This is a genomic window from Rhizobium bangladeshense (genome assembly GCF_017357245.1).
Lineage (GTDB): Bacteria > Pseudomonadota > Alphaproteobacteria > Rhizobiales > Rhizobiaceae > Rhizobium > Rhizobium bangladeshense.
This window is the reverse complement of sequence record NZ_CP071612.1, coordinates 1,647,673-1,705,343: the sequence shown is the minus strand read 5'-3', so window position 1 is coordinate 1,705,343 and position 57,671 is coordinate 1,647,673. Positions and strand designations below refer to the sequence as shown.

Genomic DNA, 57,671 nt, shown 5'->3' with positions numbered 1-57,671 from the left:
ATTGTGACTGAGAAAACATACAACGAATTTTAGGGTAGAAGTGTTGACGGGATAGAGTCGCCGCAAAGGCTGCCAGCCAGATCTGGACCTGGCGCCACCTCGGCCATCGTCCGCCGTCTCATGCGCTTCAACCCGAGAACTGGATCCTGATTTTCCGGCTTCTGTCGGAACTTCATTGGTGGATCAGCCACCACGCTCTCAGGGAGCAAACTCATCGGACCCGAAACGGTCTTCGTATTGTCGATCACGCTTGGTTGTTGATGGTTTCGCAGCAGGTTTTATCTGAAGTGTACAGGCCCCGGACCGAAATGGTTCCGGCTGCGGTCTGGCTGCTGCTCTCCCCTTCGCATCAGGCGCGACTTTCATTATCCGGCGCGGCCACGGTGGACCGCATTCTTTCTGTTTCAACAGCAGTCGGGAATGCGCTCTCGCGGCCACGCCGAGGAGCACAGCTTACATGGCAGACAAAATGCTTATCGATGCGTCTCACGAGGAAGAGACGCGCGTCGTTGTCGTTCGCGGGAACCGCATAGAAGAATTTGACTTCGAGTCGCAGCACAAGAAGCAGATCCGCGGCAATATCTATCTCGCAAAGGTAACGAGGGTCGAGCCCTCGCTGCAGGCCGCCTTCGTCGATTACGGCGGCAACCGGCACGGCTTCCTGGCCTTCGCCGAAATTCACCCCGACTATTACCAGATACCGCTCGCCGATCGTCAGGCCCTGCTTCGGGCCGAAGCCGAGGAGCATCGCCGCGACGAAGACGTCGAACACGTCGAAACCGCGCCGGTCGTCGATCTTTCGACCCAGGACCAGCCGGATGTCGGTATCGTTCCGGCAGAGGCTGGCGAAGCGGCCGACGTCACCGAAGAGGCTGTCGCAGCAGAGGCCGCGGCATCGCCGGAGACCGTCGAGGAAGCGCCGGCCAAGAAGGCAAGGCCGCGCCGCAGCCGCAAGAAGACGGCAGAAGCGACTGTCGAGACGACTGCGACCGAGGATGCCGTTCCCACGGACGTCGAAGCCGAAGGCGCTGCGAATATTGACAACGAGGATGACAGCCCCGCCGGCGGCGCGATGGCCGCCATGGTGGAAACCGACTCGATCTCCGAGGATGTCGATGCCAGCAAGCGTCACCGCGACGACGACGATGACGATGACGACCACGGCGAAGAGGAAGTCATCGAATCCGTCGGCGCCGAAGACGCGATGGAAGAAGTGCCGGACCGCGTCCAGCGCAAGCCCCGCAAGCAGTACCGCATCCAGGAAGTGATCAAGCGCCGGCAGATCCTGCTGGTGCAGGTTGCCAAGGAAGAGCGCGGCAACAAGGGCGCGGCGCTGACCACCTATCTCTCGCTCGCCGGCCGCTATTCGGTTCTGATGCCGAACACGGCTCGCGGCGGCGGCATTTCCCGCAAGATCACCAACCCGCAGGACCGCAAGCGGCTGAAGGAAATCGCCCGCATGCTGGAAGTTCCGCAGGGCATGGGCGTGATCCTGCGTACCGCCGGCGCCAACCGCACCAAGGTCGAGGTCAAGCGCGATTTCGAATATCTCATGCGCCTGTGGGAGAACGTGCGCACGCTGACGCTGGCGTCTACCGCTCCCTGCCTCGTCTATGAGGAAGGCTCGCTGATCAAGCGATCGATCCGCGACCTCTACAACAAGGACATCGGCGAGATCATCGTTGCCGGCGAAGAAGGCTATCGTGAAGCGAAAGACTTCATGAAAATGCTGATGCCGAGCCACGCCAAGGTGGTGCAGCCCTATCGTGACATCCACCCGATCTTCTCTCGCTCCGGCATTGAGGCCCAGCTCGACCGCATGCTGCAGCCGCAGGTGACGCTGCGTTCCGGCGGCTACCTGATCATGAACCAGACGGAAGCACTGGTCTCGATTGACGTCAATTCCGGCCGCTCGACACGCGAACACTCGATTGAGGACACCGCGCTGCAGACGAACCTCGAAGCTGCGGAAGAAATCGCCCGCCAGCTTCGCCTGCGCGACCTCGCCGGCCTGATCGTCATCGACTTCATCGACATGGAAGAAAAGCGCAACAATCGCGCCGTCGAGAAGAAGCTGAAGGAATGCCTGAAGAACGACCGCGCCCGCATTCAGGTCGGCCGCATTTCGCATTTCGGCCTGCTCGAAATGTCGCGCCAGCGGATCCGCGCTTCCGTTCTCGAATCGACCACCCAGGTCTGCTCGCATTGCGGCGGCACCGGCCATGTCCGTTCTCAGTCCTCCGTCGCCCTGCATGTGCTGCGCGGCATCGAGGAATATCTGCTGAAGAATACGACGCACAACATCACCGTGCGCACCACGCCCGACATCGCGCTCTACCTGCTCAACCATAAGCGCCAGACGATCGTCGATTACGAAGCCCGCTTCGGTGTAGCGATCATCATCGACGCAGACGGCTCGGTCGGTGCGCAGCATTTCGCAATTGACCGCGGCGAAGCCGTAGAAAATCCGGTCAAGATCGAAAGCCTCTTCAACTTCGCAGCCATTCCGGAGGATGACGACGACGATATCGTCATCGAGGCGGATGAGGATGAAGACGAGGAGCTCGAAGAAAAGGCCGCTGCGGCCGAGCGCCCCGCCACGGCGCGTTCGGAAAGCGAAGGCGAAGGCAACCGCAAGCGCAAGCGTCGCAGGCGCCGTCGCGGCCGCAACGGCACTGCCGAGCAGCCGGCATCGGCGGCAGGAGAAGCTGGCGACGAGGAAGAGGACGGCGAGGACGAAGGCAGTGAGGGCGATGAAACCGCCGCTGCTGCGCCCGAGGCCCGCGCCGAAAATGAGGAATCACAGCGCCGCAAGCGCCGTCGTCGCGGCAAGCGCGGCGGTCGCCGCAATCGCGAGGACGGCTCCGAACTGACGGCCGGTGAAGCCGGCGAAGATAACGGCAGCGACGAAGACGAAGGCGCTTCCGATGACAACGCTCCCGGTGAAGCCGAAATTGTCGAGGCGGTTGCCGAACAGGCCAGCGAGAGCCAGGCCGTAACGGCCGCTGTCGAAGGCGCTGCCGTCGTCACGGAGGAGGTGAAACCCGCCCGTGGCCGCGGCCGCCGTAAAGCCGCCGCATCGCCGGTCGAAGAACCGGTAGCAGAGGCAGCGCCCGCCGTCGAAGCCGAGCCGGAGGTGGTCGAAGCCTCCGCCGATCTCGGAGCACCTGCCCAGGAAGAAGCAAAGCCGGTTCGGGCCAATCGCGAATCCAACATCTCCTCGTCCGAGCCAACGGTGAAATCCACCCGCAGCGAAAATGGCGAAAGTGACGAAGGCAAGCCAAAGAAAGCCGGCTGGTGGCAGCGCCGTGGCTTCTTTTGAACGCTGATTTTCGGACGTAAATAATGAGATCCGGCTGCGGCGACGCGGCCGGTTTTTTTGTTTGCGGTGGTCGCATCGCTGGGTGTGGGACCCGCGAAGCCGATGTGTATCTCCAAGAACTTATACACATGCAGCAAAGATGCGGACGAATGCAGAGATGGCTGATGCCATGCCCGGCGCAGCAACGACCGCCACGGGATTAGCCACTAACATTTAGATTCGAACAGGCGAGCCGGGCAACGAGCGTCGCTCTTACTTGCGATCAGGCCGCCGGCGGGTAGAGCAGATCGACGATGTAGCTGGCGTCGAAGCGGGAGTCGAGCATGCCGTAGGTGGAGCGCCAGCCGCCGGCAAGACGCGTCTCGATGAAAGCATCGGCAATGCGCCCTGCCCCGAGCCGGTAGAGTTCGGCGGCGCCGGCGGCAAGGGCTAACTGCTCGACGAGCAGGCGTGCCGCGCCTTCGTCCTGTTCGCAGAGAGCAATGGCAGCGCGCAACACGTCGATCGTCTTCTTGCCGGCGGGGCCGAGATCGCGCGCCAGACCCGAGAAAACCGTCTCGAATAGATCCTTGCCGCGGTTGAGCACACGCAACACATCGAGCGCCATGACATTGCCGGAGCCTTCCCAGATGGCATTGACGGGAGCCTCGCGGTAATGACGGGCGATTGGACGCTCTTCGATGTAGCCGTTGCCGCCGATGCATTCCATCGCCTCGTAGATCAGCGCGGGCGCGATCTTGCAGCACCAGTATTTGGCGACCGGCGTCATGACGCGGGCATAGGCCGCTTCCTCGGCATTGCCGCGCGCCTTGTCGAAGGCGTCGGCAAGGCGGAAGGACAGCGCGGTGGCGGCAGCGACATCGAGCGCCATGTCGGCGAGCACGCGCGTCATGATCGGCTGGTTAACGAGCATCTTGCCAAAGACGCTGCGGCCGCGGGTGTGATGGACGGCCTCGGCAAGCGAGGCGCGCATAATGCCAGAGGAGGCAAGGGCGCAGTCGAGCCGCGTCAGCGTCACCATGTCGAGAATGGTGCGGATGCCGGCATCCGGGCCGCCGAGCAGGAAACCGAACGTGTCTGAGAATTCCACCTCGGAAGAGGCGTTGGAGCGATTGCCGACCTTGTCCTTCAGCCGCTGGAATTGCAGTCCGTTGGCGGAACCGTCCTCCAGAAGGCGCGGCACGAGGAAGCAGCCCATGCCCTCCTTCGTCTGCGCCAGCATGATGAAAGCATCGCTCATCGGCGCGGACATGAACCATTTGTGACCTGAGAGCCGGTAGATGCCTTCGCTGACCTTTTCGGCAGCCGTTCGGTTGGCCCGGACATCCGTGCCGCCCTGCTTTTCCGTCATGCCCATGCCGATGGTAACGGCAGACTTTTGCATGGCGGGCCGGTTCGACGAATCATATTTGCGCGACAGGATCTTCGGCGCCCAGTCCTTCTGCACCGCGGGCGAAGCCGACAACGCGGCAACCGAAGCGCTCGTCATTGTCAGCGGGCAGAGGTGACCGGATTCCAGCTGTGCCGTCAGGTAGAAACGCGCGGCGCGTACCTTGTGGGCCTCATCCTTGGCTTCGGTATCGGCCTGCGGGTCCCAGACCGAGGAATGCAGGCCGACCGACATGGAGCGGCGCATCAGCGCGTGCCAGGCCGGATGGAATTCCACCACGTCGAGGCGCTCGCCACGCGGGCCGTGGGTGCGCAGTTGCGGCGTGCCCTGGTTTGCCATGCGCGCCAGCTCCTGCGCCTCCGGCAAGGTGACGTAGCGGCCCATATTTTCCAGGTCTTCGCGGATGCCGCGCGGCAGGGCCGCCGTCAGATCGACGATCAGGGGATCGGACCGATAGGCGTTGATGCCGGACCACAGGCTCGGCTGGTTGAGTTCTGCGAGTTTGTCGTCAGTCCGGTTGGCGGAGGTCATTGTTCGCTTCTATTGCAAGAACCCGGCAAGGGAAACCGGAAGTTATGATTCGCTCCCATCTGCTCTATCGGAATTCGGACGAAAATGCATGGGACATAAGCCTTTGCCCACAGCGCGTGCTTGCCCCGGCGGGCGGCACTCATTATAGACCCGCAAGAGACAGCAAGAGGCAGGGTCATGGTCTTTTTCCCCCACCGCCACCTCATCGGCATCAAGGGCCTCACCGAGCAGGATATCACCTATCTTCTCGACAGGGCCGACGAAGCCGTCAAAATCAGCCGCCAGAGAGAAAAGAAGACGTCGACCCTGCGCGGGCTGACGCAGATCAATCTCTTCTTCGAGGCATCGACCCGCACGCAGGCCTCGTTCGAGCTCGCCGGCAAGCGGCTCGGCGCCGACGTCATGAACATGTCGGTCGGCAATTCCTCGGTGAAGAAAGGCGAAACGCTGATCGATACGGCGATGACGCTGAATGCGATGCGCCCGGACGTGCTGGTGATCCGCCATTCAAGCGCCGGCGCGGCCGCCTTGCTCGCGCAGAAGGTCTCCTGCTCGGTCGTCAATGCCGGTGACGGCCAGCACGAACACCCGACCCAGGCGCTGCTCGACGCGCTGACGATCCGCCGCGCCAAGGGCAAGCTCTCGCGCATCATCGTGGCGATCTGCGGCGACGTGCTGCACTCGCGCGTGGCGCGCTCCAATATCCTGCTGCTGAATGCCATGGGCGCGCGCGTGCGCGTCGTTGCGCCCGCCACCCTCCTGCCCGCCGGCATCGCCGACATGGGCGTCGAGGTTTTCCATTCGATGAAGGAAGGGCTGAAGGACGCCGACGTCGTGATGATGCTGCGGCTGCAGCGCGAGCGCATGTCCGGCGCCTTCGTGCCGTCGGTGCGCGAATATTATCACTTCTACGGACTCGACGCCGAAACGCTGAAGGCCGCCAAGGATGATGCGCTGGTAATGCATCCCGGACCAATGAACCGGGGCGTCGAGATCGCCTCCGAAGTGGCCGACGGTCCGCAGAGCGTGATCGCCGAACAGGTGGAAATGGGGGTTGCAGTACGCATGGCTGTCATGGAGACGCTGCTCGTCTCGCAGAACCAAGGCCCCCGAACCGACGGAATGATGGCATGAGCAATCCGATCGTCCTCAAGAATGTCCGCATCGTCGATCCCTCGCGCAATCTCGACGAGATCGGAACGATCATTGCTAAAAATGGCGTGATCCTTGCAGCCGGCAGAGAGGCGCAGAACCAGGGCGCGCCGGAAGGCGCTGCCGTGCGCGACTGCACCGGCCTGGTGGCGACCCCCGGCCTCGTCGATGCGCGCGTCCATATTGGCGAGCCCGGCGGCGAGCATCGCGAGACGATCGCCTCGGCGAGCCGGGCGGCGGCAGCCGGCGGCGTCACCTCGATCATCATGATGCCGGACACAGATCCCGTCATCGACGACATCGCGCTCGTCGAATTCGTCAAGAAGACGGCGCGGGATACCGCCGCCGTCAACGTTTATCCGGCAGCCGCCCTCACCAAGGGTCTTGCCGGCGAGGAGATGACGGAGATCGGCCTCTTGATGCAGGCGGGTGCGGTCGCCTTCACCGATGCCCATTCCAGCGTCCACAACACACAGGTGCTGCGCCGGATCATGACCTATGCGCGCGAATTTGGCGCCGTCATCTCCTGCGAGACGCGAGACAAATATCTCGGTGCAAACGGTGTCATGCATGAGGGGCTTTTCGCCAGCTGGCTCGGGCTCTCCGGCATTCCACGGGAAGCCGAACTCATTCCGCTCGAACGCGACCTCAGGGTGGCAGAGCTGACGCGAGGACGTTATCACGCCGCCATGATCTCAGTGCCGGAATCGGTCGAGGCCATCGAACGCGCCCGCAGGCGCGGCGCCCAGGTGACCTCGGGCATCTCGATCAACAATCTGGCGCTCAACGAGAACGACATCGGCGAATACCGCACTTTCTTCAAGCTCTATCCGCCGTTGCGCCCGGAAGACGACCGGGTTGCCATGGCCGAAGCGCTTGCACGCGGCGCGATCGATATCATCGTCTCCTCTCATGATCCGCAGGACGTCGACACGAAGCGCCTGCCGTTCGGCGAGGCGGCCGACGGCGCGGTCGGATTGGAAACGATGCTGGCGGCGGCCCTCAGACTTCACCATGGCGGCCATGTCAGCCTGATGCGCCTGATCGACGCCATGTCCACCCGCCCGGCACAAATTTTCGGCCTTGATGCCGGCACGCTGAAGCCGGGTGCTGCGGCCGATATCACACTGATCGATCTCGATGAGCCTTGGCTTGTCGCCAAAGACATGCTTCTCTCCCGGTCGAAGAACACGCCGTTCGAGGATGCGCGCTTCAGCGGGCGAGCGGTTGCGACCTATGTCTCGGGAAAGCTTGTCCACGCAGTTTAGAATCGACATCATCGCCATTCATCCCAGAGGGGGAAAAGGCTGGACTTGGGGATAGCCACGGAGGGCTGAGGGGCACATGTTATCCAATCTCATGTCATGGCAGATCACGCTGCCGATCGCACTTGCGGCCGCCGTCATCGGCTATCTCTTCGGCTCGATTCCTTTCGGCCTGATTCTCACGCGCGCCGCCGGCCTCGGTGATGTGCGCAGCATCGGCTCCGGCAATATCGGCGCGACCAATGTGCTCAGAACCGGAAACCGGAAGCTCGCCGCCGCGACGCTGCTGCTCGATGCTCTGAAGGCATCGGCGGCCGCCTTGGTTGTCGGCTATTTCCTCGGTGACGAGGCCGCGATCATCGCCGGCTTCTTTGCCTTCATAGGCCACCTCTTTCCCGTCTGGATCGGATTCAAGGGCGGCAAGGGCGTGGCCACCTATATCGGCACACTTCTCGGCGTCGCGCCAATCATGGTGGTGCTCTTCGCCGCCGTCTGGCTGGCGGTCGCCGTCACTACCCGCTATTCCTCGCTGTCGGCGCTCGTCGCCATGCTCGTCATTCCGGTTGCCCTGCTGATACTGGGCAATGAAAAGGTGGCGGCAGTGATGGCGATCATGACGCTCATCTCCTACTGGAAACACAGGGCAAATATTTCGCGCCTGATGGGGGGAACGGAAAGCAAGATCGGGGCGAAGGGATAATGGATGCGCCGAGCGCGGGATCGAAAGGCACAGTGCTGAGCGAAAGGCAGAGGATTGCCTGGCTGCGCCTGATCCGTTCCGACAATGTCGGCCCTGCGACCTTTCGCGATCTCATCAATCATTTCGGTTCGGCCGAGGCGGCACTTGCGGCGCTGCCAGAGCTTTCAGCGCGCGGCGGCGCGACGCGGGCCATCCGGGTTGCCAGTGAAGCCGAGGCGCACCGGGAACTGGAGGCGGCGCATCGTTTCGGCGCCCGCTTCGTCGGCATCGGCGAGCCGGACTACCCGCAGGCGCTGAAACAGATCGACGGCGCGCCGCCGCTTCTTGCCGTCAAGGGCGCGCTTGCTGCCGCCAAACGACCGGCCGTTGGCATCGTCGGTTCCCGCAACGCCTCGGCCGCAGGCGCCAAATTCGCAGCGATGGTGGCGCGCGACTGCGGCCGGGCAGGTTACACGGTCGTCTCCGGCCTGGCGCGTGGCATCGACACGGCAGCGCACCGGGCAAGCCTCGGCACGGGCACGATCGCGGCCCTTGCCGGCGGTCTTGACAAGCCCTATCCGCCGGAAAATCTCGGCCTCATCGAAGAGATAACAGGCGGCAACGGCCTGGCGGTGAGCGAAATGCCCTTCGGCTGGGAGCCCCGCGCCCGCGATTTCCCGCGCCGGAACCGGCTGATCGCTGGCATCGCGCTCGGCGTGGTGATCATCGAAGCAGCGATGCGCTCGGGCTCGCTGATCACGGCCCGCCTTGCCGGCGAGTTCGGCCGCCTGGTGTTTGCCGTGCCCGGCTCGCCGCTCGATCCGCGCTGTCATGGCACAAACGGTCTGCTCAAGGATGGCGCGTCGATCGTTACTGAGCCTGCCGATGTCATCGAAGCCCTGGCGCCGCTTGCGCAACTCGACCTCTTCCCTTTGTCGATGGCGGAGGAGCCGGCACGCGAGAGCAGGGCAATAACGATGCCGCCCGACGATTCAGACCGGATGCGCATCATCGACGCACTCGGGCCGACGCCTGTCGAGGTCGACGACGTCATTCGCCACACCGGCCTTTCGGCATCGGCGGTCTATCTCATCCTTCTGGAACTCGATATTTCGGGCAGGCTGCATCGGCATCAGGGCGGCCTCGTCTCGCTTTCCGATTGAAGCTCGCGCGATATGAGCGAGTGACCTTGCGTACTGCAGTAGCAGCGTGTCGAATCCGGTGTCTGCGCCACTTGAAATTGCATTCAGCACACAAACTCCCCTCGATTGCACCGTAGGCAAGAAGTAAAATTGTAGCAAACCCCTTGACCGCGGCGATTTCCCTGTCCATGTCGGAGGGCCAGTATCCAAGTTGCGCTGCGTGTTGCGCTGGCTCCCACGCCGGCGCGGAGTCTTTTTTAGAGAATCATCATGAATGTTGTAGTGGTGGAATCGCCTGCCAAGGCCAAGACGATCAACAAGTATCTGGGCTCGGGATACAAAGTGCTCGCCTCCTTCGGCCATGTGCGCGATCTGCCTGCCAAGGACGGCTCTGTTCTCCCCGATCAGGATTTCGAAATGCTCTGGGAGGTCGACGGCGCCTCGGCCAAGCGGATGAAGGACATCGCCGACGCGGTGAAGTCGTCCGACGGGCTATTTCTCGCGACCGACCCCGATCGCGAAGGCGAAGCGATTTCCTGGCACGTCCTCGACATGCTGAACAAGAAGCGCGTGCTGAACGGCAAGTCCGTCAAGCGCGTCGTCTTCAACGCGATCACTAAAAAAGCCGTGCTCGACGCGATGGCCGATCCTCGCGATATCGACGTGCCGCTGGTCGACGCCTATCTCGCACGCCGCGCACTCGACTATCTCGTCGGATTCAATCTTTCGCCCGTGCTGTGGCGCAAACTGCCGGGCGCGCGTTCGGCCGGTCGCGTCCAGTCGGTGGCGCTTCGCCTGGTCTGCGACCGCGAAACCGAGATCGAGCGTTTCATTTCGGAAGAGTACTGGAATATCTCGGCGCTGCTGAAGACGCCGCGCGGCGACGAATTCGAGGCAAGGCTGGTTTCGGCAAACGGCAAACGGCTGCAGCCGCGGGCGATAGGCAACGGCGAGGATGCAGGCCGCCTGAAGGCATTGCTCGAAGGCGCCAGCTATATCGTCGACACGGTCGAAGCAAAACCGGTCAAGCGCAACCCGGGCCCGCCGTTCACCACTTCGACGCTGCAGCAGGCGGCATCATCCAATCTCGGCTTCTCCGCTTCGCGCACGATGCAGATCGCTCAGAAGCTCTATGAAGGCGTCGATATTGGCGGCGAGACCGTCGGTCTCATCACCTATATGCGTACCGATGGCGTACAGATGGCGCCGGAGGCGATCGACGCGGCACGACGCGCAATCCTCGAACAGTTCGGCGAACGCTACCTGCCTGACAAGGCCCGCTTCTATTCCACCAAGGCGAAGAACGCCCAGGAGGCGCACGAGGCGATCCGCCCGACAGATTTCAACCGCTCGCCCGATCGTCTGCGCAAATTCCTCGACGCCGACCAGATCCGGCTCTACGACCTGATCTGGAAGCGCGGCATCGCCAGCCAGATGGCTTCGGCGGAAATCGAGCGTACGACGGCCGAAATCATCGCCGACAATAAGGGCGAGAAGGCAGGCCTGCGCGCCGTCGGTTCGGTCGTCCGCTTCGACGGCTTCATCGCCGCCTATACCGACCAGAAGGAGGACGGCGAGCAGAGCGACGATGCCGACGAGGATGGTCGCCTGCCGGAGATCAATGCGCGCGAGACGCTTGCCAAGCAGAAGATCAATTCGACCCAGCATTTCACCGAGCCGCCGCCGCGCTATTCGGAAGCGTCGCTGATCAAGAAAATGGAAGAGCTCGGCATCGGCCGCCCTTCCACCTATGCCGCGACGCTCGCGACGCTACGCGATCGTGAGTACGTGACGATCGACAAACGCAAGTTGATCCCGCAGGCCAAGGGCCGGCTGGTGACGGCTTTCCTCGAAAGCTTCTTCACCAAATATGTCGAATATGATTTCACCGCCGACCTCGAGGAAAAGCTCGACCGGATTTCCGCCGGGGAATTGAACTGGAAGCAGGTGCTGCGCGATTTCTGGAAGGATTTCTTCGCGCAGATCGAAGACACGAAGGAACTGCGCGTCACCAACGTGCTCGACTCGCTGAACGAGGCGCTGGCGCCTCTCGTCTTCCCGAAACGCGAGGATGGCGGTGACCCCAGGATCTGCCAGGTCTGCGGCACCGGCAATCTTTCGCTCAAGCTTGGCAGATACGGCGCCTTCGTCGGCTGTTCAAATTATCCCGAATGCAACTACACCCGCCAGCTCTCCTCCGAAAATGGTGGAGAAGCAGAGGGTGTCGCGCTCAACGAGCCGAAGAGCCTCGGCGCCGACCCCACGACCGGTGAGGAACTGACGCTCCGTTCCGGCCGCTTCGGTCCCTATATCCAGCGCGGTGACGGCAAGGAGGCCAAACGTGCCTCGTTGCCGAAGGGCTGGAAGCCTGAGGATATCGACTATGAGAAGGCGATGGCGCTGATCTCGCTGCCGCGCGATATCGGCAAACATCCCGAAACCGGCAAGATGATCTCGTCGGGCATCGGCCGCTACGGTCCGTTCCTTCTGCATGACGGTTCCTATGCCAATCTGGAATCCGTGGAGGACGTCTTCTCCGTCGGCCTCAACCGTGCCGTGACGCTGATCGCCGAAAAAGCCAACAAGGCGCCGGGCCGGGGCTCGCGCAGCACACCGGCGGCGCTGAAGACGCTCGGCGATCACCCCGATGGCGGTGCCATCACTGTTCGCGACGGCAAATACGGCCCCTATGTCAACTGGGGCAAGGTCAACGCAACGCTGCCGAAGGGCAAGGATCCGCAGGCAATCACCATCGAAGAGGCGCTTGCGCTGATCACCGAAAAAGCCGGCAAGGCCCCCGCAGGCAAGACGGCCAAGGCGAAAGCCAAGCCGAAAGCGGCGGCGGCCGAAGCCAAGGCAACCAAGACGGCCGCCAAGCCGAAAGCAACGAAGGCGAAGGCGCCCGCAAAATCGAAAAAGAGCTGACGTGAGCAGGACACCGCGCGACAGAACGAACCTATCGGGCAAGCGCCCGGGCAAGATCGGCCGCGACGGCAAGGATGCTTCCGCCGTCGACCCGCTCAACATCGTCCACGGAACGCTGCCCTCGCGCGAAGTGATCCTGCGTTTCATCGCCGAACATCCGCAGAAGGCTTCAAAGCGTGAACTTGCGAAGGCTTTCGGCCTGAAAGGCGACAGCCGCGTCGAACTCAAACATATGCTGCAGGAGCTCGAGCAGGAAGGCATGCTGCAAAAGAGCCGCAAGTCGCTTATTCGTCCCGGCGCCCTTCCCCCCGTCACCGTTCTCGACATCACGACGCGCGATAAGGACGGCGACTTGATTGGCCGGCCGGCGGAATGGCCGGAGGACCAGGGTGTGGCGCCTGCCGTCGCCATCCGCCAGCAATCGCCCGCAGGCCGCCAGGGCAAGGGCAAGGCGCCCGTCGCCGGCCTCGGCGACCGCATCCTGGCGAAGATCTTCCCGGCCGTTGATCGCGGCGGGCCGGCTTATACGGCCCGTATCATCAAGGTGATCGACAGGCGCCGCGGCGCCTTGATGGGCGTCTTCCGTAGTACGCCGGGCGGCGGCGGCCGGCTGCTGCCGATCGAACGGCGCGGCGAAGAGATGGTGATCGATCCCGACTATACCGGCGACGCCAAGGACGGCGACCTCGTCGAGATCGAAGTCGCGCGCCTCGGCCGCTTCGGCCTGCCGCGGGCCAAGGTTCTCTCTGTCGTCGGCTCCGTCGGCTCGGAAAAGGCGATCTCGATGATCGCGATCCATGCGCACGGCATCCCGCACGTCTTCCCGCCTGATGTCATTGCCGAGGCGGAAGCAGCAAAACCGGCGACCATGTCGCATCGCGAAGATTGGCGCGACGTGCCGCTGATCACCATCGATCCGGCCGACGCCAAGGACCATGATGACGCAGTTTACGCCGAGCTCGACCCCTCGCCCGATAATCCCGGCGGCGTCATCGTCACTGTGGCGATTGCCGACGTCTCCTGGTATGTCCGCCCCAATTCGCCACTCGACCGCGAGGCGCTGAAGCGCGGCAACTCCGTCTATTTCCCCGATCGCGTCGTGCCGATGCTGCCTGAGCGCATCTCCAATGATCTCTGCTCGCTGAAGGAAGGCGTCGACCGCCCGGCGCTCGCGGTGCGCATGAGCTTCTCGGGCGAAGGCCGCAAGATCGGCCATACATTTCATCGCATCATGATGAAGAGTGCCGCCAAGCTCTCCTATCAGCAGGCACAGGCGGCAATCGACGGAAGACCGGATGACAAGACCGGACCGATGCTCGAGCCGATCCTGAAACCGCTCTGGCACGCTTACGGGGTGATGAAGCGGGGACGCGACCGGCGCCAGCCGCTGGAACTCGACATGCCGGAGCGCAAGATCCTGCTGAAGCCCGACGGCACCGTTGATCGAGTTTTCGTGCCGCCGCGGCTCGATGCGCACAAGCTGATCGAAGAAATGATGATTCAGGCGAATGTCTGCGCCGCCGAAACGCTCGAGAAGAAGCGCCAGCCGCTGGTCTACCGCATCCATGACGGCCCGACGCTGGCCAAGCAGGAAGTCTTGCGCGAGTTCCTCGCGACGCTCGGCATCTCGCTCGCCAAGGGCGGCAATGTGCGCGCCAACAGTTTCAACGGCATTTTAGCAAAGGCGGAAGGCACGGCGCACCAGACCATGGTCAACGAAATGGTGCTGCGCTCGCAAAGCCAGGCGATCTACAGTCCCGAGAATATCGGCCATTTCGGCCTCAACCTGATGAAATACGCCCACTTCACCTCGCCCATCCGCCGCTACGCCGATCTCATCGTGCATCGCGCGCTGGTTGGCTCGCTCGGCTTCGGCGAAGGCGGCATCACCCCCGACGAAGAAGCCTCACTCGACGATATCGCCGCCGAGATCTCGACCTTCGAGCGCCGAGCGATGGCGGCCGAGCGCGAGACCATCGACCGGCTGATCGCCCATCATTTGAGCACCCGAGTGGGTGAGGAGTTCGCCGGCCGCGTCTCCGGAGTTACAAAATCCGGGCTCTTTATCACCTTGCCGGACTATGGGGCCGACGGTTTTGTCCCTATATCTACGCTCGGCACCGATTATTTCATCTATGACGAGGCGCATCAGGCGCTCGCGGGTGAAAAGACGGGCGTTGGCTATCGTCTTGGCGACAGCGTCACCGTGAAGCTTGCGGAAGCAATCCCACTTGCCGGCGCGTTGCGTTTCGAGATGCTGAGCGAAGGGCGCGAGATGCCGACGGCGGCGCGGTCCTTCCATAAAGCCGGCCGCCGCGAAAGGGGCCAGGTGCGCAAGAAGGCGGGAACGCGGCCTCCGCGCGGACGCCGTTAAGCCGTTGTGACGAAAAGCTGCAATGGCCCGGCCAGGAGCTTCGTGCTTTTGACCTGAAAGAGGAAGATGCGATGAGCACACCGACCGATCCGGTTGCCCGCTACGGGGATAGGCCCGAGGCCGAGCGTCCGCTCGGGCGTTCGATCAGGCGCGGGCTGACGAACCGCTGCCCGGCCTGTGGCAACGGCAAGCTGTTTCGCGCTTTCCTGAAGCCTGTCGATCATTGCGCCGCCTGCGGCGAGGCGATGCATCACCATCGCTCCGACGACCTGCCGCCCTATATCGTCATCCTGGTCCTCGGCCACGTCCTCGTCGGCGGCTACATGCTGACCGATCTGACCTTCGTGTTGCCGGTTTGGGTCCATCTTGCCGTATGGACACCGATCACCGTCATTACCGCGCTCGCCTCGATCCAGCCGATCAAGGGCGGCGTCATCGGCCTGCAATGGGCGCTGCGTATGCATGGTTTCGGCGGAGAGAGCGACAGTCCCGATGATTACGACCTTCCCCGCCGGCCGGATTGAGCGCCTTCACCTTCCAGACATATTTAGCGTGTAGTCCCAGCCTCCACCGACCACCACCGACACGCGGAAGTCAATGATCCGCAACGACTTGACATGGTAAGCTTTTCTTGTCTGAACAGGCTTTACATTCCGCAGATCACATCGGAAATACTGCGAAACGCTGCTCGTCACCTGGATTTGGCACGTCTGTGTCCTTCTATGTGAGGCGAGAGGTCGATTCGCTCGCTCAGCTTTGTAAGGATGGATAAATGTCTCAGCCGAGAAACGGCACACCAGGCGATATCGAAGAAATCCATTGGCCTTCTCTGGTGGCAGCCATCTCGTCCATTTCAGCCGTTGGCATAGCAATCGGCCTCGGCCTCCCCCTCCTCAGCATCATCCTCGAAAAACGCGGCATCTCGTCCACCCTGATCGGCCTAAACACGGCGATGGCAGGCATTGCAGCGATGGCCGCGGCACCTGTTACCACCAAGCTTGCCCATAAATACGGCGTTGCGCCGACGATGCTGTGGGCGGTGCTGATTTCAGCGCTGAGTGCACTCGGCTTCTACTATGCCCAGGATTTCTGGATGTGGTTTCCGCTGCGCTTCGCCTTCCATGGCGCAACGACGACGCTGTTCATCCTCTCCGAATTCTGGATCAACGCCGCCTCGCCACCATCCAAGCGCGGCTTTGTCCTCGGCATTTATGCGACCGTGCTTTCCCTCGGCTTCGCCGCTGGCCCCCTCCTCTTTTCCATGCTCGGCAGCGACGGCATCTTCCCCTTCCTGATCGGCGCCGGCGCCATCCTGCTTGCCGCCATTCCGATTTTCATCGCCCGCTACGAAAGCCCGATACTCGAGGAAAAACCCGAACTGCATTTCATGCGCTACGTTTTCCTGGTGCCGACGGCGACGGCGGCCGTCTTCATCTTCGGCGCGGTCGAAGCGGGCGGGCTGTCGCTCTTTCCGATTTTTGCCGTGCGCGCCCATTTCACCGAATCGCAGGCGGCGCTGCTGCTCACCATGATGGGCGTCGGCAACGTGATCTTCCAGATTCCCCTCGGCCTCCTCTCCGACCGCATCGGCGATAAGCGGCCGCTTCTGGCCGCGATGGCGCTGATGGGCTTTGTCGGCTCGATGATGCTGCCGATCCTCGTCAACAACTGGCTGCTGATGGCCGGGATCCTGCTCTTCTGGGGCGGCTGCGTCTCCGGCCTCTACACGGTCGGCCTCAGCCATCTCGGTTCGCGGCTCACGGGCTCTGATCTGGCCGCGGCCAATGCCGCCTTCGTCTTCTGTTATGCGATGGGAACCGTGGCCGGGCCACAGGTGATCGGTGCAGCGATCGATGTTGCCGGAAACAACGGTTTTGCTTGGGCGATTGCCGCCTTCTTCGGTCTCTATGCCATACTTTCCGGCATCAGATTGATGTTCATTCGAAAACGGACTTGACTTTTCGGGCGAGATTCGTAGTTTCGCGCCAGAATTTGCCGTGGAGCCCATCCGGCTTCCACGGCTTTCATTTTCTTAAAGGCAGGACGACCATGGCCAAGGCTACAACAATTAAGATCAAGCTGCTGTCGACAGCCGACACCGGTTTCTTCTACGTCACGACGAAAAACAGCCGTACGATGACGGACAAGATGACGAAGACGAAGTATGACCCGATCGCTAAGAAGCATGTCGAGTTCAAGGAAACCAAGATCAAGTAATCGCTTGGCCTGACGGATTTGGAAAAGCGCGCGCCTTCCGGTTGCGCGTTTTTTTATGTCCCCGCCCCGTGCAAAATGATAGCGCAAACAGACAAACGCCGCCCTTCCGTCTTCCGGAAGCGGCGGCGTTTTTCTGAAAGGGGGTCGGCCAGCATGCAAAACGGCACGAGGAACCGTTATGACTTGCCTACTAGCCGACCGACCCCACGACCCAGGAGATGCGGCGGACCTGAGCATCATGGGGTATCGACAGCTCCTCTGCGGGAGCGCTTCTTTTATGAGCCGATAATTTGCGCAGAAATGAAAGAAAATCAACAAATTCTTAATGATGAATTTTCTGAGCTTGATTCTATGGTTAAAAGTCCAGTTTTGGCACATACAAAGATTTGACGGCTGTGCTTGATGGCAAAGCCTAGCCGTGACGAAGTCGAAGAAATTCGACAATATAACATGATAACTTAAGCATCCCCTCCCCTTACGTAAGGTGATGCCGCCGCGCTCTATTTCAGTCTGTTGGCAGTGGACATAATTTTATAGTCCGCATTTCATTTTGAGCGGGCCTCCAGCATGCCGGAAACTGTCGCACCGCAGCATATCCGCAGCAACGCCAGGAGTCCATTTTTGGGCTATCGGATTGCAGAATTTTCAGGCTGCGCCGCACGGGCGAAGGTTAAAGATCCGTAATAAACCGCTTACCGCAGTGGAAAACCCGCAAATGGAGCGTATGGCCACCCAGAGTGATTCGTCAGGCAGCCGCAGCGACCACGCGATTCCGGCCGGTATTCTTGGCCTCGTAAAGAGCAAGATCGGCCTGCTTCATTAGTTGGTCTGGGGTTAGCACCGCGCCAAAGCGCGAGGCGATGCCGAAGGAAGCGGTAACGCTCAGCGCTTCACTTGACCGCTTCAGCATGAAAGGGGCGCTTTCGACAGCCGCGCGGAGACGCTCGGCGACAGCGGCGGCAACTTCCGGAGAGGTGTCCGGCATTACCACGACGAATTCCTCCCCGCCGTAACGGCAGGCGAGATCGGCGCCGCGGATAGTAGAACGGACGCGATTTGCGAATTCGCGCAACACTTCGTCGCCGCCGTCATGGCCGTAGGTATCGTTCACCTGCTTGAAACGATCGATATCGGTAATCAGCACCGAAAGCGGCCGTCCCCGCGCCATCGACCGGTTGAAGAGCACGTTCAGGTGATTGTCGAGATAACGTCTGTTGTAAAGGCCAGTCAGCGGATCGGTCACCGCAAGCTCGATCGTCTGCTTGACGCTGGCGCGCAGTCGATCATTGTAACGCTTTCGACGGATCTGCGTCAGGCTGCGGGCGACGAGCTCGTTAGGATCGACGGGACGAATGATGTAATCGTTGACGCCGAGATCAAGAGCGCGGACGACCATGTCGTCAGCGCCCTGCTCGGTAATGATCAGGATCGGCAGGAAGCGCGTGCGCTCCAACGAGCGCAGTTGGGAGCAAAGGCGAAGCGGATCGTGATCGTCGAAATTGGCATTGACGATAACGAGATCGAACGTGTTCTCGGCCGCCTCGAACAGGGCGGCCTGCGGATCGGAGAGCGCAAGCACATCGGCAACGGGCTTCAGCGCCCTGATGATGCGCTCTTGCGAATTGGCGCGGCCATCGACCAATAGGACCTGGCCGGCCTCGTCGCCACGACCCTCGCCTGCCCGCATGAGATCGCCCATGCCCATGGTATGAGCGGTGTCGGCGCGGATGCGCAGCTCATCGCTCAATGTCTTCAGCCGCAGCAGGCTCTTCACCCGCGAGATCAGTTGCAGATCGTTGACCGGTTTGGTGAGAAAATCGTCGGCGCCGGCCTTCAGACCGCGTACGCGATCGGCCGGCTGGTCGAGTGCGGTGACCATCACGACAGGAATATGGGCAGTCTTCTGACTGGCCTTCAGCCGCTCGCAGACCTCGAAACCATCGATACCGGGCATCATGATGTCGAGCAGGATCAGATCGACCTGGTTGCGTTCGCAGATCGCCAGCGCTTCATAACCGTCGGCGGCGGTCATCACGTCGAAATACTCCGCAAGCAGCCGCGCTTCAAGCAGCTTCACGTTGGCCGGAATATCGTCAACCACCAGTATTCGCGCGGTCATAAGCGTCTTTCCGATGCGTCAGGCATCGCCCAGATAGGTCTTGATCGTCTCGATGAATTTCGGAACCGAAATCGGTTTGGAGACATAGGCTTCGCAGCCGCCCTGGCGGATCCGCTCCTCATCGCCCTTCATCGCGAAAGCCGTCACGGCGATGACGGGAATGACGTGCAACTCGTCGTCTTCCTTCAGCCATTTCGTGACTTCGAGGCCGGAGACCTCCGGCAGTTGGATATCCATGAGGATGAGGTCGGGACGATGCTTGCGCGCCAGATCGAGCGCCTCCATGCCATTTCTGGTTTGGATCGTGGTATAGCCGGACGCCTCGATCAGGTCGCGAAAGAGCTTCATGTTGAGCTCGTTATCTTCTACAATCATCACCTGTTTGGGCATGACAAGCTGTCCCTACGTCCGTTCGCGCAGCGGTTCGTCCCATGAGAAATGCACATGCGGATGAATAGCTCCGTGAAACCGATAGCGCACGCTACCCGTATTTGGTTGAAGAAAAGGTAACTTACCCCCCGAAATGCAAAGCAACTTCAAGACCTCGAAACAACAGGCGGCCGACCCGCACGAGACGGCGATTGCCGTGCTCGGCTGGCTTGCCGCCGATCCCGACATGTTCGGCCGCTTCCTCGCCCTCACCGGAGTGGCGCCCGAGCAGGTGCGCAACGCGGTCAACGACCCGGGGTTCCTCTCAGGCATGATGGATTTCCTGATGAACCACGAGCCGACGGCGATGGCCTTCTGCACGGCGAGCGGTCTTAGCCCGGAGACGGTGACCGCCGCCTGGCGGCATTTCTCCTCGCCGGGGCTCGATTCGGGGGAATACTGAGCGTGACCGAGCTCGATCTTTCGCAGATTCGCCTCGGAAAGCGGCCGCTCATCGTTTGCGACGTCGATGATGTCGTGCTGCAGTTCATCGACCCCTTCCAGCACTTTCTTCAAAGCCTGGGTCACGAATTCCTGCCGCGATCGTTTCGACTTCACGGCAACATCGTTTCGAAAGCGGACGGCACGGAGATCGAGGGCCAACGGGTCAGCCGGCTTATCGAAGATTTTTTCGACGCGCAGGAATTGTGGCAGACGCCGGTCGACCGCGTCGTCGAAACGCTTGGCCGGCTTTCGAAGGAGGCCGATATCCTTTTCCTGACGGCGATGCCGCCACGGTTCCAGGATCAGCGCCGCCGGCTGCTGGACAGCGCTGGCCTGCTCTTTCCGCTGCTTGCCAGCGAGCAACCCAAGGGGCCGATTGTTCACGCGCTGCATGCCAGCCGCTCCTTTCCCGTCGTCTTCATAGACGATATGGCGCACAATCTGCACTCCGTCAGGGAATACATGGCCGATTGCCTGCTCATTCACCTAATGCCGGATTCGCCCGTCCATCGTTTCGCGCCGGCGGCAGCCGACGACATCACCCGTGCTGCCGACTGGGGACATGCGGCCGAGTTGATCGAGGCCCATTTCCTTTCCGGCGCCTTCCATCGCGCAGTTCCAGCCGCATGAGCGGCCGGCCGTCCTTGCGTCTGGCAATCGTCTTGAAGCCGGCTGCGTCGAAGATTGCCGTCGAGCCTATGCAGAGCGTCACCGATTTCGACTGCTTCACATGATCGATCGGGCAAGCTTCGACCAACCGCGCTCCCTGGCACCGCGCGTAGTCGATCGCGCCGGCAAGCAGCCGATGGCTCATACGCCTGCCCCGCAGTTTGGGCAGCAGAAAAAAGCAGCTCACCGCCCAGATGGAGGGATCATGCGCATCGTCCTCGTCCAGTGGCCGCGAGACGGTGCGCGGTGAATTGAACTGCGGCACGTCGTGGCGCGGCCCGACCTGCACCCATGCGACCGGTCCGCCATCGTCATAACAGAGGATCCCAGGCGGCGGTCCCGCCTCGATCCGCTCCCGCATATGCGCCTTGCGCTCGTCTGCCGTCATCGCAGTCCTCATCGAATGCGGCAAGCGCAGCGCGACACACCAGCAATTACAAAAAGCCCCCTGAGGGCCGAACAAGGTTTCGAAGTCGCCCCACCGTTCTGCCGTCACCGGCTCGAAACGAAAATCTTTATCCAAAGGCAAAGCTCCCGCCCTCTCTTGTGACTCGCCAGCTTAAGGCGTAGTGTCGCGGCGTTCAACCTTTGTTCTCACCATGACCGCCGCGCCTGACAAGACACCCGGCTTCTGTCGCGACTGCCTTGCCGAGCAGAAGGCTGAGGCGCGCCGCTGCATTTCTTGCGGCAGTCCGCGCCTAGTGCGCCATCGCGAGCTCTATGGGCTGACACTTGCGCATATCGATTGCGATGCCTTCTACGCAGCCGTCGAGAAGCGCGACAATCCCGAACTTGCCGACAAGCCCGTTATCATCGGCGGCGGCAAACGCGGTGTCGTCTCCACTGCCTGCTATATCGCCCGCATCCACGGCGTGCGTTCCGCCATGCCGATGTTCAAGGCGTTGGAGGCATGCCCCCAGGCGGTCGTCATCCGCCCGGACATGGAGAAATACGTCTGGGTCGGTCGCCAGGTGCGCGCGATGATGCAGGATCTGACGCCGCTGGTGCAGCCGCTGTCGATCGACGAAGCATTCCTGGAACTTGGCGGCACCGAGAGGCTGCATCACGACCCGCCGGCGCGCACGCTCGCCAAGTTCGCCCGCCGCGTCGAAAAGGAGATCGGCATCACCGTCTCCGTTGGGCTTTCCTATTGCAAATTCCTCGCCAAAGTTGCTTCCGATCTGCAGAAGCCGCGCGGCTTCTCCGTCATCGGCCGCGAGGAAGCGATTGAATTTCTGGCGCCACGTCCCGTCACCACGATCTGGGGCGTCGGCAAGGCCTTTGCCGCGACGCTGGAGGCGGATGGCATCCGCACGATCGGCCAGTTGCAGCAGATGGAGGAGAACGACCTGATGCGCCGCTACGGCAGCATCGGCCAGCGGCTCGCCCGGCTGTCGCGCGGCATCGACGACCGCGAGGTGCATCTCAACGATGCCGCCAAGAGCGTTTCGGCAGAAACGACCTTCTTCGACGACATTGCACGCTACGACGATCTGGTGCCGATCCTTCGCAATCTTTCGGAAAAGGTTTCCTGGCGGCTGAAGAAGAACGACATTGCCGGGCAGACTGTGGTGCTGAAGATGAAGAGCGCCGACTTCAAGACGCGTACCCGTAATCGCAAGCTCGAGGATCCGACCCAGCTTGCCGACAGGATCTTCCGCACCGGGCTCGAGCTTCTCGAAAGGGAGACGGACGGTACGAAATTCCGCCTGATCGGCATCGGCGTCACCGATCTCGGCGACGCTGCCCGCGCCGATCCGCCGGATCTCATCGACCGGCAGTCGGGACGGCGGGCGGCAGCCGAAGCGGCGATGGACAAGCTGCGCGACAAATTCGGCAAGAACACAGTCGAGACCGGTTTCACCTTCGGCGGCAGCAAGCGCGATCGCTAGAGCCTTTCCTGTTAGATTGAAGCATTCTGCCGGAGCAGGTTTTCGTCAGGGCAAAGGCGATTGGCGACGGGCATCCCCAAGGTACGTCCGAGCCGATCGCCTTTGATCCTGGCTAGAGATGCCCCGCCCCCACGCTTCGCCGTGGCGAAGCGACAAGTGCGTCCGGCGATTCTGCGGGAGGTTGGCTGAAACGGGCCGCCTGATCGACGGCCGGCTTGGCCGTAGGGCTTGGCTACGACGCGCGCCGGCCGGTCGACCATCCGACTCCGTTTGAGCAAACAGAATGCTTCAATCTAACCCGGAAAGGCTCTAGAACATCTCTGCGAGGCCCATACAGAACAATGGCCTAAAGCAAACCGCTCAGACTTTGATTCACCGACATGCCTTGCCATTGTCTTCTGCGCGCCGATATCGCGGAACTGCTGCAGCCCTCCGGGCGAACGAACGACCTAGGGTTTAAAACCTTCCTTAAACTTCGTCCCATAATGTGCCGGACCAGTATTGCGTATGGTTGGGTATCATGGTCTCGCGTCTCGTCTTCGGCCTCGGCTTGCTGTCGGCCACTGCCCTCGTACACCCTGCTTTTGCCGCGGAAGCACGGACCCTGCAGATCTTCGTCTCGAAGAACAAGCAGTCGCTTGTGGTTTATGATGGCACCGAGGTCGTCGCCACCTCGAAGGTCTCGACCGGCAAGGAAGGCCACACGACGCCGAGCGGCATCTTCTCCGTCATCGAAAAGAAGAAGTACCACGAATCCAACCTCTATTCGAACGCGCCGATGCCTTTCATGCAGCGACTGACTTGGTCCGGCATCGCACTGCATGAATCCAATTCGGTGCCGCGCCATCCGGCTTCGCACGGCTGTGTGCGCATGCCCGGCGCCTTCGCAAAGATGCTCTATGGAATGACCGACGCCGGTGTTCCGGTCATTATCAGCGACGGCGAACTGGCGCCGCAGCCGATCGACCACCCCAATCTTTTCCATCCGGACTCGCCGGCAGCGATGCCGCTCCTCTCGGATGTCGAGCTGCGGCCCTCGATACCAAGCTATACCGAAGCACCGGTGCAGGTGGCGATGAACAACACGGCTGTAATGCCGATGCCGGTTGCGCCCGAGGAAGCCAAGGCGCCATCCGAGCCGATCAGCATGCTCATCACGCGCCGGACGCTGCGCGAAACGGTAATCGACATCCAGGCCCTTCTCAACCAGCTCGGCTTTTCTGCCGGCGATCCGGACGGTCTGCTCGGTCCGACGACCGTGCAGGCAATCAAGGCTTTCAAGGCGCTGCGGTTTACAGAATTTGCCGGTGACAGGAACCTGATCTCCGACAACCTGCTCAAATCGCTCTATGCGGCGGCCGGCAGGGGTGAGCCGCCGAACGGCGTCATCATGGTGCGACAGTCCTTCGAGCCGATATTCGAGGCGCCGGTGATAATCGCCGATCCGAGCCTGGCACTCGGCACGCATTTCCTGACGCTGCATGCAATCGATGCGACCGCCGGCACGGCGGACTGGCTCGGAGTGACGCTCACGAACAATCTCTCCCGTGAGACGATGAAGCGGCTCGGCATCACCAATCAGGAAAGCTCGATCATCAGCGGCCGGCCCGTCGCCAAGGCGCTCAGTCGAATCTCGATTCCGGACGAAACCCGTCACCGGATCGACGCGTTGATTTCGCCCGGCTCGACTTTGACAATCTCGGATACGGGCATCGGCTCCGAAACAGGCGAAGGTACCGAATTCATTACTGTCACCCGCGAGAACTGAGACCTACCAAAGCTTCTCGACGGCGCGCTCGTCGTAGCTTCGGCGGGCCGCAATAATCTTTGCCTGGTTCGCTTCCGTCCAGACGACGAGCGCCTTGATCGTATCGTGCAGCGTGCAGCCGAGATCCGTCAACGCGTAATCGACCCTTGGCGGCACCACTGGATAAACCGTCCGCTCGATTAGACCGTCACGCTCGAGCTGACGCAACGTCGTCGTCAGCATGCGCTGGCTGATGCCATCAATACTTTTGCGCAGTTCGGTAAAGCGAAGGGTGCGCTTTTCGAGCAGCGCAATGACCAGCAGCGACCATTTGTCGGCAATGCGATCGAGGATCTGACGCACCTCGCACTCCTCCCGCGCATCCCACTGGTGGATGTCGTAATCGCGCTCGGTGCTGCAGCAGTCACTCGGTGAGTTTGAAGTGCCTTCTTCCATGGGTTCGAACCATGCCCTATGTCAGCCTTGGTTACAATAGGGAACCGAGGTTCAATATGTAACCATCCTCGTTCTTCCCTGCTTCACGCATAAGGAACTTCATGATGTCTACAAGTCCTCCCTTGGCAGCAGAGAGCGCGAGAATGGGCGCCGGAGCTGCCGGTATGCTGACCGTGCTCTGTGGCGCGATTTTTCTCGAAGGTGTCGATGCGGCCATGCTCAATATCGCCCTGCCCTCGATCCGGGCCGAACTCGGCCTTTCGACGACAACATTGAGCGCCGTTGTCTCGGCCTATGTGCTTGCCTATGCCGGCCTGATGCTGCTCGGAGGGCGAGTCGCCGATATGTACGGCAAGCGCAAGGTCTTTTTGACGGCGCTCACGGTATTCCTGCTGTTTTCTGGTCTCGGCGGTTTTGCGACCGAGGGCTGGATGCTGCTGGCGGCTCGCTTCGTGACAGGTGCGGCGGCTGCCTTCATGACACCGGCTGGCCTTGCCCTTATCAACGGCAACTTTCCAGAGGGACCGCAGCGCAACAGGGCCGTGCTGATCTATGCCGGCACCGCCTCGGCCGGCTTCTCGCTCGGCCTTGTCATTGGAGGGCTTCTATCAGCCATCGGCTGGCGCTGGGTGTTCTTCGCACCGGTGATCTTCTCCGCTATCCTGCTGCTGGCCGGCATGAAGCTGATCGTAGAGAAGAAGGAAGACGCCGCCCAGCGGCAAAAATTCGACATTGCGGGCGCGCTGACGTTGACCGGCGCCATGTTGCTTGCCGCCTATGCGCTGACACGGATGGAACACGCGGCCAACGATCTGACTTGGACGATCGCGGCAGCAGGGGCGAGCATGGTGCTCTGGTTCGCCTTCGCTCTCATTGAACGCAAGTCGCGCGCGCCGCTGATAAGGCTCGGGATTTTCCGATCTGCCGTTCTTGTGCAATCCAATCTCGGGGCGATGCACTTTACCGGCGCTTTCTTCGGTTTCCAGTTCGTCGTCTCGCTTTATCTGCAGGAGCTACTGGGCTGGTCTTCCTTCGAAACCAGCCTCGCGCTGATCGTTATCGGCATGGATGCCATTCTGGCTCCGCTGCTCACGCCCCTGCTCGTCGAACGCTTTGGTAACGGACGCGTCGTACTTGGCGGCTTTGCTTTCGCCATCGCCGGCTACGCGCTCTTCCTCGGCATGGGCCTCGACTGGACCTATACCGCCATGTTGCCGTCAATGGTTCTGCTCGGCCTCGCCTTCTCGCTAGGCTATGGACCGCTGACGATCATCGCGACGGAAGGTATCGCCGAAGACGAACAGGGGCTGGCAAGCGGCCTGGTGAACACCTCGTTCCAGTTCGGTGCAGCCTTGGGCCTGTCCGCCGTCAGCGCCGTCGGCACGCTTGCCCTCGGCGATGGTGACAGCCCGTCCGAACGGCTCGAGGCGCTGCGGACCGCCTTGATCGTGCCAGTCGGAGCGACGCTGATCGGCATGGTCATCATGGGCTTTGGCAGAGGCCGCTGTGCGGACGCGTCATGCCGGCTACAGGCCGGCTGAAAGCAAAGGACAGGCAGCCGGGCTTATCCCGGTTGCCTCTTCGTCAGACAAGTTCGACGTCAACGACGCCAGGGGCGGCGCGAAGGGCGGCTGCGATCTCCGGCGTGATGCGGTATTTCTCCGGCAGCGCCACTTCCACCTCGCGTTTGCCCTCCTCCTTGATGACGATGAAGGAAACCAGGCCGTCGCCCTTGGCGTTCAGATGGCCGGCAACCATTCTCAGCGGTCCGGAATCTCTGACATAGACGCGCAGCGCCTTCTGCATCTGCAGCGACTTTTCCTCGAGCGACTGGATCGTCTGGATACGCAGGCCGATGCCCTCCGGCCGCTCCTCGCCGGTCGCGGTCAGCAAGAAGGATTTTCCGGACTCGAGCACATCGCGATACTGGTTCAGCATCTCCGAAAACAGCACGGCTTCGAACTGGCCCGACGAGTCGGAAAAGACGATGATGCCCATCTTGTTGCCGGTGCGGGTCTTGCGCTCCTGCTTCGAGATGACGGTGCCGGCAAGGCGCGCATTGGCAGCCCCCTGCTTGATCGCCGCGGAGAACTCGGCAAAGGTCTGCACGCGCATCTTCTGCAGGATGTTGCTGTAGGAATCGAGCGGGTGGGCCGTGAGATAGAAGCCCAGCACCTGGAATTCCTTGAGCAGCCGCTCCGAAGCCAGCCAGGGTGAATAAGGCGGCAAGGAGATCTTCTCCGGACCTGACGTCAATGTACTGCCGAAAATATCCGACTGGCCGCTCAGCTTGTTTTCCTGGGCGCGCTGGGCATAGCCGAGGATGCGGTCGAGCCCGGCGGCAAGCTGGGCGCGGTCCGTGCCGAAACAATCGAAGGCGCCGGCATAGATCAGGCTTTCCAACACGCGGCGGTTCACCTGGCGCGGATCGATGCGCAGGCAGAAATCCTCGATGCTGGCGAAGGGCTTGTCGCCGCGCACCTCGACGATATGGTCGACGGCGGATTCGCCGACGCCCTTGAGGGCGGCCAGCGCATAGTAGATCCGGTTGTCGCCGGTCTCGAAATGGCGGAAGGAGGTCTGCACCGAAGGTGCGATCACCTCGATGCCGAGGCGTTTGGCATCTTGACGGAAATCATTGACCTTTTCCGTGTTGGACATGTCGAGCGTCATCGAAGCGGCGAGGAACTCGACCGGGTAATGCGCCTTCATATAGGCCGTCTGGTATGAGACGATGGCATAGGCGGCGGCATGCGACTTGTTGAAGCCGTAATTGGCGAATTTCGCCAAGAGATCGAAGATGACGTCGGCCTGCGGCTTCTTCACACCGTTCTTCACCGCGCCATCGACGAAGCGCTCACGCTGCTGGTCCATCTCGGCCTTGATCTTCTTACCCATGGCGCGGCGCAGAAGATCGGCTTCACCCAATGAATAGCCGGACAGGACCTGGGCGATCTGCATCACCTGTTCCTGATAGACGATGACGCCCTGGGTTTCCTTGAGCAGATGGTCGATCATCGGGTGGATCGATTCCACCTCCTCCTCGCCGTGCTTGCGGGCATTATAAACCGGGATGTTCTCCATCGGGCCCGGGCGGTAGAGCGCCACCAGCGCGATGATGTCCTCGATGCAGTCCGGCTTCATGCCGATCAGCGCCTTGCGCATGCCGGCACTTTCCACCTGGAACACGCCGACCGTCTCGCCGCGCGACAGCATTTCGTAAGTCTTCTTGTCGTCGAGCGGAATGGCCGCAAGATCGACTTTAATGCCGCGTTTGGCGACGAAATCGACGGCGACCTTCAGCACGGTCAACGTCTTCAAGCCGAGGAAGTCGAACTTCACGAGGCCTGCCTGCTCCACCCATTTCATGTTGAACTGGGTGACGGGCATGTCGGAGCGCGGATCGCGATACATCGGCACGAGCTTGGACAGCGGGCGGTCGCCGATGACGATGCCGGCAGCATGCGTCGAGGCGTGACGATAAAGCCCTTCAATCTTCTGGGCGATGTCGAGCAGACGCGCGACCACCGGCTCCTTCGCCGCCTCCTCCTGCAGCTTCGGCTCCTCCTCGATCGCCTTGGAGAGCGGCGTCGGATTGGCCGGATTGTTCGGCACGAGTTTGCAGATCTTGTCGACCTGGCCGTAAGGCATTTCCAGCACGCGGCCGACATCGCGAAGTGCGGCGCGTGCCTGCAGCGAACCGAAGGTAATGATCTGCGCCACCTGCTCGCGCCCATATTTCGCCTGAACGTAGCGGATCACCTCTTCGCGGCGGTCCTGGCAGAAGTCGATGTCGAAGTCAGGCATCGAGACGCGTTCCGGATTGAGGAAGCGCTCGAAGAGCAGCGAGAAGCGCAGCGGGTCGACATCGGTGATCGTCAAGGCATAGGCGACCAGCGAACCGGCGCCCGAACCACGGCCCGGACCGACGGGAATATCATGCTGCTTGGCCCACTTGATGAAGTCGGAAACGATCAGGAAGTAACCCGGGAAGCGCATGCGCTCGATAACGCTGAGTTCGAACTCGAGGCGCTCGCGGTAATCCTTTTCCTCGTAACCCGGCGACATTCCGAGCGTGGCAAGCCGCATGTCCAGCCCTTCCACCGCCTGGCGGCGCAATTCGCCCGCCTCGGCGCGTTCGGCCTCCTCGGCATCGTCGGTGGCGCCAGTGAAGCGCGGCAGGATCGGCTTTCGCGTCTTCAACACGAAGGAGCAGCGCTTGGCGATCTCGATCGTGTTATCGAGCGCTTCCGGCAGGTCGGGAAAGAGCTTGGCCATCTCGGCCCGGCTCTTCAGGTAGTGATCCGGCGTCAGGCGAAAACGGCTGTCGTCGGAGACGATGGCGTTATGCGCAACCGCCATCAGCGCATCATGGGCGTCGTAATCGTCGCGAGTCGGAAAGAAGGCTTCGTTGGTGGCGACGAGCGGCAGGTCATGCGTGTAAGCAAGCCTGACGATCTTCTGCTCGTGCCGCTTGTCGTAGGTGCCGTGCCGCTGCAGCTCGACATAGAGTCTGTCGCCGAACAGACGCTTCAGCGTGAGCAGCCGGGCTTCCGCCTGAGCGGGATGGCCTTCCCTGAAAGCCGCGTCAACCGGCCCAGTCAGGGCGCCGGTCAAGGCGATCAGCCCTTCCGTGCCTGACTCTTCCAGCCAGGAGGCTCTGATATGAATGGCCTGGTTGCTATCACCGCCGAGATAGGCGCGGCTGACGAGATCAACCAGCCTTTCGTAACCGGCGTCCGTCGCCGCAAGAAGAACGATCGACGGCAGCTTGATCAGTGCCTGCTGACCGCCGCGCTTTTCACTTTCCAATCCGTCTTCCATGTCGATCGAGACCTGGCAGCCGATGATCGGCTGCAGGCCCTCGTCCATTGCCTTCTGGGAGAATTCAAGGGCGACAAAGAGATTGTTGGTGTCGGTGATGGCGATCGCCGGCTGGCTGTCGCCGGTCGCCTTGTAGAGGATCTTCTTCAGAGGCAAGGCGCCCTCAAGCAGCGAATAGGCGGAGTGGACCCTCAGGTGGATGAAACCCGGTTCGCCACCGGTCGCCTCACCAATTGAACCCGTTTGCGTCTCCGCCATGATATGCCTTTCAATCAGCCGAAATGAATCGGACGCATTGTCGGCATTGAGGGCGATGATGTCCAGAAGAAGACCGGCGTGCGAACCGCATGACTGCCATGCGATCCCCCGAAAACTTTAGATCGCGATGACGATAAGCGAGAAGCTGGCAACGAACATTGCGATGGAGGTGAATGCTGCGATATCACGGATCATGTCAGTCATCTGGCTCTCCTTTACTCGTTATGTTTTCAATTTGTTCCATCTATGTTCCAATGTCAACAGGAATCTTTTCCTCCCCGCTTGCCTTTGAAAAAGGGCCGCTCGCGAGCTGCGAATCGAACCTCGCATCGCGCCAGTCTTGACATGCTCTCCAACCCGCCCTGCATCGCCTGGACGAACCGGTCGGGCCAACGCATCCTGTGCCTGATGCCTGCCTCTGGCTTCTAGCAATGCGAACCGTTTTGTTTTTCTTATGTTCTCAGCAGTCTGCTATATCGGCATCAGGTGAGGCAGGGAGGAAGATGATAATGCTCGACACCGCTATGCTGAACGACTTCATCGTAGAGGCTAAGGCCGCGACCTATATCGGCGGGGGCGTGCCTCGCCCGCCCTGCCGGCCGGGCGCTCACGATATTGGCTATGAACGCGGCGACTGGTCATATCTCGACAGTTACGTCGGCGGCACCGATTTCGCCGGACAGGAAGTGGTGTGGTTTGCCGGCGAACCCGTCTGGGCGATGAATTATTTCGGCTGCGTCGTCGCGGCCGATCTCATCGATGGCAGTGCCGCCGGAACTGTGATCAAGGCGGCGCTGTCGGCGATGTATGGGGAGGGCCGCTTTCTCGGCGGAATGGAATTCGATCATCCGTTCGGCCGCTATATCGACCGCAGCGAAGGCGGCTGCGACCGATTCAGCGGCCATGAATGCATCATGGTCGGCGGCCGGAAGGCTTATGTGCTCGATTACCGCGGCGGGCTTGTCATCCCGTAATCGAATTAGAAGTCGACAACCTTGCCATCGGAGATCGTGACGCGCCGATCCATGCGTCCGGCCAGTTCATGGTTGTGAGTGGCGATGAGGGCCGCGAGGCCGGACTGGCGCACCAGCGCCTCGAGCGCGTCGAAGACGTAACTTGCCGTCTCCGGATCGAGATTGCCGGTCGGCTCGTCGGCGAGAAGCAGCGTCGGGGCATTGGCGACGGCGCGGGCGATCGCGACGCGCTGCTGTTCGCCGCCGGAAAGTTCGGCCGGACGATGCGAACCGCGATGGCCGATGCGCATATAATCGAGAAGCTGGCCGGCTCGCTCGCCGGCTTCCTTCCAGGACAGGCCGGCGATCAGCTGCGGCATCATGATGTTTTCAAGCGCCGAAAATTCCGGGAGGAGGTGATGGAACTGGTAGACGAAGCCGATCTCGCTGCGGCGGATCGCGGTGCGTTTCTCGTCTGAAAGGCCGTCGCAGGCATGGCCATTGATGGTGACCTCACCGCCATCGGGATGTTCCAAGAGCCCGGCAATATGCAGCAGCGTAGACTTGCCGGTGCCGGAGGGAGCGACGAGAGCGACGATCTCACCTTTCGACAGTGAAAAATCCGCGCCCTTCAGAATCGGGAGCAGCGTATCGCCCTGCCCGTAATGGCGCTCGACGCCGGTAAGCTTGAGAACGACGTTGCGATTCATGAAGACGGCATTCCTTATTCGTAGCGCAGGGCCTGCACCGGATCGAGCCTGGAGGCGCGCCAGGCCGGAAAGATCGTCGCGATGAAGGAGAGCGTCAGCGCCATCACGACGATCGAAATGGTTTCGCTGAGCTGCATCTCGGCCGGCAGCTGGCTGAGGAAATAGACCTGCGGATTGAAGATCTCGGTGCTTGATATCCAGGAGAAGAACTGGCGGATGGATTCGATGTTGACGCAGACGAGAACACCGAGCAGCACGCCGCCAATGGTGCCGACGATGCCGATCGCCGCCCCGGTCATGAAGAAGATGCGCATGATCGAGCCGGCGCTGGCGCCCATCGTGCGCAGGATCGCGATATCGCTGCCCTTGTCCTTCACCAGCATGATGAGGCCGGAGATGATGTTCAGCGCCGCCACGAGCACGATCAGAGTCAGGATCATGAACATGACATTGCGCTCGACCTGGAGTGCGGAGAAGAAGGTCTGGTTGCGCTGGCGCCAGTCGGTGAGGTTGATCTGGCGGCCAGCCGCCTCCTCCACCTTCGGCCTCAGAGCGGCGATATCATCGGGGTGATCGGCGAAGAGCTCGATCGACTGCACCAGCCCAGCGGCATTGAAATAGAGCTGCGCCTCCTCGAGCGGCATGAAGATGATCGAGGAGTCGTATTCCGACATGCCGATCTCGAACAGCCCGGAGATTTTGTAGGACTTGACGCGCGGATTGACGCCCATCGGCGTGATGTCACCTTCCGGCGAGGTCAGGGTGATGAGGTCGCCGACGCGCAGACCCAGTTGATCGGCCATGCGAGTGCCGATCAGCACACCTTCACCGGCGGCAAAGCCCACCATATCGCCGGATTTGATGTTATCCGAGACCGTTTTGAGCTTGGTCAGGTCTTCAGCGCGGACGCCGCGCACCAAAGCGCCGGTGCTGCCGCCGGCCGAGGCGGAGGCGAGCACCTGGCCTTCCACCAGGGGCAGCGCCATCTTGATGCCGGGCACGCCGGCGAGCCTACTGGCGAGGTCGGGATAATCGGTGAAAGGACCATCGACCGGTTGCACGATCATGTGGCCGTTGATGCCTAGAATGCGCGAGACGAGCTCGGTGCGGAAGCCGTTCATGACGGCCATGACGATAATCAGCGTCGCAACGCCCAGCATGATGCCGACGAAGGAGAAGCCGGCGATCACCGAAATAAATGCCTCCTTGCGGCGGGCGCGCAGATAACGCCACGCCACAAGACGCTCAAAGGTGGAAAATGGCTTGCCAGCCGGACCCAAGCCGGATTTTGAACTCCGGTCCACTGCTGCCTCTGCCATTTCGCCTCCGTTTCCTTACGCCACGAACCTGTTGATCGCCGCTTCGATGGTCATCGTTTCGCGGGCGCCGGTCTTGCGGTCCTTCACTTCGACCTCGCCGTTTGCGACCGCACGCGGACCAGCGATGATCTGGACAGGTACGCCGATCAGGTCGGCGGTCGCGAATTTCGTCCCAGCCCGGTCGTCGGTGTCGTCATAAAGCACATCCTTGCCGGCCTTGGTCAGCGCAGCGTAGATCAGCTCGCAAGTATCGTCGCAGGCTTCGTCGCCCGACTTCATGTTGATTACGACAACATCGAAGGGTGCGACCGACGCCGGCCAGATGATTCCGTTGTCGTCATGCGATGCTTCGATGATGGCGGGAACAAGGCGCGTCGGACCGATACCGTAGGACCCCATGTGAACGAAATGTTCCTTACCATCCGGCCCCTGCACTTTCGCGCCCATCGGCTCGGAATATTTCGTGCCGAAATAGAAGATATGGCCGACCTCGATGCCGCGGGCGGAAAGGCGCTCGCCCTCGGGGATGGCGTTGAAGGCTGCCTCGTCGTGCATCTCCGAGGTCGCGGCATAAAGAGAGGTCCACTTGTCGAAGATCGCCTGCAGGCCTTCGACGCTGTCGAAATCGGTCCGTTCACCAGGAATATCGAAGCCGACGAAGTCCTTGTGGCAGAAAACCTCGGATTCACCGGTATCGGCGAGGATGATGAATTCATGGCTGAGATTGCCGCCGATCGGGCCGGTATCGGCACGCATCGGGATGGCGCGCAGGCCGAGCCGATCGAAAGTTCTGAGATAGGCTGCGAACATCTTATTATAGGAATGCTCTGCTGCTTCGCGCGTCAGATCGAAGGAATAGGCGTCCTTCATCATGAACTCGCGCGAGCGCATGGTGCCGAAACGCGGACGGATCTCGTCGCGGAACTTCAGCTGAATGTGATAGAGATTGAGCGGCAGGTCCTTATAGGATTTGACTGAGGCGCGGAAAATATCCGTCACCATTTCCTCATTGGTGGGACCATAAAGCATCGGCCGCTCCTGGCGGTCCTTGATGCGCAGCATCTCCTTGCCGTAGGCGTCGTAACGGCCGCTTTCCTGCCAAAGCTCCGCGGATTGCAGGGTCGGCATTGAAAGCTCGATGGCGCCGGCGCGGTTCTGCTCCTCGCGGATAACGGCGTTGACCTTGTCCAGCACACGCTTGCCGAGGGGCAACCAGGAATAAATGCCCTGTGACTGCTGGCGGATCATGCCGGCGCGCAGCATCAACCGGTGGGAGACGATCTCCGCCTCCTTGGGGTTTTCCTTAAGGATGGGCATGAAATAGCGAGACAGGCGCATGGCGATTCCGAAGCAGTTGAGATCCCGCAGACGAGCGGAATCGAAGGTACATCGTTATGTGGGAGCGTTCATAGCCGCTTCGCGGCAGGAAGGAAACCCGCAACTGCCGTCGGCCGCCTCCCGGACACGCATGTTCGCGCCCGCAAAATGAAAGGGCGTGAAAAAGCGCGTGTTTATAAGGACTTGAACGAAAATCTTGTCAACAGAAAAATTTTGCTGGAGTGTAGCAAAAATGCAAAAAAAGCTAATGACAAAGCCCAATGTTTGAGCTAGCTTTAGCTCACAAAACAGGCAGGAAGTTAAATTCTTGCCGAATTCGCGGTCAAGTCTTGGGAGGATCAGATCTTAGGCGCGCTCGTCGCAGCCCCGGCAACGGTTACAGATCACGCGATACTTAAAACAAGGCTTCCAGCCTTGTTTTTTTTTGGCTTTTCGCCCTCTTCTCCCATTCAAACTCCGAATGGCTTCCGTAAAGGAACCCTCTTATTCCGTTACGCGAGCTCTTTGCGGCAACGGCATGACGGCGGTATGACGAAACCGATTTTTCCTTGAATTTACATCTGCTCAAAGTTTGAGCAAAAGCTACGTCAATAGAAGCTGGGCCCGAGTTGTGGAAGGGCATCGAAGCCCCAGCCAAGATAGATGTCGCAGACATACCAGAGACCGTAGATCAGCGCCGAGATCAGCGTCGTCAGCGAAAAGACGAAGGCGGCGCGAAAGCGGGTGGGCGCGCTTGGCACCGTGCCGAGCACGATATCGTCGTCTTCCGCCTGGGTACGCAAGCCGATCGGAAGGACGGCGAAAAGCGTCATCCACCAGATGATGAAGTAGACAGCGAGTCCCTGAAGGAAGGTCTGGAGCATTATCTTTCCCGGTAGTGTCTTGCCGACAGAACGCATGAAGCGCTGTGTCGCTTGGAGCTGGCGCACTTATACGGCGGAATAGCGTCCAACTCAAAGCGAACGAACCATTTCGCCGCCTTCAGGTCACTCTGCCGCAGCGAAGCGCCTTCGACTGTATTTGGTTTAGGCTTGTTCGAGCTCGATCAGCGTGCCGAAGAAATCCTTGGGGTGCAGAAAGAGCACCGGCTTGCCATGCGCGCCGGTTTTCGGCTCGCCGCCGCCCAGCACCCGCGACCCGGCCGCGAGCAGGCGGTCACGGGCGAGGATGATATCGTCCACCTCGTAACAGATATGGTGCATGCCGCCGGACGGGTTCTTTTCGAGGAAGGCTTCGATCGGCGAGTCCTGCCCGAGCGGTTGCAACAATTCGATCTTGGTGTTCGGCAATTCGACGAAGACGACGGTGACCCCGTGTTCCGGTAGAGGCTGTGGCTGCGATACGGCGGCCCCCAGCGAGTCGCGATAAGCGGCCGTCGCCGCTGCGAGGTCGGGAACGGCGATGGCGATATGGTTCACCCGGCCGAGCATGGTCAGACCTTGGTTACGAAGGCGGTGACAACGGGCTTTTTGCCCCAGGCGTGATTTGCAGCCGCGCGAATGGCGCGGCGCACGGCTTCCTGCAGCATGTCGATATCCTTGCGGCGGGCGCGCGGAATGCTTTCGATGGCGCTGATCGCCGCATCGTAGAGCGTATCCTCCATCTCCTCGCCTTCGTCATCATAAACCGGCAGGCCGATCGAGACGAGGTCCGGATCGCCGAGAATGTCATAACGGGCGTCGAGCACGACGCTGACCGCGACGTGGCCGACATAGGAGAGTTTCCTACGCTCGCCGATACCCATTTCGTCGAAATCGCCGATCAGCAGGCCGTCCTTGTAGATCCGGCCGTGCGGCGCTTCCCCGATCACCTCGACCGGACCTGGCGCCAGCCGCAGGATATCGCCGTTGCGCACCCGCGGCACGATCGCGATGCCGGATTGCTCGGCAAGCTCCTTGTGCGCCGTCAGATGCGTCGCCTCGCCATGCACCGGCACGACAATTTTCGGCCGCGTCCACTCATACATCCTCTGCAACTCGTTGCGGCGTGGATGGCCGGACACGTGAACGAGCGCCTCGGTATCGGTGATGATATGCACGCCCTGCTCGACGAGGCCGTTCTTGATGTCCTGGATCGCCTTCTCGTTGCCTGGAATGGCGCGCGAGGAAAAGACGACGATATCGCCTGCCGCAAAGGCCACATTGCGCATCTCGTCACGGGAGAGCTTGGCAAGGGCCGCGCGCGCCTCGCCCTGGCTGCCGGTCAAGATGACGACGACCTTGTCGCGCGGGATATAGCCGTATTCGTCCTCGGAAATGAAAGGTTTGACCCCTTCCATCAGGCCGATATCGCTAGCGACGTCGACGACGCGCTTCAGCGAGCTGCCGAGCAGCAGCACCTCTCGGCCTGCCGCCTCGGCAGCCTCGGCAACGGTGCGAATACGACCGACATTCGACGAGAAAGTGGTGATCGCCACCCGGCCCTCGGCATCCTCGATGATCTTGCGCAGGCTTTCCGACACATCCTTCTCGGAGGGAGAAACACCGTCGCGCAGGGCATTGGTGGAATCGCACATCAGCGCCAGCACGCCCTCGTCGCCGAGCTGGCGGAAGCGCGTCTCATCGGTCAGGGGGCCGAGCGAAGGCTCGTGATCGATCTTCCAGTCGCCTGTATGGATCACATTCCCAGCCGGCGTGCGAATCATCAGCGACATCGGCTCAGGAATCGAGTGGTTGACAGCGACGCCTTCGATGCTGAAAGGGCCGACATTGATCGTGTCGCCTGCCTTGAACGGCGTCACCGGCACTTCGCCGATCGTTGCCTTCTCGAAGTTGCGCTTGGCTTCAAGCAGACCCGATGTGAATGCCGAGGCGAAAACCGGAACGTTGAGACCTGGCCAGAGGTCGGCAAGCGCGCCATAATGGTCTTCATGGGCATGGGTGATGATGATCGCCTTAAGATTCTTTCGCTCGCTGGCAAGGAAGCGGATATCTGGCAGCACGAGATCGACGCCCGGCAGGTCCGGTCCGGGAAAAGTCACGCCGCAATCGACCATGATCCACTGGCGATGCTCGGGCGGGCCGTAGCCGTAAAGGGCAAGATTCATCCCAATCTCGCCGACGCCACCCAGAGGCAGGAATACCAATTCGTCCTGTTTCGCCATAATTTTCGTTTTTTTCCGCTATCCAAAAAACACATCACCGGCGGCAATAGACATGATCCTGCCAGCGCCGGTATCGAGCATCAACAAGCCATTATCATCAATTCCGGCGAATTGTCCGGAAATCGATTGGTCCGGCAAATTCACCGTAATCTTTTCGCCGATGCCACAGGCAATGGCGCGCCAGCGGGCGGTGATCTTGGCAATGCCGCGGCCCTGATCCCATACTTCGAGCAGTTCCACCATCGCCGCGAATAGATGAGCGAAGAGTTCCTCCGGCGAAGCTGCGCTTGCGTGCTGGCGCAGGCAAGTGACGGGATAGAGCGGATTGTCCGGCATGACCGAAACATTGATGCCGATACCGACGATCAGCGCATAACGGCCGTCCGGCAACCCCTCGCCTTCGACCAGGATGCCGCAGGTCTTCTTTCGGCCGATGAGAATATCGTTCGGCCATTTGACCTCAAGCGGTTCGCCACCAGGCGGCAGCACCCTGTGGATGGCCTGGTGAACGGCAACGGCAACGGCCAGCGGCAGCGAGCCGAGGCGCTCCATCGGAGCCGGGTCGATCAGCAAAAGAGACGCATAGAGATTGCCGCGTTCGGAAACCCAAAGCCTGCCGCGACGGCCGCGGCCGCCGGTCTGCCTCTCGGCCGTCACCCAGAGATTTCCTGGATCGCCCGCCCGGGCCCGGGCGAGGCATTCGCTATTGGTGGACGATGTTTCCGACAGGGCCTCATGCCTGAAATCGTCGAGCGATATTCGGCGCTGCCTGCCGGAGACCATCAGAAGAGCGTCGCCGCGGCAAGCTCTGCCGCACCGCCGATCGGGCCGCCGATGAGAACATAGGCGGTGACGAAAAGACCGGAGAGACCAAATACCAGGCGCAGAGAGCCAGAAACACGAGCGAATTCGTCGGTCGCCTCATCGAACCACATCAGCTTGATGACACGCAGATAATAGTAGGCGCCGACGACCGAGGCGAGAACGCCGATGATGGCAAGCGCATAAAGCTTGGCTTCGATCGCAGCAACGAAGACGAAGTACTTCGCAAAGAAGCCGGCGAGCGGCGGAATACCGGCCAGCGAAAACATCAGCGCCGTCAGCACCACGGCCATGAACGGGTTCGTGGTGGAAAGGCCGGCGAGATCGTTAACATTCTCGACGACAGTGCCGTCCTTGCGGCGCATCGACATGATGATCGCAAAGGTGCCGAGCGTCATGATCATGTAGATGACCATATAAAGCATGACGCCGGAAACACCGGTCTGGTTGCCGGCGGCAAGGCCGACCAGCGCGTAACCCATGTGGCCAATCGAGGAATAGGCCATCAGCCGCTTGATGTTCTTCTGGCCGATCGCGGCAAAGGATCCGAGCAGCATCGAGGCGATCGAGATGAAGACGACGACCTGCTGCCAGTCCGCGAGAACCGGTTGAAAAGCGGTGATGACGATACGGGTCATCATCGCCATGGCAGCAACCTTGGGGGCTGCGGCAAAGAAGGCGGTGACCGGCGTCGGCGCGCCTTCGTAAACGTCGGGAGTCCACATGTGGAAGGGGACGGCCGAGATCTTGAAGGCAATGCCGGCAAGGATGAAGACCAGGCCGAAGATGAGGCCGAGCGAACGCGCGCCCTCAACCGAAAGCGCCTGGGCGATTTCGGCAAAATGGGTATGACCGGTGAAGCCGTAGACCAGCGACATGCCGTAGAGCAGCATGCCGGAGGAAAGCGCGCCGAGGACGAAATATTTCAGGCCGGCTTCGGTCGATTTCAGACTGTCACGGTTGATCGCGGCGACGACGTAGAGCGCCAGCGACTGCAGTTCCAACGCCAGATAGAGCGAAATCAGGTCGTTGGCCGAGATCATCAGCAGGATGCCGAGGGTGGCAAGGACCAGGAGAACCGGGAATTCGAACTTGTCGAGCTGGTTTTCGCGGGCATGGCCGATCGTCATGAACAGGGCGACCAGCGAACCGATAAGCGCCACCAGCTTCATGAAGCGAGAGAAGCCGTCGGCCATATAGACGCCGCCGAAGGCGAGGCCTTCCGTGGGCACGAAGAGCAGCCAAAGGCCGGAGGCGAGCAGCAAGACGATAGCGAGGCCGGTGACGACGTGGCCTGACCGCTCGCCCGAGAAGACGCCGACCATCAACAGGACAAGGGCGCCGACCGCGAGGATGAGCTCCGGCGCGGAAAGATGCAGACTGAGGAGAATTGTTTCAGCGGTCATGTGCGATAAGTCCCGTCATCATTTCATAGACAGCGCAACATTCTGCGCTGCGTGCACGGCGGCCGTGTAGTTGTTGACAAGCAGATCCACCGAGGCGGCCGTCGCGTCGAAGACCGGAGCCGGGTATACGCCGAAGAAGATCGTCAGTGCGACGAGCGGATAGAGGATCAACTGCTCGCGTGGCGAAAGATCGAGCAATGCCTTCAGCTTTTCCTTCTCCAGCGCACCGAAGATCACCCGGCGATAGAGCCAAAGCGCGTAAGCGGCCGAGAGGATGACGCCGGTGGCGGCAAAGAGCGCGACCCAGGTGTTGACCCGGAAGACGCCGATCAGCGTCAGGAATTCGCCGACGAAGCCGGAGGTGCCGGGAAGTCCGACATTGGCCATGGTGAACACCATCATCGCGACGGCATATTTAGGCATGTTGTTGACGAGACCGCCATAGGCATTGATCTCGCGGGTGTGGGTACGGTCGTAGACGACGCCGACGCAGAGGAAGAGCGCGCCGGAGACGATGCCGTGCGACAGCATCTGGAAGATCGAACCCTGAACACCCTGCATATTGGCAGCGAAGATGCCCATGGTCACGTAGCCCATGTGCGCCACCGAGGAATAGGCGATCAGCTTCTTGATGTCGTCCTGCATCATCGCCACCAGCGAGGTGTAGATGATGGCGATGACGGACAGAGCGAAGACGAGCGGCGCGAAATAGTCGGAGGCGACCGGGAACATGCCGAGCGAGAAGCGAATGAGACCGTAGCCGCCGAGCTTCAGGAGCACGCCGGCCAGGATCACCGAGCCCGCCGTCGGCGCCTGAACGTGCGCATCGGGCAGCCAGGTATGGACCGGCCACATCGGCATCTTCACCGCAAAGGAGGCGAAGAAAGCAAGCCAGAGCCAGGTCTGCAGCGCGGGCGGGAACTTGTAAGCGAGCAGCGCGGTGATGTCCGTCGTGCCGGCCTGCCAGTACATCGCCATGATGGCGAGCAGCATCAGCACCGAGCCGAGCAGCGTGTAGAGGAAGAACTTGTAGCTCGCATAGACACGGTCCTTGCCGCCCCAGACCCCGATGATCAGGAACATCGGAATGAGGCCTGCCTCGAAGAAGACGTAGAAGAGCACGATATCGAGCGACACGAAGACGCCGACCATCATCGTTTCGAGGATGAGGAAGGCGATCATGTATTCCTTCAGGCGCTTCTCGATCGAGAGCCAGCTCGCCAGCACGCAGAAGGGCATGAGGAAGGTCGACAGGATGACGAACAGCATCGAGATGCCGTCGACGCCAACGTGATAGCCGATGCCGGTGCCGAGCCAATCATGCTTTTCGAGCATCTGGAAGCCCGGATTGGCATTGTCGAAGCCGATCCAGATGAAGAGCGAGACGACGAAGGTGAAGACAGTGGTGATCAGCGAGATCCACAGCACGTTCTTCCGGCCGCTTTCGCTGTCGCCGTTCATCAAGAGCAGGAGCACCACGCCGACAAGCGGCAGGAAGGTGACCGTTGAAAGAATAGGCCAAGCGGTCATCAGAAGGAACTCCCGAGCATCATCCAGGTAACGAGCGCCGCAATGCCGAGCAGCATCGCGAAGGCATAGTGATAGAGGTAACCGGTCTGCAGGCGGACCACCCTGTCGGTGACGGCGACGACGCGGGCTGCGACGCCGTTCGGGCCATAGGTATCGATGACGCCGACGTCACCCTTCTTCCACAGGAAGCGGCCAAGTGCCCTTGCCGTACGGACGAAGAGGAAGTCGTAGAGTTCGTCGAAATACCACTTATTGAGCAGGAAATTGTAGAGAACCCGGTGCTGTCTGGCGAGGACGCGCGGCGTCTGCGGCGAGCGGATATACATGTACCAGGCAATGACGAAGCCGAGCAGCATGGCGATGAAGGGGCTCAAGGCCACCAGCGCCGGCACATGATGGAACTCTTCCACGAGCTCGTTCTCAGCGCTGGTGAAGAGCGCGCCCTTCCAGAACTCGGCATACTCCTCGCCGTAGAAACGGCCCTCGAAGATCACGCCCGCCAGCACCGCGCCCATCGCGAGCAGATAAAGCGGTACCAGCATGACCTGCGGCGACTCGTGAACGTGGTGCATGACCTCGTGCGACGCGCGCGGCTTGCCGAAGAAAGTCATGAAGATCAGCCGCCAGGAATAGAAGCTGGTGAAGAGAGCCGCGATCACGAGCAGCGAAAAGGCGAAGCCCGCGACCGGCGAATGTGAAGCATAGGTCGCCTCGATGATCACATCCTTGGAGAAGAAGCCGGCAAAGCCGATCGGCGTGAAGGGAATGCCGACGCCGGTGATCGCCAGCGTGCCGATGATCATCAGCCAGAACGTCACCTTGATGTGTGGCCGCAGGCCACCCATGTAGCGCATGTCCTGCTCGCCATCGACGGCATGGATGACCGAGCCGGCGCAGAGGAAGAGCAGCGCCTTGAAGAAGGCGTGGGTGAAGAGATGGAAGATCGCCGCGCCATAAGCCCCTACCCCCAGCGCCACGAACATGTAGCCGAGCTGCGAGCAGGTGGAATAGGCGATGACGCGCTTGATGTCGTTTTGTACGAGGCCGACGGTTGCCGCGAAGAAGGCGGTGATCGCACCGATCACGGTGACAACAACGAGCGCATCGTGCGACAGTTCGAAGAGCGGCGACATGCGGGCGACGAGGAAAACGCCGGCGGTGACCATGGTGGCGGCATGGATGAGGGCCGAGACCGGGGTCGGGCCCTCCATGGCGTCCGGCAGCCAAGTGTGCAGCAGGAACTGGGCCGATTTGCCCATGGCGCCCATGAACAGCAGCAGGCAGATGCCGGTCAGCGCGTGCGCCTTGTCGAGCTGCATGCCGAAGAGGTTGAGGATCACCTCGCCCGCCTCGCCGCCGCCTTCATGCGGGGCGAAGTTCGACGCGTTGGCGAAGATCGTGTCGAAGTTGATCGAGCCGAACAGAACGAAGACGCCGGCAATGCCGAGCACGAAGCCGAAGTCGCCGACACGGTTGACGATGAAGGCCTTCATCGCCGCGGCCGTCGCCGAAGGCTTCTTGAACCAGAAGCCGATCAACAGATAGGAGGCGAGACCGACGCCTTCCCAGCCGAAGAACATCTGGGCCAGGTTGTCCGAGGTCACCAGCATCAGCATCGCGAAAGTGAAGAGTGAGAGATAGGCGAAGAAGCGCGGACGATGCGGATCGGTGTGCATGTAGCCGATCGAATAGATATGCACCAACGTCGAGACCGTGTTGACGACGATCAGCATGACGGAGGTCAGCGTATCCACACGCAGCGACCATGAGGCGTCGATGCCGCCGGACTGGATCCAGCGGAATACCTCGACCTTGATCGGCCCGCCTTCAAGGTGGCCCATGCCGACGGTGAAGAAGACGATCCAGGACAGGATGGCGGCAATGATCATCAGGCCGCTGGTGACATATTCCGAAGCTTTGGCGCCGATGGCGCGGCCGAAAAGGCCGGCGATGATCGCGCCGATCAAGGGAAGAAAGACAATAGCCTTATAGAGGAACATGAGCCACTCAGCCCTTCATCATATTGACGTCTTCGACCGCGATCGAGCCGCGGTTGCGGTAGAAGACAACGAGAATTGCAAGACCGATCGCCGCTTCGGCAGCCGCAACCGTCAGAATGAACAGTGCGAAGACCTGGCCGACAATGTCGTTCAGGAAGGAAGAGAAGGCGACCATGTTGATGTTGACGGCAAGCAGGATCAGTTCGACCGACATCAGGATGACGATGACGTTCTTCCGGTTCAGGAAGATGCCGAAGACGCCGAGCGTGAAGAGGATGGCGCTGACCGTCAGGTAGTGGGAAAGTCCGATGACCATGTTCTTTGTTCCTTGACCTGCCTTTAGACGCCCTGCCCTGGCTTGACCGTAACCACCTCGACGGCGGTGGCGGGCGTACGGGCAACCTGCCTGGAAATATTCTGCCGCTTGATGTTGGTGCGATGTCTCAGCGTCAGCACGATCGCGCCGATCATGGCGACCAGCAGCACCAGGCCGGCAATCTGGAAGAAATAGACGTAGTTGGTGTAGAGCACGTCGCCGAGAGCGGCCGTATTGGTGCGTTCGGTCAGCGCAGGGATCGGCATGGCGACTGATTTGGCGATGTCAGGCGAGATGACGCTGCCGCCGATGACGACGATCAGTTCGGCCGCCAAAATGATCCCGATCAATCCGCCGATCGGCGCATATTCGAGAACGCCGGCCCTCAATTCGGTGAAGTCGATGTCGAGCATCATCACCACGAAGAGGAAAAGAACGGCGACCGCGCCGACATAGACGACAAGCAGGATCATCGCCAGGAACTCGGCGCCGAGCAACAGGAAGAGGCCGGCCGCGTTGAAGAACACCAGGATCAGAAACAGAACCGAGTGAACCGGGTTCTTCGCCCAGATGACCATGAACGCCGACGCCACTGCGACAAAGGCGAAAAGATAGAAAAATAGAGCCTGCAGACCCATGTTGGTGCCTTTTTCATCTTCCCCCGGGCAGCCGGGAGTTTCCCTGCCCGATGAAGCTTCGCGGCACTCGCCGGCAAAGCTCCTGTGCATATTGACCGCGGCAGGAGCGAGCAGCTCCATCGCGGCATTTCAGATCTCACTCAGCGGTACGGCGAGTCGATCGCGATGTTGCGGGCGATTTCACGCTCCCACCGGTCTCCGTTATCGAGAAGGCGCGCCTTGTCGAAATAGAGCTCTTCGCGGGTTTCCGTCGCAAATTCGAAATTCGGGCCTTCGACAATCGCGTCAACCGGGCAGGCTTCCTGGCAGAAGCCGCAATAGATGCACTTCACCATGTCGATGTCGTATCGCACCGTGCGGCGCGTGCCGTCGTTGCGGCGCGGACCGGCCTCGATGGTGATCGCCTGGGCAGGACAGATCGCCTCGCAGAGCTTGCAGGCAATGCAGCGCTCCTCGCCGTTCGGATAACGGCGCAGCGCATGTTCGCCGCGGAAGCGCGGGGAGACCGGACCCTTTTCGAAAGGGTAGTTGATGGTCGCCTTCTGGCGGAAGAAATAACGCATCGACAGAAAGAACGCGCCGAAGAATTCCTTGAGGAACAGCGAGTTGATGGAGCTGGACAAGCTTGCCATCTTCAACCTCCAATTTTGCCGGAAACGAGAGCGGGCATCATTACGCCCACCCCATCAGCTTCAGCACGAATGCAACGATGATGACCATGGCGAGCGACAGCGGCAGGAAGACCTTCCAGCCGAGGCGCATGAGCTGGTCGTAGCGGTAGCGCGGGACGAAGGCCTTGACCATCGCAAACATGAAGAACACGAAGCAGGCCTTCAGCATGAACCAGATGATGCCGGGGACCCAGTTGAGGATCCAGATATCGACCGGAGGCAGCCAGCCGCCCAGGAAGAGGATCGTCGTGAGCGAGCACATCAGGCAGACGGCGGCATATTCGCCGAGCATGAACATCATGTATGGCGAGGAGCCGTATTCGACCATGAAGCCGGCGACGAGTTCCGATTCGGCTTCCGGCAGATCGAAAGGCGGACGGTTCGTCTCGGCGAGCGCCGAAATGAAGAAGATGATGAACATCGGGAACAGCGACAGCCAGTGCCAGTCGAGGAACGAGGCAGGCAGGCCGAGCATGGTGCCGACGCCATTGTGCTGTGCATTGACGATGTCGGTCAGGTTGAGCGATCCGACGCAGAGCAGAACAGTGACGATGACGAAGCCGATCGAGACTTCATAGGACACCATCTGTGCGGCCGAGCGCAGCGCACCGAGGAATGGATACTTCGAGTTCGACGCCCAACCGCCCATGATGATGCCATAGACTTCGAGCGATGAGATCGCAAAGATATAAAGGATGCCGACATTGATGTTGGCGATCACCCAGCCGTCGGCGAGCGGCACCACCGCCCAGGTCGACAGCGCGAGAAGCACCGTCACCAGCGGCGCCAGCAGGAACACCGCCTTATTGGCGCCGGCCGGAATGATCGGCTCCTTGAAGACGAACTTCAGAAGGTCGGCGAAGGACTGGAACAGGCCGAAGGGACCGACGACGTTCGGACCGCGGCGCAGCTGCACCGCCGCCCAGATCTTACGGTCGGCAAGCAGCACGTAAGCAATGAAGACGAGCAGGCAGACGAGAAGCAGCAGCGACTGACCGATCATGATGATCCCCGGCCAGACATAGGTTGAGAAGAAAGAATCCATGAGTTCCTGCCCTTACTCTGCCGCGACTTTGAAGTTGTTGCGGGCCAATGCCGAGCACTCGGCCATGACAGCCGAGGCGCGCGCTATCGGGTTCGTCAAATAGAAGTCTTTGACCGGTGACGCAAACCCTGACTTGTTCATCTTGCCGGCTTTTTTCGCGACTGCGGCAATTTGGGCGCTATCGGTTTCGGCGATCTCGTCGATGGCGGCAAAATGCGGGAAAGCGGCATAGAGCCGGGCGCGCAGTTCACGCAGCGAATCGAAGGGGAGCTTCTTGCCGAGCACGTCGGACAGGGCACGAATGATCGCCCAGTCCTCACGGGCATCGCCCGGCGCAAAGCCCGCGCGGTTGCCCATCTGGACGCGCCCTTCGGTGTTGACCCAGGTGCCGGACTTTTCGGTATAGGCTGCGGCCGGCAGGATGACGTCGGCGTGATGGGCGCCGTTGTCGCCATGCGAACCGATGTAGACGGTGAGCCCGGCTTTCTTGGTCGTAAAGTCGAGTTCGTCGGCGCCGAGCAGGAAGAGCACGTCCATCGTCGTCAGCATTTCGGCGGCATTGACGCCTTTGGCGCCCGGCACGAAGCCGAGATCGAGGCCGCCGACACGCGAAGCGGCCGTATGGAGGACGGCAAAGCCGTTCCAGCCGTCGACGACCGCACCGACCGAACCGGCAAGCTTGGCGGCACTTGCGAGAACGCCGGCGCCGTCGCTGCGCGACAGCGCGCCCTGGCCGATAATGATCATCGGCTTGGCGGCGTTCTTCAGGACGTCGGCGAAGGCATGGTTCCCGTCGACCAGATCCTTCAGCGTGTCGGGACCGCCGCCGAGATAATCATAGTTGTAGCGCAGTTCGCCGGGCTCACCGATCACGCCGATCGGGAACTTGCCGCGGCGCCAGCGCTTGCGGATCCGGGCATTGAGGATGGCCGCTTCGAAACGCGGATTGGCGCCGATGATCAGCAGCGCATCGGCCTCATCAATGCCCGATATGGTCGGGTTGAAGATGTAGCTTGCACGGCCGAGCGACGGATCGAGTGCCGCCCCATCCTGTCGACAGTCGAGATTCTCCGATCCCAGCGACTTCACCAGTTCGGACAGCGCATACATTTCCTCGACCGAAGCAAGGTCGCCGGCGATTGCACCGATCTTGTCGCCGGAGGTGGCGCCGACCGCGGTCTTGATGGCGGCAAAGGCCTCTGCCCAGGTCGCGGGCTGCAGGCGGCCGTCGCGGCGGACATAGGGCCGGTCGAGGCGCTGGGTCTTAAGACCGTCCCAGATGAAGCGGCTCTTGTCGGAAATCCACTCCTCGTTGATCGCCTCGTTGACACGCGGCAGGATGCGCATGACCTCACGGCCGCGAGTGTCGACGCGGATTGCGGAACCGACGGCATCCATCACGTCGATCGATTCGGTCTTGTTCAATTCCCAAGGGCGCGCGGTGAAGGCGAAGGGCTTGGAGGTGAGCGCGCCGACCGGGCAGAGGTCGACGACGTTGCCCTGCAGTTCGGAGGTCATCGCCTGTTCGAGATAGGTGGTGATCTCGGCATCCTCGCCGCGGCCGATCAGGCCGAGTTCGGAAATGCCTGCGACCTCGGTGGTGAAGCGGACGCAGCGTGTGCAATGAATGCAGCGGTTCATCACCGTCTTGACGAGCGGACCGATATACTTGTCCTCGACGGCGCGCTTGTCTTCCTGGTAGCGCGAGGTGTCGATGCCAAAGGCCATCGCCTGGTCCTGCAGATCGCATTCGCCGCCCTGGTCGCAGATCGGGCAATCCAGCGGATGGTTGATCAGCAGGAACTCCATTACGCCTTCGCGGGCCTTCTTGACCATCGCGGTATTGGTGAAGACCTCCGGCAGCTCGCCGTTCGGGCCGCCGCGGATGTCGCGCACGCTCATGGCGCAGGAGGCCTGCGGCTTCGGCGGACCGCCCTTCACTTCGACGAGGCACATGCGGCAATTGCCGGCGACCGAGAGGCGCTCGTGGAAGCAGAAGCGCGGAACTTCAGCACCGGCCTCTTCGCACGCCTGCAATAGCGTGAAATGATCCGGAACTTCGATCTCGTTGCCGTCAATCTTCAGTTTTGCCATCGTCGCTCAGTCCTGTTTCCCGTTTGCCGGATGCCGACAAACAAACCTGTTTTGCAACATTCTCTTTGCCGAGCCGGACCTTTCGTCCTGCCGACAGCCGATGTCGCCCAAATTCTCTGTCGCGCGTTCCAGACGCGGAACCCGCACCGGCATCTGCAGCGTGAGGCCCCGCCCCTTCGCCGATCCGCCATATCTCCGGCCAGTTCATGGCCGGACAGTTCATTTCCTTCTGCGACCCCGCCCGGCCAGAACCTTCGCCTGACCAATCCAGTCGTCACGCGCGATGCGGCCGTTAAAGCCAAGCTCCGCGTCCAGCCGCGCGATATCCTCATCGGTCAAGGCGGCGATCTCGGCGAAGCTGCGAATGCCCTTGGCATTCAACACTTGCTCCAGCTTCGGGCCGATGCCGGCGATCAGCTTGAGATCGTCGGCCTTTGCAGCCCGCTGAGCAGCTTTCGCCTTCACAGCCGGCTTTGGCTGGCTTGCCGGAACCGGCGCGCTAGTCGGCTTGACAACCGTCAATCTCGGCCCCGCTCTCCTCTCGACCACAGGCTTCTCGGCCGCGGGCTTGCTGAGAGCTTTGCCGGCCGTACGGATATTCTCCGGTTGGATGTCGACTTCAGGCGCCGGCTCGTCCGGCGGCGTGTCATCAAGGGCTGCAGCGAGCTTCCCGGTGGTTTCCAGAGCGCTCTGGAAGGCTCCGAAAACGGCGCCCGCCATCTGCGTCGAGAAGCCGAAGCCGATTGCCGTTGCGGCGGCAAAGGCTGCGGCAGGGTGCGCCATTAGCGGATGCACAGGCATCGCCTGCGCGTTTTCCAGCATCTCCGCGGCAAGACGGCCGAAGCCGGCCGCGAAATCGGCAGTCTCTTCCTTCTTCCCACTCTTGGATGCCTTGTCCGTCATGATTATTCAGCCGCCTCCAGAACCGCGCCGTGGTCGAGGGCGCTTGCCGTATATTGGTCGATGCGTTTTTCGATCTCGGAACGGAAGTTGCGGATCAGGCCCTGAACCGGCCATGCGGCGGCATCGCCGAGGGCGCAGATGGTGTGACCTTCGATCTGCTTCGTCACCTGGAACAGCATGTCGATCTCGCGCTTCTGGGCATTGCCCTTGGCCATGCGCTCCATCACCCGCCACATCCAGCCCGTGCCTTCGCGGCAGGGCGTGCACTGTCCACAGCTCTCATGCTTGAAGAAGGAGGAGATGCGGGCAATCGCCCTGATGACGTCGGTGGACTTGTCCATAACGATCGACGCAGCCGTGCCGAAAGAGGAGCCGACGCCGCGCAGGCCGTCGAAATCCATCGGGCAATCGATGATATCCTTGGCCGGAACGATCGGGCAGGATGCGCCGCCCGGAATGACGGCGAGCAGATTGTCCCAGCCGCCGCGGATGCCGCCGGCGTGGCGGTCGACCAGTTCGCGGAAGGTGATGCCCATTTCCTCTTCGACCGTGCACGGCTTGTTGACGTGGCCGGAGAGCATGAACAGCTTGGTGCCGACGTTGTTCGGACGACCGATGGCGGAGAACCAGCCGGCGCCGCGGCGCAGGATCGTCGGCGCGACAGCGATCGACTCGACGTTGTTAACAGTCGTCGGGCAGCCGTAGAGGCCCATATTGGCGGGGAACGGCGGCTTCAGGCGCGGCTGGCCCTTCTTGCCCTCGAGGCTTTCGAGCAGCGCGGTTTCCTCGCCGCAGATATAGGCGCCGGCGCCGTGATGGACGAAGATGTCCATGTCCCAGCCAAGCTTGTTGTTCTTGCCGAGCAAGCCATAATCATAACATTCGTCGATCGCCGCCTGCAGCGCTTCGCGCTCGCGGATGTATTCGCCGCGCACATAAATATAGGCGGTATTGGCGCCCATGGCGAAGCTTGCAACGACGCAGCCTTCGATCAGCGTATGCGGATCGTGGCGTATGATGTCGCGGTCCTTGCAGGTGCCAGGCTCCGATTCGTCGGCATTGACGACGAGGTAATGCGGGCGGCCGTCGCTTTCCTTCGGCATGAAGGACCATTTGAGACCCGTGGGGAAGCCGGCGCCGCCGCGGCCGCGAAGGCCAGAGGCCTTCATCTCGTTGATGATCCAGTCGCGGCCCTTTTCGAGGATCTGCTTGGTGCCGTCCCAGTGGCCGCGGCTCATTGCGCCCTTCAGGGACTTGTCCTTGAGGCCGTAGATGTTGGTAAAGATGCGGTCTTTATCTTGTAACATGCTTCACCTCTTACCGCGGCTTCTTGCCGAAGACCTTGATATATTCCGCTTCGCCGCCCTTGGCGAGCGCCTTGGCCTGCTTGACCCAGTCGTCGCGTTCGATGCGGCCGCGGAAATTCAGGTAGCCATCGACCCATTCGCGCTCGGCCTTCTTCCAGCCCGCGACCTGCGAGAAGGTGAAGATGCCGATTTCATTCAATGTCGCCTCGATCTTCGGACCGACGCCCGAGATCATCTTCAGATCATCCGGTGCGGCGGGCTTTTCGATGCCGGCCGGGCGGTTCTTGTCGGTCAGGCTGGGCTTGGCCGCCGGGGCGGTTTCGGCCTTGGCGGCGGCCGGCGCCGGCTCGGCAGGCGCTGTGCCGGAAACCGGCTGCTCCTCGGCTGCCTTGGCGTTCTTCGCAGCCGCCTTCGGAGCCGTTGCCGGCGTCTTCAGCGCGGCATTAGTTTCGGCATCGGTGCTCTTCGGGCGGGCGGCCTCGGAAGGCGGGACCGGCGCGCCGTCAGCGGGAGCCGACACGGTTCCGGCATCGGTCTTCTTGGCGCGTGCCCTTGCCTTCGGCTCTTCCGTCGTCAGCGAGGTCGGACCGCCTTCGGGCGCCGAGAATATGCGGTCGATCTGGGTGCCCGGCTTGATGCTCGCGCCACTGCCTGCGGCAAAGGCATCGATGATCTCTTCGAGACGCTCGGGCGTCAGATCCTCATAGGTGTCCTTGCCGATCATCACCATCGGGGCGTTGACGCAGGCGCCAAGACATTCGACCTCTTCCCAGGAGAGCGTGCCTTCGGCATTTCGCTCGAAGGGATGAGCATGGATCTTGCTCTTGCAGACCGACATCAGCGCTTCCGAACCGCGCAGCATGCACGGCGTCGTGCCGCAGACCTGGACATGGGCGCGCGTGCCTACAGGATGCAGCTGGAACTGCGTATAGAAGGTCGCGACCTCGAGCACTCTGATATAGGCCATGTCGAGCATGTCGGCGATCTTTTCGATCGCCGCGCGCGTGACCCAGCCGTCCTGTTCCTGCGCCCGCATCAGTAGCGGAATGACTGCCGACTGCTGGCGGCCGGCGGGGTATTTCTGGATCGTCTTGTCCGCCCAGACCGCATTTTCATCGCTGAAAGCGAATGCGGCAGGCTGAAATTGATCTTCGGCTAATCGACGAACGGACATTCTTCCTCACGCCTTGTCAGTTTAGGGTTCCACACCGCGAAGCGGTCAAAGACTGCATTTCGCAGGCATAGGCCGACTGGTCTTTCTGCATAAATACGACGAATTTGCCGCCATTCGGAATGGCGGCCTTGATCTGATAGCCCTTGGACAAAAGCTCGCCCATGGACGATTGCTGCCCCGGCGGCGTCACTTCCTTATGACCCAGCGGCGTGCCGAGGGTGTCGGCCTCCTGGGCCGAAACCCCGGACGCCGAGAGAAGGATTGCGACGGCCAGCGGCAGAAGTCGCATCAGCGGTCCACCTCGCCGAAAACGATGTCGAGTGAGCCGAGGACGGCGGCGATATCGGCAAGCTGATGGCCGCGGCACATGAAGTCCATCGCCTGCAGATGGGCGTAACCAGGAGCGCGGATTTTGCAGCGATAAGGCTTGTTGGAGCCGTCGGAGACGAGATATACGCCGAACTCGCCCTTAGGGGCCTCAACGGCAGCATAAACCTCACCCGCCGGCACATGGTAGCCTTCGGTGTAGAGCTTGAAGTGGTGGATCAGCGCTTCCATCGAGCGCTTCATCTCGCCGCGCTTCGGCGGAACGACCTTGCCGTCGATCGACGAGTAAGGACCGGTCTTCGCATCGGAGAGCAGGCGGTTGACGCATTGCTTCATGATGCGGACCGATTCGCGCATTTCGATCATGCGGATCAAATAGCGGTCGTAATTGTCGCCGTTTTTGCCGATCGGGATATCGAACTCGAGGTCGGAATAACATTCGTAGGGCTGGGCGCGACGCAAATCCCAGGCAGCACCCGAACCACGCACCATAACGCCGGAGAAGCCCCAGGCCCAGCAATCCTCAAGCGAGACGATGCCGATATCGACGTTGCGTTGCTTGAAGATGCGGTTGCCGGTCAACAAGTTGTCGATGTCGTCGAGCGCCTTCAGGAAAGGATCGCACCAATCGCCGATGTCCTGCACGAGCTTTTCCGGCAGATCCTGGTGGACACCGCCCGGACGGAAATAAGCCGCGTGCATGCGCGAACCGGAGGCGCGCTCGTAGAACACCATCAGCTTTTCACGCTCTTCGAAACCCCAGAGCGGCGGGGTCAGCGCGCCGACGTCCATGGCCTGCGTCGTGACGTTCAAGAGATGCGAGAGGATGCGGCCTATTTCCGAGTAGAGAACGCGGATCAACTGGCCGCGGATCGGGATCTGGATGCCAAGCAGCCTTTCCACGGCGAGCGCATAGGCATGCTCCTGGTTCATCGGCGCGACATAATCGAGGCGATCGAAATAGGGCACAGCCTGCAAATAGGTCTTGGTCTCGATCAGCTTCTCGGTGCCGCGATGCAACAGCCCAATATGCGGATCGACCCGCTCCACAATTTCGCCGTCAAGCTCCAGGACAAGACGAAGAACGCCGTGCGCCGCCGGATGCTGCGGTCCGAAATTGATGTTAAAGTTGCGGACGTTATGTTCGGTCATGCTGCGTGCTCCGCTATTGCAGGCATTAGCCAGTGGGCAATAGGCAATAGTGTAGTTTTTAGATCCTACTGCTTCGCCTTTTCGTCGCCAGGCAGAACATATTCAGTTCCCTCCCATGGCGACATGAAGTCGAAGTTGCGGAATTCCTGCTTCAGTTCCACTGGCTCATAGACGACGCGCTTTGCCGCGTCGTCGTAACGGACCTCGACGAAACCGGTGGTCGGGAAGTCCTTGCGCAGCGGGTGACCTTCGAAGCCGTAGTCGGTCAGGATGCGGCGCAGATCCGGATGGCCGGTAAAGAGCACGCCGTACATATCCCAGGTCTCGCGCTCGAACCAGTCGGCGCCGGGATGGACGGCGCAGGCCGAAGGCACCGGCGTATCCTCGTCGGTAGCCACCTTGACGCGGATGCGCAGGTTTCTCTTCGGCGACAGCAGATGGTAGACAACATCGAAGCGCAGCTCACGCTGCGGCCAGTCGACACCGCAAATATCGATCAGGTTGACGAAGCCGCATTTGGCGTCGTCGCGCAGGAAGGTCAGCAGCGCGATCAGGTTTTCACCCGTTGTCGTCAGCGTCAGCTCGCCGTACTTCATCTGCGATGCGGCGATCAGGTTGCCGCGCGCTTCGCCAAGATAGGAGGCAAGCTCAGTCAGGGCTTCACTCATATGCCTTGTCCTTAACCCTTAGCGTTCGATCGTGCCGGTGCGCCGGATCTTCTTCTGCAGCAGAAGCACGCCATAAAGCAGCGCTTCCGCCGTGGGGGGACAGCCCGGCACGTAGATGTCGATCGGCACGACGCGGTCGCAGCCACGCACCACGGAATAGGAATAGTGATAGTAGCCGCCACCATTGGCGCAGGAGCCCATCGAGATGACGTAGCGCGGCTCGGGCATCTGGTCGTAGACCTTGCGCAGAGCCGGCGCCATCTTGTTGGTCAGCGTGCCAGCGACGATCATCACGTCGGACTGGCGCGGCGAAGCGCGCGGCGCAAAACCGAAGCGTTCGACGTCATAACGCGGCATGGAGAGCTGCATCATTTCGACGGCGCAGCAGGCCAGACCAAAGGTCATCCACATCAGCGAGCCGGTGCGGGCCCAGTTGATCAGCTCGTCCGTCGAGGTGACGAGGAAACCCTTGTCGGCGAGCTCGTTGTTGATCTCGCCCAAAAATGCGTCATTGCTGCCGATCGGCTTGCCGGTCGAAGGGTCAATGATCCCCTTCGGCTGCGGCGCGACGAGCGGCTGATTGCTCACAGCGGTCACTCCCATTCCAGGGCTCCCTTCTTCCATTCATAGATAAAGCCGATGGTCAGCACGAAGAGGAAGACCATCATGGACCAGAAGCCGAACCAGCCGATGGCGCCGAAGGAAACGGCCCAGGGAAAGAGAAAGGCGACCTCGAGGTCGAAGATGATGAAGAGGATCGACACGAGGTAGAAGCGGATATCGAACTTCATGCGGGCGTCGTCGAAGGCGTTGAAACCGCATTCGTAAGCCGAGAGCTTTTCCGAATCGGGCGCTTTGAAAGCCACGGCGAACGGCGCAATGAGCAGCGCCAGGCCGATAACGAGCGCTATGGCGATGAAGATAGCGATCGGAATATAGGAACTGAGCAGTTCAGTCATCATGTTCATCCTTGCTTGCCGGAGGCGCCAGGCAGCGCATTTGGGCAATTGCCCGGCAAGCGAACGTGCGTTGCAACAAGCCGTGGTTAGCGCAGCCGACGCCCCGGCGCAAGACTTTTACAGAGGCAATTCGACGCGCCGCGCGCGGACATTATCAAGCAGATGCAACGATGTCGCGACAAATCCGCAGAAGCCGATTCAAGCTGCATGCCTGACCCCTGGAAATTGCATGGCTTTTCGGAAGGAATGGCGCGAGTGACGGGGCTCGAACCCGCGACCTCCGGCGTGACAGGCCGGCACTCTAACCGACTGAGCTACACCCGCGCATGACGGACGGAAGAGCCGGACGGCGGCGATTGGACGCCTGCTTTGAAATGGCGCGAGTGACGGGGCTCGAACCCGCGACCTCCGGCGTGACAGGCCGGCACTCTAACCGACTGAGCTACACCCGCATTCATTTCAAGCAATCCGGATGCCTTCGCACCCCCACCAAAACGGCTGCCCGTTTCGATGAGCGGCTAACTACGGGGTTCGCCTTTTAGTGTCAAGCAGGTTTGGAGACAAAACCATGACAGCCGCTGAATTGTTTTGACAAAGCCGCCGCCTCGCCACCGGAAAGCCGGCAATTCCGTAATCCGCAGCCCAACCACAGCATGTTCGAAGCCGGCAGCACCGGCAAAACTCATATGCCCGCCGCCTTCCCCTTCCCTTTTTCCACAGCCCGGTCGCGCCCGATCCATACGGCAAGGGAGACGACCACCGCCAAAAAAATCAAAAATTCTTCACAAACACTCTTGCGGTTTTGCCGCGATCCGCATAGATCACGGCCACCAACGCAGCAGGCCGATCCGGCTTCGCCAGCGAAGGGCGATTAGCTCAGTTGGTAGAGCGCCTCGTTTACACCGAGGATGTCGGGAGTTCGAGTCTCTCATCGCCCACCATTCCTCCCCCTCAAGTTCCCAAGAGTGATGTCGACTGCCGCGGTCACATGTGCGCTGATTGGCTCATGCAGGTAACTGCCTCTGAAGCCGTCGGCTATGAACGCGACGCGGCATTCGGCAAGACGTTCCTGCGCAGCATAGCTGTCCGGCAGGTCAAATACGCGCCGTCTGGAAACGGATCTCCACCAAAACGGACTACTCCAGCCTCCGCGCACCTCCTATTGGGCGAATGGATGGGGGCGCGCAAAAGTGAGACTATTCGTCGCCCGGAAGTCTCCACGGTTGAAGGCTTGCGGCGCGGGGGGTGCCATGAGAACTCTATGTTCCGCATTGACGTTGTGCATCGCGATTGCCCTTTGCGCGCCAAGCGCGACATATGTCAGTCTGCCCGGATACGCATTCAAGACGAATCCGAAATGCCTGCGCCACGTACCGAAGACGAAGTTTGACAGAAGGTGCGACCAGCCGAGACTGGGCTTCAAGGACTTTACGCCTCCGCTTGTGACCGTGCTCGGGATCTGAAGATCCTGCTCAGCCTGCTGGCAACTCATCCCTTCGCCAGTTCCTGATCCACCGCCGAAACTAGCCGCGAATCATCTGCCGTCACATCGGGCGCAAAGCGGGCGACGACCTTGCCGTCGCGGCCAATCAGGAATTTTTCGAAATTCCAGAGAATGTCGTCCTCGTCGCCGCCTGAAATGCCATGGGCTTTCAGGCGTTCGCGCATCGGACCATCGCCCGTCGTCTTCACGCCCGATTTGGTCAGTTGCCGGTAGAGCGGGTGCTGGGCCTCACCCTTGACCGAAATCTTGGCGAAGATCGGGAAGGTGACATCGTAGGTGCTGGTGCAGAAATCGAGGATTTCGGCGTCGGTGCCAGGTTCCTGACCCTTGAAATCGTTGGCGGGGAAAGCGGCGATGACGAAGCCGCGGTCGCGCTTTTCCCTATAGAGCCTTTCAAGCCCCTCATATTGCGGCGTCAGCCCGCATTTCGAGGCGACGTTGACGATCAGGAGCACCCTGCCCTGGTATTCGTTCAGTTCGGTCTGTCGACCATTCAGTGATTTCACCCGAATATCCAGCACATTGCCCGTCACGGGAACCTCCAAATTGGCAAGGATCGTTCCGGGAGCTTAGAGCTTTTCCGGGTTACATTGAAGCATTCTGCCGGAGCAGGTTTTCGTCAGGGCAAAGGCGATCGACGAAGGGCATACCCAAAGGTACGTCCGAGCCAATCGCCTTGATCCTGGCTAGAGATGCCCGGCCCACCGGCCGCACCGCTTGGCCGTGGCGAAGCGACAAGTGCGTCCGGTGATTCTGGGGTCGTGCAGATTTGCCACGCAAATCTGCGGGAGGTTGGCTGAAACGGGCCGGCTGATCGACCGGCCGGCTTGGCCGCAGAGCTGGGCTACGCCGCGCGCCGGCCGGTCGACCAACCGACTCCGTTTGAGCCAACAGAATTCTTCAGGCTAACCCGGAAAAGCTCTAACGATATCGCCGCCATTGTCATCAGGGTTAGGGATCAACTCGGCGTCAGCGCGCCCGGCGTCGCCTCCGCCAACGCCGGGGCGGCCCGTCAGGCGGGCGAGGTTTCCCTTACGTCATCGAGCAGGAAATGCACGACGAGGTAATCCGTCTTGTAGTGGCGGCCGCTGTCCGAGACGGATTCGACGCTGCCGCCATCCTTTGGATGCCAGGGATGGTAATGTGGGTTGGTAGTGATGAGGGTGATGGCCTTGCCGGCGAATTTCTCCTCGCTCAACCGGAAACGCATCTCGGCGAGCGGCCAGATTCGCTCGTAATCTTCCATGGTGATGCGCGCCTTCAGCGCTTTCCGGTGCAGCGGCTCGCCGGCGCCTGTCTCAGCGGACGATTCCAGCATCACTTCTTCGGCATCGGCTATGATTGCATTGAACTCTTCAGGCCACGTCCGTCTCATGAAATCGCTCCTCCCAGGGCTCTTTCGTCGGTCTACAGGCAAAACTTAACGCTTTGTCGGAAAGAAGCAAATTCTTGTCATGCCGTTGTCATCCGCATCGGCTGCTCCTACGTTCCCCTCGAACCGCATCAGGGCCGTCAGCCGCCCCAATTCCGAGATCAGAGATGAAGACACGTGAAGAAAGGCAGGCACTGCGGGCGAGCATGCCGCGCACCCCGCTCAGCGCCCATCATTTGGAAAACGCCCGGCTGCTGCCGAATCGCGGCGAGTTGCTCTACCGGATTCCGAATGGCGGCATCGGCGTCGAGGTGGGCGCAGCCTTTGGCGAATATACGGCGGAGATCCTGGAAAAAAATCGCCCGGCGCAGCTTTATCTCATCGATCCCTGGTCGATGGATCGCTACAGCTCCGGGCTCGACGCGATCCACACGAATTTCGCCGCCGAGATCGAAGCCGGCCGGCTGCACCTGATGCAAGGCACGTCGCTCGAACAGCTCGCCGAATTCGAAGACGACTTCCTCG

The 57,671-nt window shown here is 61.0% G+C and carries 48 protein-coding genes, 3 tRNA genes and 1 pseudogene (1 of these 52 running past the window's edge); 19 read left to right on the top strand and 33 right to left on the bottom strand.

Annotated elements, in window-relative coordinates; translation table 11 throughout:
* Positions 1-457: 457 nt before the first annotated feature.
* On the top strand, positions 458-3,322 hold the full coding sequence (locus J2J98_RS08190; RefSeq protein ID WP_064706959.1) for an Rne/Rng family ribonuclease: 2,865 nt from the start codon (positions 458-460) through the stop codon (positions 3,320-3,322).
* A 262-nt stretch (positions 3,323-3,584) separates the two neighbouring features.
* Here J2J98_RS08190 and J2J98_RS08185 read toward each other — a convergent pair whose 3' ends face one another.
* On the bottom strand, positions 3,585-5,243 hold the full coding sequence (locus tag J2J98_RS08185; protein ID WP_207602827.1) for an acyl-CoA dehydrogenase family protein: 1,659 nt from the start codon (positions 5,241-5,243) through the stop codon (positions 3,585-3,587).
* Between the two features lie 177 nt (positions 5,244-5,420).
* Between J2J98_RS08185 and J2J98_RS08180 the strand changes: the two genes are divergently transcribed.
* From J2J98_RS08180 to rpmG, 9 genes are all read left to right on the top strand, one after another.
* Positions 5,421-6,377 carry an aspartate carbamoyltransferase catalytic subunit gene (locus J2J98_RS08180; RefSeq protein ID WP_064706957.1) on the top strand — a complete coding sequence of 319 codons (957 nt, stop codon included), beginning with the start codon at positions 5,421-5,423 and terminating at the stop codon, positions 6,375-6,377.
* Positions 6,374-7,663, top strand: coding sequence for a dihydroorotase (locus J2J98_RS08175; RefSeq protein WP_064711227.1), 1,290 nt, complete (start codon positions 6,374-6,376; stop codon positions 7,661-7,663). Before J2J98_RS08180 ends, J2J98_RS08175 begins: the two co-directional genes overlap by 4 nt.
* Positions 7,664-7,739: 76 nt before the next feature.
* Positions 7,740-8,360 (top strand): glycerol-3-phosphate 1-O-acyltransferase PlsY, encoded by a 621-nt coding sequence (plsY, locus tag J2J98_RS08170; protein ID WP_207602826.1) that lies wholly within the window; start codon positions 7,740-7,742, stop codon positions 8,358-8,360.
* On the top strand, positions 8,360-9,502 hold the full coding sequence (gene dprA / locus J2J98_RS08165; RefSeq protein WP_207602825.1) for a DNA-processing protein DprA: 1,143 nt from the start codon (positions 8,360-8,362) through the stop codon (positions 9,500-9,502). Before plsY ends, dprA begins: the two co-directional genes overlap by 1 nt.
* Before the next feature lie 249 nt (positions 9,503-9,751).
* Positions 9,752-12,406, top strand: a complete 2,655-nt coding sequence (gene topA / locus J2J98_RS08160) for a type I DNA topoisomerase (protein ID WP_207602824.1) — start codon at positions 9,752-9,754, stop codon at positions 12,404-12,406.
* 1 nt (position 12,407) lies between these two features.
* Positions 12,408-14,780 carry a ribonuclease R gene (gene rnr, locus J2J98_RS08155; RefSeq protein WP_064706952.1) on the top strand — a complete coding sequence of 791 codons (2,373 nt, stop codon included), beginning with the start codon at positions 12,408-12,410 and terminating at the stop codon, positions 14,778-14,780.
* 71 nt (positions 14,781-14,851) lie between these two features.
* A complete protein-coding gene (locus tag J2J98_RS08150) occupies positions 14,852-15,304 on the top strand; it encodes a DUF983 domain-containing protein (RefSeq protein ID WP_207602823.1) in 453 nt (150 codons plus the stop codon).
* A gap of 248 nt (positions 15,305-15,552) precedes the next feature.
* On the top strand, positions 15,553-16,737 hold the full coding sequence (locus J2J98_RS08145) for an MFS transporter (RefSeq protein ID WP_064706950.1): 1,185 nt from the start codon (positions 15,553-15,555) through the stop codon (positions 16,735-16,737).
* Positions 16,738-16,829: 92 nt separating this feature from the next.
* A complete protein-coding gene (gene rpmG, locus J2J98_RS08140; RefSeq protein ID WP_003587245.1) occupies positions 16,830-16,997 on the top strand; it encodes a 50S ribosomal protein L33 in 168 nt (55 codons plus the stop codon).
* A gap of 745 nt (positions 16,998-17,742) precedes the next feature.
* Here the strand turns inward: rpmG and J2J98_RS08135 are convergent.
* Positions 17,743-19,116, bottom strand: a complete 1,374-nt coding sequence (locus J2J98_RS08135; RefSeq protein ID WP_138395148.1) for a PleD family two-component system response regulator — start codon at positions 19,114-19,116, stop codon at positions 17,743-17,745.
* Between the two features lie 18 nt (positions 19,117-19,134).
* Complete coding sequence (locus J2J98_RS08130) at positions 19,135-19,506, bottom strand: response regulator (RefSeq protein WP_003547430.1); 372 nt, start codon at positions 19,504-19,506, stop codon at positions 19,135-19,137.
* A gap of 133 nt (positions 19,507-19,639) precedes the next feature.
* On the opposite strand from J2J98_RS08130, the gene J2J98_RS08125 reads away from it, so the two are divergent.
* Both J2J98_RS08125 and J2J98_RS08120 read left to right on the top strand, forming a co-directional pair.
* Positions 19,640-19,948, top strand: a complete 309-nt coding sequence (locus tag J2J98_RS08125; RefSeq protein ID WP_064706948.1) for a DUF3572 domain-containing protein — start codon at positions 19,640-19,642, stop codon at positions 19,946-19,948.
* Entirely contained in the window at positions 19,945-20,619 is a 675-nt protein-coding gene (locus J2J98_RS08120; RefSeq protein WP_197491912.1) for a hypothetical protein, read from the top strand. The genes J2J98_RS08125 and J2J98_RS08120 overlap by 4 nt, the downstream gene beginning before the upstream one ends.
* On the opposite strand, the pseudogene J2J98_RS08115 reads toward J2J98_RS08120, so the two are convergent.
* A pseudogene (locus J2J98_RS08115) lies at positions 20,600-21,181 on the bottom strand (GNAT family N-acetyltransferase); the annotation flags it as partial. The gene J2J98_RS08120 and the pseudogene J2J98_RS08115 sit on opposite strands and share 20 nt — an antisense overlap.
* Before the next feature lie 76 nt (positions 21,182-21,257).
* Here J2J98_RS08115 and J2J98_RS08110 point away from each other — a divergent pair.
* Together J2J98_RS08110 and J2J98_RS08105 are read left to right on the top strand one after the other, a co-directional pair.
* Positions 21,258-22,550 carry a DNA polymerase IV gene (locus J2J98_RS08110; protein WP_207602822.1) on the top strand — a complete coding sequence of 431 codons (1,293 nt, stop codon included), beginning with the start codon at positions 21,258-21,260 and terminating at the stop codon, positions 22,548-22,550.
* Between the two features lie 520 nt (positions 22,551-23,070).
* The gene (locus tag J2J98_RS08105; RefSeq protein WP_207602821.1) at positions 23,071-24,318 is read left to right on the top strand and encodes a L,D-transpeptidase family protein; all 1,248 of its coding nucleotides are present in this window, start codon (positions 23,071-23,073) and stop codon (positions 24,316-24,318) included.
* A 3-nt stretch (positions 24,319-24,321) separates the two neighbouring features.
* Here the strand turns inward: J2J98_RS08105 and J2J98_RS08100 are convergent, their stop codons facing one another.
* On the bottom strand, positions 24,322-24,753 hold the full coding sequence (locus tag J2J98_RS08100) for a winged helix-turn-helix transcriptional regulator (RefSeq protein ID WP_138395144.1): 432 nt from the start codon (positions 24,751-24,753) through the stop codon (positions 24,322-24,324).
* 143 nt (positions 24,754-24,896) lie between these two features.
* Between J2J98_RS08100 and J2J98_RS08095 the strand changes: the two genes are divergently transcribed.
* Entirely contained in the window at positions 24,897-26,294 is a 1,398-nt protein-coding gene (locus J2J98_RS08095) for an MFS transporter (protein ID WP_246569400.1), read from the top strand.
* A 43-nt stretch (positions 26,295-26,337) separates the two neighbouring features.
* On the opposite strand, the gene dnaE is transcribed toward J2J98_RS08095, so the two are convergent.
* Positions 26,338-29,835 carry a DNA polymerase III subunit alpha gene (gene dnaE, locus J2J98_RS08090; RefSeq protein WP_207602820.1) on the bottom strand — a complete coding sequence of 1,166 codons (3,498 nt, stop codon included), beginning with the start codon at positions 29,833-29,835 and terminating at the stop codon, positions 26,338-26,340.
* 509 nt (positions 29,836-30,344) lie between these two features.
* Here dnaE and J2J98_RS08085 point away from each other — a divergent pair.
* Positions 30,345-30,809, top strand: a complete 465-nt coding sequence (locus J2J98_RS08085; RefSeq protein WP_064706942.1) for a DUF5680 domain-containing protein — start codon at positions 30,345-30,347, stop codon at positions 30,807-30,809.
* Between the two features lie 5 nt (positions 30,810-30,814).
* Here J2J98_RS08085 and J2J98_RS08080 read toward each other — a convergent pair whose 3' ends face one another.
* From J2J98_RS08080 to J2J98_RS07960, 25 genes are all read right to left on the bottom strand, one after another.
* Positions 30,815-31,498 carry an ABC transporter ATP-binding protein gene (locus tag J2J98_RS08080; RefSeq protein WP_064706941.1) on the bottom strand — a complete coding sequence of 228 codons (684 nt, stop codon included), beginning with the start codon at positions 31,496-31,498 and terminating at the stop codon, positions 30,815-30,817.
* A gap of 14 nt (positions 31,499-31,512) precedes the next feature.
* Entirely contained in the window at positions 31,513-32,817 is a 1,305-nt protein-coding gene (locus J2J98_RS08075) for a lipoprotein-releasing ABC transporter permease subunit (protein WP_207602819.1), read from the bottom strand.
* A gap of 15 nt (positions 32,818-32,832) precedes the next feature.
* Complete coding sequence (gene proS / locus J2J98_RS08070; protein WP_138395139.1) at positions 32,833-34,155, bottom strand: proline--tRNA ligase; 1,323 nt, start codon at positions 34,153-34,155, stop codon at positions 32,833-32,835.
* A gap of 587 nt (positions 34,156-34,742) precedes the next feature.
* The gene (locus tag J2J98_RS08065; protein ID WP_207602818.1) at positions 34,743-35,018 is read right to left on the bottom strand and encodes a DUF1467 family protein; all 276 of its coding nucleotides are present in this window, start codon (positions 35,016-35,018) and stop codon (positions 34,743-34,745) included.
* 162 nt (positions 35,019-35,180) lie between these two features.
* Positions 35,181-35,585: a methylmalonyl-CoA epimerase gene (mce, locus tag J2J98_RS08060; RefSeq protein ID WP_064706937.1), complete on the bottom strand. Its 405-nt coding sequence runs from the start codon at positions 35,583-35,585 to the stop codon at positions 35,181-35,183.
* A 2-nt stretch (positions 35,586-35,587) separates the two neighbouring features.
* Positions 35,588-37,258: a ribonuclease J gene (locus tag J2J98_RS08055; RefSeq protein ID WP_138395136.1), complete on the bottom strand. Its 1,671-nt coding sequence runs from the start codon at positions 37,256-37,258 to the stop codon at positions 35,588-35,590.
* A gap of 18 nt (positions 37,259-37,276) precedes the next feature.
* Positions 37,277-38,041, bottom strand: coding sequence for a biotin--[acetyl-CoA-carboxylase] ligase (locus J2J98_RS08050; protein ID WP_207602817.1), 765 nt, complete (start codon positions 38,039-38,041; stop codon positions 37,277-37,279).
* Positions 38,041-39,486 carry an NADH-quinone oxidoreductase subunit NuoN gene (nuoN, locus tag J2J98_RS08045; RefSeq protein WP_207602816.1) on the bottom strand — a complete coding sequence of 482 codons (1,446 nt, stop codon included), beginning with the start codon at positions 39,484-39,486 and terminating at the stop codon, positions 38,041-38,043. The genes J2J98_RS08050 and nuoN overlap by 1 nt, the downstream gene beginning before the upstream one ends.
* A gap of 18 nt (positions 39,487-39,504) precedes the next feature.
* On the bottom strand, positions 39,505-41,016 hold the full coding sequence (locus J2J98_RS08040; protein WP_064706933.1) for an NADH-quinone oxidoreductase subunit M: 1,512 nt from the start codon (positions 41,014-41,016) through the stop codon (positions 39,505-39,507).
* Positions 41,016-43,016 (bottom strand): NADH-quinone oxidoreductase subunit L, encoded by a 2,001-nt coding sequence (gene nuoL / locus J2J98_RS08035; RefSeq protein ID WP_207602815.1) that lies wholly within the window; start codon positions 43,014-43,016, stop codon positions 41,016-41,018. Before nuoL ends, J2J98_RS08040 begins: the two co-directional genes overlap by 1 nt.
* Before the next feature lie 7 nt (positions 43,017-43,023).
* The gene (gene nuoK / locus J2J98_RS08030) at positions 43,024-43,332 is read right to left on the bottom strand and encodes an NADH-quinone oxidoreductase subunit NuoK (RefSeq protein ID WP_003587269.1); all 309 of its coding nucleotides are present in this window, start codon (positions 43,330-43,332) and stop codon (positions 43,024-43,026) included.
* Between the two features lie 23 nt (positions 43,333-43,355).
* Entirely contained in the window at positions 43,356-43,970 is a 615-nt protein-coding gene (locus J2J98_RS08025) for an NADH-quinone oxidoreductase subunit J (RefSeq protein WP_038692451.1), read from the bottom strand.
* Between the two features lie 140 nt (positions 43,971-44,110).
* The gene (gene nuoI / locus J2J98_RS08020; protein ID WP_004680064.1) at positions 44,111-44,602 is read right to left on the bottom strand and encodes an NADH-quinone oxidoreductase subunit NuoI; all 492 of its coding nucleotides are present in this window, start codon (positions 44,600-44,602) and stop codon (positions 44,111-44,113) included.
* A 40-nt stretch (positions 44,603-44,642) separates the two neighbouring features.
* Complete coding sequence (nuoH, locus tag J2J98_RS08015) at positions 44,643-45,686, bottom strand: NADH-quinone oxidoreductase subunit NuoH (RefSeq protein WP_064706931.1); 1,044 nt, start codon at positions 45,684-45,686, stop codon at positions 44,643-44,645.
* A 12-nt stretch (positions 45,687-45,698) separates the two neighbouring features.
* Positions 45,699-47,780, bottom strand: coding sequence for an NADH-quinone oxidoreductase subunit NuoG (gene nuoG / locus J2J98_RS08010; protein WP_064706930.1), 2,082 nt, complete (start codon positions 47,778-47,780; stop codon positions 45,699-45,701).
* Between the two features lie 219 nt (positions 47,781-47,999).
* The gene (locus J2J98_RS08005; protein ID WP_064706929.1) at positions 48,000-48,683 is read right to left on the bottom strand and encodes a hypothetical protein; all 684 of its coding nucleotides are present in this window, start codon (positions 48,681-48,683) and stop codon (positions 48,000-48,002) included.
* A 2-nt stretch (positions 48,684-48,685) separates the two neighbouring features.
* Positions 48,686-49,990: an NADH-quinone oxidoreductase subunit NuoF gene (gene nuoF / locus J2J98_RS08000; RefSeq protein WP_207602814.1), complete on the bottom strand. Its 1,305-nt coding sequence runs from the start codon at positions 49,988-49,990 to the stop codon at positions 48,686-48,688.
* A gap of 10 nt (positions 49,991-50,000) precedes the next feature.
* A complete protein-coding gene (locus tag J2J98_RS07995) occupies positions 50,001-51,164 on the bottom strand; it encodes an NADH-quinone oxidoreductase subunit E (RefSeq protein ID WP_207602813.1) in 1,164 nt (387 codons plus the stop codon).
* A 16-nt stretch (positions 51,165-51,180) separates the two neighbouring features.
* Positions 51,181-51,453 (bottom strand): hypothetical protein, encoded by a 273-nt coding sequence (locus J2J98_RS07990; protein ID WP_064706926.1) that lies wholly within the window; start codon positions 51,451-51,453, stop codon positions 51,181-51,183.
* On the bottom strand, positions 51,453-52,643 hold the full coding sequence (locus tag J2J98_RS07985) for an NADH-quinone oxidoreductase subunit D (protein WP_064706925.1): 1,191 nt from the start codon (positions 52,641-52,643) through the stop codon (positions 51,453-51,455). Before J2J98_RS07985 ends, J2J98_RS07990 begins: the two co-directional genes overlap by 1 nt.
* Positions 52,644-52,708: 65 nt before the next feature.
* Positions 52,709-53,311 carry an NADH-quinone oxidoreductase subunit C gene (locus J2J98_RS07980; RefSeq protein WP_138395131.1) on the bottom strand — a complete coding sequence of 201 codons (603 nt, stop codon included), beginning with the start codon at positions 53,309-53,311 and terminating at the stop codon, positions 52,709-52,711.
* 18 nt (positions 53,312-53,329) lie between these two features.
* The gene (locus J2J98_RS07975) at positions 53,330-53,914 is read right to left on the bottom strand and encodes a NuoB/complex I 20 kDa subunit family protein (RefSeq protein WP_207602812.1); all 585 of its coding nucleotides are present in this window, start codon (positions 53,912-53,914) and stop codon (positions 53,330-53,332) included.
* Positions 53,905-54,270 (bottom strand): NADH-quinone oxidoreductase subunit A, encoded by a 366-nt coding sequence (locus J2J98_RS07970; RefSeq protein ID WP_007626195.1) that lies wholly within the window; start codon positions 54,268-54,270, stop codon positions 53,905-53,907. Before J2J98_RS07970 ends, J2J98_RS07975 begins: the two co-directional genes overlap by 10 nt.
* 247 nt (positions 54,271-54,517) lie before the next feature.
* A tRNA-Asp gene (locus J2J98_RS07965) sits at positions 54,518-54,594 on the bottom strand.
* A 51-nt stretch (positions 54,595-54,645) separates the two neighbouring features.
* Positions 54,646-54,722, bottom strand: a tRNA-Asp gene (locus J2J98_RS07960).
* Between the two features lie 413 nt (positions 54,723-55,135).
* Here J2J98_RS07960 and J2J98_RS07955 point away from each other — a divergent pair.
* Positions 55,136-55,211, top strand: a tRNA-Val gene (locus J2J98_RS07955).
* Between the two features lie 309 nt (positions 55,212-55,520).
* Positions 55,521-55,733, top strand: a complete 213-nt coding sequence (locus tag J2J98_RS30760; RefSeq protein ID WP_138395129.1) for a hypothetical protein — start codon at positions 55,521-55,523, stop codon at positions 55,731-55,733.
* Positions 55,734-55,758: 25 nt separating this feature from the next.
* Here J2J98_RS30760 and J2J98_RS07950 read toward each other — a convergent pair whose 3' ends face one another.
* Both J2J98_RS07950 and J2J98_RS07945 read right to left on the bottom strand, forming a co-directional pair.
* Positions 55,759-56,307 carry a glutathione peroxidase gene (locus J2J98_RS07950; protein ID WP_207602811.1) on the bottom strand — a complete coding sequence of 183 codons (549 nt, stop codon included), beginning with the start codon at positions 56,305-56,307 and terminating at the stop codon, positions 55,759-55,761.
* Positions 56,308-56,786: 479 nt separating this feature from the next.
* Positions 56,787-57,149, bottom strand: a complete 363-nt coding sequence (locus tag J2J98_RS07945) for a hypothetical protein (protein ID WP_064706921.1) — start codon at positions 57,147-57,149, stop codon at positions 56,787-56,789.
* A gap of 164 nt (positions 57,150-57,313) precedes the next feature.
* On the opposite strand from J2J98_RS07945, the gene J2J98_RS07940 reads away from it, so the two are divergent.
* A protein-coding gene (locus J2J98_RS07940; RefSeq protein ID WP_138395127.1) for a class I SAM-dependent methyltransferase crosses the window boundary here: on the top strand, positions 57,314-57,671 show its 5' portion. 248 nt of this gene lie beyond the right edge of the window; the window shows 358 of its 606 coding nt (coding positions 1-358); its start codon is at positions 57,314-57,316; its stop codon lies off the right edge, out of view.

Excerpts from the sequence above, each read along its gene's own strand:
- J2J98_RS08190 (WP_064706959.1), top strand. The coding sequence starts at position 458 with ATGGCAGACAAAATGCTTATCGATGCGTCTCACGAGGAAGAGACGCGC.
- J2J98_RS08185 (WP_207602827.1), bottom strand. The coding sequence starts at position 5,243 with ATGACCTCCGCCAACCGGACTGACGACAAACTCGCAGAACTCAACCAG.
- J2J98_RS08180 (WP_064706957.1), top strand. The coding sequence starts at position 5,421 with ATGGTCTTTTTCCCCCACCGCCACCTCATCGGCATCAAGGGCCTCACC.
- J2J98_RS08175 (WP_064711227.1), top strand. The coding sequence starts at position 6,374 with ATGAGCAATCCGATCGTCCTCAAGAATGTCCGCATCGTCGATCCCTCG.
- plsY (WP_207602826.1), top strand. The coding sequence starts at position 7,740 with ATGTTATCCAATCTCATGTCATGGCAGATCACGCTGCCGATCGCACTT.
- dprA (WP_207602825.1), top strand. The coding sequence starts at position 8,360 with ATGGATGCGCCGAGCGCGGGATCGAAAGGCACAGTGCTGAGCGAAAGG.
- topA (WP_207602824.1), top strand. The coding sequence starts at position 9,752 with ATGAATGTTGTAGTGGTGGAATCGCCTGCCAAGGCCAAGACGATCAAC.
- J2J98_RS08150 (WP_207602823.1), top strand. The coding sequence starts at position 14,852 with ATGAGCACACCGACCGATCCGGTTGCCCGCTACGGGGATAGGCCCGAG.
- J2J98_RS08145 (WP_064706950.1), top strand. The coding sequence starts at position 15,553 with ATGTCTCAGCCGAGAAACGGCACACCAGGCGATATCGAAGAAATCCAT.
- rpmG (WP_003587245.1), top strand. The coding sequence starts at position 16,830 with ATGGCCAAGGCTACAACAATTAAGATCAAGCTGCTGTCGACAGCCGAC.
- J2J98_RS08135 (WP_138395148.1), bottom strand. The coding sequence starts at position 19,116 with ATGACCGCGCGAATACTGGTGGTTGACGATATTCCGGCCAACGTGAAG.
- J2J98_RS08130 (WP_003547430.1), bottom strand. The coding sequence starts at position 19,506 with ATGCCCAAACAGGTGATGATTGTAGAAGATAACGAGCTCAACATGAAG.
- J2J98_RS08125 (WP_064706948.1), top strand. The coding sequence starts at position 19,640 with ATGCAAAGCAACTTCAAGACCTCGAAACAACAGGCGGCCGACCCGCAC.
- J2J98_RS08110 (WP_207602822.1), top strand. The coding sequence starts at position 21,258 with ATGACCGCCGCGCCTGACAAGACACCCGGCTTCTGTCGCGACTGCCTT.
- J2J98_RS08105 (WP_207602821.1), top strand. The coding sequence starts at position 23,071 with ATGGTCTCGCGTCTCGTCTTCGGCCTCGGCTTGCTGTCGGCCACTGCC.
- J2J98_RS08100 (WP_138395144.1), bottom strand. The coding sequence starts at position 24,753 with ATGGAAGAAGGCACTTCAAACTCACCGAGTGACTGCTGCAGCACCGAG.
- J2J98_RS08095 (WP_246569400.1), top strand. The coding sequence starts at position 24,897 with ATGGGCGCCGGAGCTGCCGGTATGCTGACCGTGCTCTGTGGCGCGATT.
- dnaE (WP_207602820.1), bottom strand. The coding sequence starts at position 29,835 with ATGGCGGAGACGCAAACGGGTTCAATTGGTGAGGCGACCGGTGGCGAA.
- J2J98_RS08085 (WP_064706942.1), top strand. The coding sequence starts at position 30,345 with ATGCTCGACACCGCTATGCTGAACGACTTCATCGTAGAGGCTAAGGCC.
- J2J98_RS08080 (WP_064706941.1), bottom strand. The coding sequence starts at position 31,498 with ATGAATCGCAACGTCGTTCTCAAGCTTACCGGCGTCGAGCGCCATTAC.
- J2J98_RS08075 (WP_207602819.1), bottom strand. The coding sequence starts at position 32,817 with ATGGCAGAGGCAGCAGTGGACCGGAGTTCAAAATCCGGCTTGGGTCCG.
- proS (WP_138395139.1), bottom strand. The coding sequence starts at position 34,155 with ATGCGCCTGTCTCGCTATTTCATGCCCATCCTTAAGGAAAACCCCAAG.
- J2J98_RS08065 (WP_207602818.1), bottom strand. The coding sequence starts at position 35,018 with ATGCTCCAGACCTTCCTTCAGGGACTCGCTGTCTACTTCATCATCTGG.
- mce (WP_064706937.1), bottom strand. The coding sequence starts at position 35,585 with ATGCTCGGCCGGGTGAACCATATCGCCATCGCCGTTCCCGACCTCGCA.
- J2J98_RS08055 (WP_138395136.1), bottom strand. The coding sequence starts at position 37,258 with ATGGCGAAACAGGACGAATTGGTATTCCTGCCTCTGGGTGGCGTCGGC.
- J2J98_RS08050 (WP_207602817.1), bottom strand. The coding sequence starts at position 38,041 with ATGGTCTCCGGCAGGCAGCGCCGAATATCGCTCGACGATTTCAGGCAT.
- nuoN (WP_207602816.1), bottom strand. The coding sequence starts at position 39,486 with ATGACCGCTGAAACAATTCTCCTCAGTCTGCATCTTTCCGCGCCGGAG.
- J2J98_RS08040 (WP_064706933.1), bottom strand. The coding sequence starts at position 41,016 with ATGACCGCTTGGCCTATTCTTTCAACGGTCACCTTCCTGCCGCTTGTC.
- nuoL (WP_207602815.1), bottom strand. The coding sequence starts at position 43,016 with ATGTTCCTCTATAAGGCTATTGTCTTTCTTCCCTTGATCGGCGCGATC.
- nuoK (WP_003587269.1), bottom strand. The coding sequence starts at position 43,332 with ATGGTCATCGGACTTTCCCACTACCTGACGGTCAGCGCCATCCTCTTC.
- J2J98_RS08025 (WP_038692451.1), bottom strand. The coding sequence starts at position 43,970 with ATGGGTCTGCAGGCTCTATTTTTCTATCTTTTCGCCTTTGTCGCAGTG.
- nuoI (WP_004680064.1), bottom strand. The coding sequence starts at position 44,602 with ATGGCAAGCTTGTCCAGCTCCATCAACTCGCTGTTCCTCAAGGAATTC.
- nuoH (WP_064706931.1), bottom strand. The coding sequence starts at position 45,686 with ATGGATTCTTTCTTCTCAACCTATGTCTGGCCGGGGATCATCATGATC.
- nuoG (WP_064706930.1), bottom strand. The coding sequence starts at position 47,780 with ATGGCAAAACTGAAGATTGACGGCAACGAGATCGAAGTTCCGGATCAT.
- J2J98_RS08005 (WP_064706929.1), bottom strand. The coding sequence starts at position 48,683 with ATGACGGACAAGGCATCCAAGAGTGGGAAGAAGGAAGAGACTGCCGAT.
- nuoF (WP_207602814.1), bottom strand. The coding sequence starts at position 49,990 with ATGTTACAAGATAAAGACCGCATCTTTACCAACATCTACGGCCTCAAG.
- J2J98_RS07995 (WP_207602813.1), bottom strand. The coding sequence starts at position 51,164 with ATGTCCGTTCGTCGATTAGCCGAAGATCAATTTCAGCCTGCCGCATTC.
- J2J98_RS07990 (WP_064706926.1), bottom strand. The coding sequence starts at position 51,453 with ATGCGACTTCTGCCGCTGGCCGTCGCAATCCTTCTCTCGGCGTCCGGG.
- J2J98_RS07985 (WP_064706925.1), bottom strand. The coding sequence starts at position 52,643 with ATGACCGAACATAACGTCCGCAACTTTAACATCAATTTCGGACCGCAG.
- J2J98_RS07980 (WP_138395131.1), bottom strand. The coding sequence starts at position 53,311 with ATGAGTGAAGCCCTGACTGAGCTTGCCTCCTATCTTGGCGAAGCGCGC.
- J2J98_RS07975 (WP_207602812.1), bottom strand. The coding sequence starts at position 53,914 with ATGGGAGTGACCGCTGTGAGCAATCAGCCGCTCGTCGCGCCGCAGCCG.
- J2J98_RS07970 (WP_007626195.1), bottom strand. The coding sequence starts at position 54,270 with ATGACTGAACTGCTCAGTTCCTATATTCCGATCGCTATCTTCATCGCC.
- J2J98_RS30760 (WP_138395129.1), top strand. The coding sequence starts at position 55,521 with ATGAGAACTCTATGTTCCGCATTGACGTTGTGCATCGCGATTGCCCTT.
- J2J98_RS07945 (WP_064706921.1), bottom strand. The coding sequence starts at position 57,149 with ATGAGACGGACGTGGCCTGAAGAGTTCAATGCAATCATAGCCGATGCC.